Annotated in this window: 31 protein-coding genes (2 of these 31 only partly in view); 18 read left to right on the top strand and 13 right to left on the bottom strand. The window is 44.5% G+C overall.

Annotated elements, in window-relative coordinates:
• The 3 genes from SJY39_RS07800 to speA all read right to left on the bottom strand — a co-directional run.
• Positions 1-23,374, bottom strand: the 5' portion of a protein-coding gene (locus SJY39_RS07800) for a retention module-containing protein (protein WP_390241648.1). Its footprint begins 4,349 nt before the window's first position; 23,374 of the gene's 27,723 nt are visible here — the first part of the coding sequence; it begins with the start codon at positions 23,372-23,374; its stop codon lies off the left edge, out of view.
• Between the two features lie 671 nt (positions 23,375-24,045).
• Positions 24,046-24,972, bottom strand: a complete 927-nt coding sequence (speB, locus tag SJY39_RS07795) for an agmatinase (RefSeq protein ID WP_010438310.1) — start codon at positions 24,970-24,972, stop codon at positions 24,046-24,048.
• Positions 24,972-26,879, bottom strand: coding sequence for an arginine decarboxylase (gene speA / locus SJY39_RS07790; RefSeq protein WP_010438309.1), 1,908 nt, complete (start codon positions 26,877-26,879; stop codon positions 24,972-24,974). Before speA ends, speB begins: the two co-directional genes overlap by 1 nt.
• Positions 26,880-27,440: 561 nt before the next feature.
• Here speA and SJY39_RS07785 point away from each other — a divergent pair.
• From SJY39_RS07785 to SJY39_RS07770, 4 genes are all read left to right on the top strand, one after another.
• The gene (locus SJY39_RS07785; protein ID WP_010438305.1) at positions 27,441-28,877 is read left to right on the top strand and encodes a coniferyl aldehyde dehydrogenase; all 1,437 of its coding nucleotides are present in this window, start codon (positions 27,441-27,443) and stop codon (positions 28,875-28,877) included.
• Entirely contained in the window at positions 28,874-29,452 is a 579-nt protein-coding gene (locus SJY39_RS07780; RefSeq protein WP_010438304.1) for a TetR/AcrR family transcriptional regulator, read from the top strand. Before SJY39_RS07785 ends, SJY39_RS07780 begins: the two co-directional genes overlap by 4 nt.
• 487 nt (positions 29,453-29,939) lie before the next feature.
• Positions 29,940-31,514, top strand: coding sequence for an ATP-binding cassette domain-containing protein (locus SJY39_RS07775; RefSeq protein WP_010438299.1), 1,575 nt, complete (start codon positions 29,940-29,942; stop codon positions 31,512-31,514).
• Between the two features lie 114 nt (positions 31,515-31,628).
• Positions 31,629-32,867, top strand: coding sequence for a leucine-rich repeat-containing protein kinase family protein (locus SJY39_RS07770; protein WP_010438297.1), 1,239 nt, complete (start codon positions 31,629-31,631; stop codon positions 32,865-32,867).
• A gap of 116 nt (positions 32,868-32,983) precedes the next feature.
• Here SJY39_RS07770 and SJY39_RS07765 read toward each other — a convergent pair whose 3' ends face one another.
• From SJY39_RS07765 to thrS, 6 genes are all read right to left on the bottom strand, one after another.
• A complete protein-coding gene (locus tag SJY39_RS07765; protein ID WP_010438294.1) occupies positions 32,984-33,418 on the bottom strand; it encodes a hypothetical protein in 435 nt (144 codons plus the stop codon).
• A 40-nt stretch (positions 33,419-33,458) separates the two neighbouring features.
• Entirely contained in the window at positions 33,459-33,776 is a 318-nt protein-coding gene (yqfB, locus tag SJY39_RS07760; protein WP_016787141.1) for a N(4)-acetylcytidine aminohydrolase, read from the bottom strand.
• A 208-nt stretch (positions 33,777-33,984) separates the two neighbouring features.
• Positions 33,985-34,338 carry a 50S ribosomal protein L20 gene (rplT, locus tag SJY39_RS07755; protein WP_004733517.1) on the bottom strand — a complete coding sequence of 118 codons (354 nt, stop codon included), beginning with the start codon at positions 34,336-34,338 and terminating at the stop codon, positions 33,985-33,987.
• 42 nt (positions 34,339-34,380) lie between these two features.
• Positions 34,381-34,575 (bottom strand): 50S ribosomal protein L35, encoded by a 195-nt coding sequence (gene rpmI, locus SJY39_RS07750; protein WP_004738430.1) that lies wholly within the window; start codon positions 34,573-34,575, stop codon positions 34,381-34,383.
• A gap of 104 nt (positions 34,576-34,679) precedes the next feature.
• Positions 34,680-35,231 carry a translation initiation factor IF-3 gene (infC, locus tag SJY39_RS07745; protein ID WP_077680304.1) on the bottom strand — a complete coding sequence of 184 codons (552 nt, stop codon included), beginning with the start codon at positions 35,229-35,231 and terminating at the stop codon, positions 34,680-34,682.
• Positions 35,232-35,233: 2 nt separating this feature from the next.
• The gene (thrS, locus tag SJY39_RS07740) at positions 35,234-37,162 is read right to left on the bottom strand and encodes a threonine--tRNA ligase (RefSeq protein WP_010438276.1); all 1,929 of its coding nucleotides are present in this window, start codon (positions 37,160-37,162) and stop codon (positions 35,234-35,236) included.
• 404 nt (positions 37,163-37,566) lie between these two features.
• On the opposite strand from thrS, the gene SJY39_RS07735 reads away from it, so the two are divergent.
• On the top strand, positions 37,567-38,550 hold the full coding sequence (locus tag SJY39_RS07735; RefSeq protein ID WP_029189262.1) for a DUF3187 family protein: 984 nt from the start codon (positions 37,567-37,569) through the stop codon (positions 38,548-38,550).
• Positions 38,551-38,662: 112 nt separating this feature from the next.
• On the opposite strand, the gene SJY39_RS07730 is transcribed toward SJY39_RS07735, so the two are convergent.
• Entirely contained in the window at positions 38,663-39,406 is a 744-nt protein-coding gene (locus SJY39_RS07730) for a sporulation protein (protein WP_016792953.1), read from the bottom strand.
• Positions 39,407-39,587: 181 nt separating this feature from the next.
• Between SJY39_RS07730 and hutC the strand changes: the two genes are divergently transcribed.
• The 6 genes from hutC (at position 39,588) to SJY39_RS07700 (ending at position 46,978) form a co-directional block, all read left to right on the top strand.
• Positions 39,588-40,301, top strand: a complete 714-nt coding sequence (gene hutC, locus SJY39_RS07725; RefSeq protein WP_010438267.1) for a histidine utilization repressor — start codon at positions 39,588-39,590, stop codon at positions 40,299-40,301.
• 113 nt (positions 40,302-40,414) lie between these two features.
• Entirely contained in the window at positions 40,415-41,665 is a 1,251-nt protein-coding gene (gene hutI, locus SJY39_RS07720) for an imidazolonepropionase (RefSeq protein WP_010438264.1), read from the top strand.
• Complete coding sequence (gene hutG, locus SJY39_RS07715; RefSeq protein WP_010438261.1) at positions 41,652-42,716, top strand: formimidoylglutamase; 1,065 nt, start codon at positions 41,652-41,654, stop codon at positions 42,714-42,716. The genes hutI and hutG overlap by 14 nt, the downstream gene beginning before the upstream one ends.
• A 67-nt stretch (positions 42,717-42,783) precedes the next feature.
• Positions 42,784-44,478, top strand: coding sequence for a urocanate hydratase (gene hutU, locus SJY39_RS07710; protein WP_010438259.1), 1,695 nt, complete (start codon positions 42,784-42,786; stop codon positions 44,476-44,478).
• 14 nt (positions 44,479-44,492) lie between these two features.
• On the top strand, positions 44,493-46,025 hold the full coding sequence (gene hutH, locus SJY39_RS07705) for a histidine ammonia-lyase (protein WP_010438256.1): 1,533 nt from the start codon (positions 44,493-44,495) through the stop codon (positions 46,023-46,025).
• Positions 46,026-46,252: 227 nt separating this feature from the next.
• Entirely contained in the window at positions 46,253-46,978 is a 726-nt protein-coding gene (locus SJY39_RS07700) for a DUF3581 domain-containing protein (protein ID WP_010438254.1), read from the top strand.
• Between the two features lie 145 nt (positions 46,979-47,123).
• Here SJY39_RS07700 and SJY39_RS07695 read toward each other — a convergent pair whose 3' ends face one another.
• The 3 genes from SJY39_RS07695 to SJY39_RS07685 form a co-directional block, all read right to left on the bottom strand.
• The gene (locus SJY39_RS07695) at positions 47,124-48,752 is read right to left on the bottom strand and encodes a trypsin-like serine protease (RefSeq protein ID WP_016788524.1); all 1,629 of its coding nucleotides are present in this window, start codon (positions 48,750-48,752) and stop codon (positions 47,124-47,126) included.
• A 152-nt stretch (positions 48,753-48,904) separates the two neighbouring features.
• The gene (locus tag SJY39_RS07690) at positions 48,905-49,366 is read right to left on the bottom strand and encodes an isoprenylcysteine carboxylmethyltransferase family protein (protein WP_016768273.1); all 462 of its coding nucleotides are present in this window, start codon (positions 49,364-49,366) and stop codon (positions 48,905-48,907) included.
• A 67-nt stretch (positions 49,367-49,433) separates the two neighbouring features.
• The gene (locus SJY39_RS07685) at positions 49,434-52,469 is read right to left on the bottom strand and encodes an FAD-binding and (Fe-S)-binding domain-containing protein (RefSeq protein ID WP_010438247.1); all 3,036 of its coding nucleotides are present in this window, start codon (positions 52,467-52,469) and stop codon (positions 49,434-49,436) included.
• Between the two features lie 222 nt (positions 52,470-52,691).
• Between SJY39_RS07685 and SJY39_RS07680 the strand changes: the two genes are divergently transcribed.
• The 7 genes from SJY39_RS07680 to SJY39_RS07650 all read left to right on the top strand — a co-directional run.
• The gene (locus tag SJY39_RS07680) at positions 52,692-53,375 is read left to right on the top strand and encodes a DUF3334 family protein (RefSeq protein WP_010438244.1); all 684 of its coding nucleotides are present in this window, start codon (positions 52,692-52,694) and stop codon (positions 53,373-53,375) included.
• Positions 53,376-53,583: 208 nt separating this feature from the next.
• Positions 53,584-54,273 (top strand): DUF2786 domain-containing protein, encoded by a 690-nt coding sequence (locus tag SJY39_RS07675; protein WP_010438241.1) that lies wholly within the window; start codon positions 53,584-53,586, stop codon positions 54,271-54,273.
• A 112-nt stretch (positions 54,274-54,385) separates the two neighbouring features.
• Positions 54,386-55,054 carry an OmpA family protein gene (locus SJY39_RS07670; RefSeq protein ID WP_010438238.1) on the top strand — a complete coding sequence of 223 codons (669 nt, stop codon included), beginning with the start codon at positions 54,386-54,388 and terminating at the stop codon, positions 55,052-55,054.
• A 157-nt stretch (positions 55,055-55,211) separates the two neighbouring features.
• Complete coding sequence (locus tag SJY39_RS07665; protein WP_010438235.1) at positions 55,212-56,240, top strand: J domain-containing protein; 1,029 nt, start codon at positions 55,212-55,214, stop codon at positions 56,238-56,240.
• Positions 56,241-56,405: 165 nt separating this feature from the next.
• Entirely contained in the window at positions 56,406-56,594 is a 189-nt protein-coding gene (locus SJY39_RS07660; RefSeq protein ID WP_010438232.1) for a hypothetical protein, read from the top strand.
• Between the two features lie 321 nt (positions 56,595-56,915).
• The gene (locus tag SJY39_RS07655) at positions 56,916-57,323 is read left to right on the top strand and encodes a SulA-like leucine-rich domain-containing protein (protein WP_010438229.1); all 408 of its coding nucleotides are present in this window, start codon (positions 56,916-56,918) and stop codon (positions 57,321-57,323) included.
• A gap of 262 nt (positions 57,324-57,585) precedes the next feature.
• Positions 57,586-57,671, top strand: the 5' end (the start) of a protein-coding gene (locus tag SJY39_RS07650; protein WP_010438225.1) for a phosphoribosylaminoimidazolesuccinocarboxamide synthase. 1,018 nt of this gene lie beyond the right edge of the window; only the first 86 of its 1,104 coding nucleotides appear in the window; its start codon is at positions 57,586-57,588; its stop codon lies beyond the right edge, outside the window.

Raw genomic sequence — 57,671 nt, 5'->3', positions numbered from 1 at the left:
CGAAATCGACTTCACTGCTTCCCGACAAACTAATTGGGAAGGTGCCTCCTGGATTAATAGTAACTGAGTCATCAATGATAATGGTGACTTGGTCTTTTGAAGCATCTTCTCCAGAGAAAGTGATCAAGTTATTTAGCGCAGCTCCTAGGTCTAACTGTGTGTCTTCTATAGCATCGACAACGCTATCTGGTGTCATCGTAATATCTGCAGCAACCTCATTCCCACCAATAAGTACTTGAGGGAAAGATAGGACTACATCACCTTCTCGTTCAACTGCTGGTGATGATTCTGTCTCAACGCCATCACCGCGATCAATTACGGTACTAAAGATGTTCATCTTTATTTCATTGAACAAGCCAGGAGTACTAGTAGTTAGCGGGAAACTAAGACCGTTCGGTGCACTGATGCTAAATAAGTCCTCATTCGTCACAACCCAGCGACCATTGCCTTCATATGCAGCACCAATAACAAGTAACTGATTTAGCACATCATCTGATAACGCCGAATCGTTCACGTTTGTTAATTCAATAACCAATTGGTCTACTTCTTCAATCGCAGATGAAGCATCCGTTTCTTGGTATCGGATGACAAACTCATCCGTAGCGGATGGGTTATCGCTGTTGGTCGTAAACTTAATTACACCTGTAAGAAGATCGGCAACAACACTTATCAAACCACCAATTCCTGCAACATCATCGACGATGAGTTTATTGGTAGTGCCATTGTCAGTCTCAACTACAGGCCTAACGACAACATTGATCGTCCCCATAACCGTCGCTGTAGCGATACCCTCACCAGAATCAGAAGAGTCCACATACTCATTATCACGCTCCTCGACCTCAACTTCCGTTGTCAATGTAAAATCAACGCTCGAGTCAGATGGGGGTGTCATTTGAATAAAGTTATTCGCTAATGCAATTTGGGTAAATTGTTCAGGTGTTTGATTACTATCTTTTGGTGTAATCGTTAACGTACCAGCGCCATCATCAACAACAGTAACATCACCATTTACGACAGCAGTTACCCCCGATGGAATACCTGAGATTATGATAGAGGTAAAATGCTCATCGGAATCAATATAATCGGCTCCATCAGGATGCCAATCGATATTGATTACTGAATCTTCATTACCATTGGTCGCATTAACGTAATTCGTTGATGTGTCAATTACTGGCTCAACCAACACTCTAATCTCTTGATCAAATGTCAGTGTATGACCATCATTTTCGGTCACAACTATTTTGCCTTGGATGTGGATATTCTCAGTTGATGAGTCAACAGGTCTGATACGAATGCCCGACGTTTTGCCCGCATCAGTAATATTCGCTTCGTAGATAGGTTTGGATAGGTCAGGGCTACCGCCCGATCCGGTTTCATAACCAACAAAATTAAGGTCAATCACCGTACCATCGCCATCTTCGAGGATGACCCCGTCAGGGATACCCGAAAGGATTACAGTGATTGCTTCAGACCCATCTCCTGTTAAAGGAGAATCCGCGAGATCATCAGGTTTACGTTCACCAGACAACACCGTGAAATCAAGCTCTGCAAAGCTGTCGCCGTTTTGACTCTCTTGAATCGTAGTTTGAACGCCGCTTGCAGTACCATCTGTAATTGAGGTCCAATCGGTACCATTCGTCCCACCATACGGAACATCTGCAACACCTTTAACCTCGACGTTGACCGTCTTAGTACCCAGAATTTCTTCATCAACTTGTTGAGGGTTGGTTGACAGGTTTGCAGTATCTTTGACTACACCGGTAACATCAAAGGTGAAATCTACATTACTGTGTTTAGTTGGAACAACCTCAACATTAGCCAAATCGGAATATGCGATTTCTTGATAATTGGTACCATTAACGGTAGGAACTACCGTGGTTGTACCTACAAAGTAAAGCACTGCGCCTTCTGTGATATTACTGATACGGACAAACAGTTCTTCAGAGCCATCTGTGTCCACCGACCCTGTCATGGTAATGACTTCGTCTAACGTGAATGCGTCTTTGTTGTCCAAAGGGCCAATGTAATCAGGGTCATCGATATTGTCTTCGTTGATCTTGATACGACTCACACTGAATTTTCCTGGGTCGGCGTCAGCAGTGACATCAATAATGATGTTTTGCTCTACAGAACGAGCTTGAGTTTTATCATTTGCTCCGCCATTGGCGGTATCTTCATAAGGGTTCAGTGTTTCCTTTGTAACCGCTATTGCTTTGAATTCAATCTGACCAGAGAAGTTATCGATCGGGTTAACTACGGTGCTGTTAATGTCTTCTGCCGCTATTTCATATACACCATCCGTCGTCAGCGTAAGCACATTGCCGTTCTTATCAAGCAGCTCGAACTTCCCATCACCTTGAACAGCTTCAAGTTCATAGGTAATCGTCTCAGTATTACTGTTATCTTGCGACTCTGCGTTCAGCTGCAAAGTAACGTTGTCTTCATCTTCGTTCACTTGATAATGATAAGTGCTGTTGGAATCATCCCAAGTCGCTATATCAGCCACCGCTTCAATCTCGATTCTGAAGTTTGAGTTGATGGTGTGATCCGTGGAGCCATTTTTCTCAATTTCAAGCTCATAACGAACTCGCCCACCAGTTTCATCCGAACTAGCGTGTTGGTCCGGAACAAAGAACAGGTTGTCTATCGTCGCGATAGTTTGTCTTGGTTCACTCGGGTTTGGAGCAAAGCTTTGTTCAAGTTCAGGAGAACCAAATATAATGCTTCCATTTGACTCAGGTACCAATTCAATGTAATCAGCACCATCAAAGTAATAAAAAGTACCTTGGTGACTATCACCTCCGTTCGGGCTTTTAATCGTCAACTGCCCAATAGATTCAGCATTATCTTGGTCATACAGACTAACTTGCAGCGCAACTTGAGCTGGTGCATTAGGCAAACCATTTTGGTTATCTTGAACGTTCTCAAGAGTCGGTTCATCACCCGTTGCGTAAGGTATCGTTAAATCTCTACCCGCATCCTCGAAGGTAGTCACTTTCAGCGCGATTCTTGTAGAGTCCCTATCTGTAATCGTGATATCTAACGGTGTTTCAGAGGTATCTAAATCGCCGTCCGTCGCAATCACGTTAATCGAGAAGTCGATGGTGTCAAGACCGTCATGATCGAGATAACCGTTAGCTCTGAATTCAACCTCGCCATTTGAGTTAATACGAAGTCGACCAAGCTGTCGAGTATCAACGCCTCCATTACCATCATCCGTTTGCTCGTAAACGCGAACCTGTTGGCTGCCAATGTTTAAATCGAAGTCACTACTGTAAGGCCCACTGTTCTCAGCTCGGAAAACAATTCCACTTCCGTCAAAGGCCTCAATTTTGCTCAGTACTGCGCCATCAGAACCCACATCAGTCGCATCAGCAAACATGTCGACTTTAGAGTTGTTGTAACCCTGCCCTTCAAGACGAGTAATCGACTGAGTTGTCACTAATGGAACATCATCCGTGACCGTGATTTTCAGATCGATCGCGTCTGATTGGTCTTGGTCAAAATCTTCAGCCACGATAGAGAAATCAAGCTCTATGGTGTTTTCATTCGCGCCATCAGGGTGCTTAAGTGGTTTAAACAGCTCAAATTGATAGCTGTTGTTTGAGGTATCAAAAATGATTTCAAACACAGGCTGATTGCTGGTTACAGTCTGTGCAACATAAGTGAAGGTTGTGCCGCTTTGTGAAACAGGCAGCCACTCTAGGCTTTCTCCATCAGAAGTTAAGCCTGTAATCACCAAGTTTTCATCGACCAATTCGTACTTAACAACACCATCAGCGCCTTCATCAACGGTGAATAGCCCATTGATAATTGTATCTTCGGATTGATCCGAACCAATCCCAGCAAGATCATCTTCATCGACAACCGTCTCACCCGTTGGCGGACTCATCACTGGCACATCATCGATCACCTCGATTGGCAATACATACTGATTAGAATCATCACCATCACTGTCAACAGCCACTACATTAAAGGAGATAGGCAGCTTATTTCTCGCCTCTGAGCTAGGCTCATGATCTAGAGGACCAAGTAAGGTAAATGTGTATGACCCATCGTTACCCAAAACAAGAGTAAAAATCGGTGTTCCACTTGTGGTGGTTCCTTGATAGGTGGTTGTGTTCGCTGCTCCAGAGATCTCAGTAATCGAAATTGCTTCACCACTTGAGGTAAGCGTAGGTTCTAGAGTCGCTATATTACGGAGTTCGTAAACCTCGACTTGATCTGCACCTTGTGTGGTTACAAACGAACCCGTTGCTTGTGCCAGAGTGCCTAAATCATCTTCATAAACCACAAACGTACTCGCGACAGTGGTGTCAGTAATGGTTGGTACATCATCGGTAATGGTCACCGTAAGAGGTTTCATCGCTGAATCAGTGTCGTCTTTGTCGACTGCGATCACTGGCAAGGTGAAGATTTGGTTGTTATTACCTTGTACCGGCAGATGATCTAACTCTTCTAACAATATGAAGGTATATCGGCCAAGCACCGAGCTATCAAAAGTGATAGTGAAAATATCCGTTTGGACACCGCCGCTTTCAACATAACCAATATAATTATCGCTGTTCAGAGGATCTTCTTTTAACTGAACCACCAAGCCATCAGCTTTCAGATCGCCTGATGTGTTGAATTGAGCCGAATCAATACGGAAGTGGCTCACATCATCACTTCCTGCTGTGAAAATAATGGTTTCAGTTTGGCTCACAGGTAAGCCCGGTGAAGAGCCATCAACCAAATTGGCTTCAGCTAAAGCGATGGTTGGTAAAGTATTGATAGTTGGTGGCGCGCCATCCGCGATGGTTAGCGTTACTGTCGAAGTAACAACATCGCCATCTTTGTCTTCCGATGTCACCGTAATGGTCTTGACTATATCACCACCAGAATGGTCTAGATTTCTGTTAGGCTCGAAACGCACATCTCCTTCAAGATTGATAAACAAAGACCCTTCAGTTAATACAAACTCTTGCTCGCCAGTATTCGTTTGTACCAATGCTTTTTCAGCTTGATTGTCATACACAAACTTAGTGATTGTGGCGCCATCTGCACTTTGTGCAGGCATCACATCAAAGACTGTTGTAGTTGGTGTTCCCGTACTTGGCTCTGTGATGTTGAGCGCACCTGATTGCATCAGCTGAACATCATCGGTGATGGTAACAGTCAGCGGTTTAGACGCTGAAATATCACCATCGGTATCTTCTGCATAAACAGAAAGATCAAAGCTCAGATCGTTATTTCCTAAACCATCAACATGATCTAAACGTTCAAGCAAAGTAAACGTATATTGGCTTGGGTTCGTGTCATCAAAATCTAGAGTGAATATGGTTTTCTCCACACCCATTCCATCAGTGGTAAAGGCAATGTAGTCGCCAGAGTTTGCAGGATCTTCACGTAAACTCAGTGACAAACCATCCGACTTCAACGCGCCGTTAGTATTGAATAGCCCTACTTCCACCACTATTTCAGCAATATCATCACTGCTTGCAAGTGAAGTAATGGTTTGAGTGATACTCACAGGATTTACACTAGGCGTCGAACCATCCGCAAGTAAGCTTTCTGACAATGCCACACCCGGCACAACGTCGATTGTTGGTCCATCACCATCAACAATGGTGAGCGTAACCGTCGACGAAAAGATATCGTTATCAAAGTCTGAAGACGTGAACACGATTGACTTAACAATGTTCCCTGAAGAGTGATCAAGGTTTCGATTTGGCTCAAACCTTACATCACCATCTAATGTCACAAACAATGAACCTTCAATGAAAACAAACTCTTGTTCGCCAATGCTGTTTTGATTTAGAGAAATTGGCGAACCACCGTCGTACGTGAACTGCGTAATATTCGCGCCGTCTGCACTTGGTATTGGCATCACATCGACTGTCGCCGTTGTAGGCGTACCAGAATTGGGTTCGGTAATGGTTAAGAAGCCATCTTGCATTTGCTGGATGTCATCTTCTATCGTAACCACCACATCGCGCTTCGTTGATTCAGAATCATCGGTATCAACGGCATAAACCGGCAGACGGAAAGTTAGATCGTTATGCAGTACACCATTAAGATGATCAAACGCCTCAATCAAGGTAAAAGTAAACTCACCTTTGTTGACACTATCAAAGCGAATTGTGAATACATCGGTAACGTTACCCATACCATCATCGGTATAACCAATGTAGTCACCTGCTGAAGCTGGATCTTCTGTAAGTTGAACGACAAGACCACTTGATTTCAGCAGATCGCCAGGATTGAATTCGTTGGTCGCAACTCTAAAGTGACTAAAATCATCACTTCCTTCGGTATAAGTGATTGTGTGAGTCGAACTGACCGCAGAACCACTTGGCATCGAGCCATCCGCTAAGTTGACCTCCGATAAGTAAACATCTGGAACCACGTTAATAACGGGATCGATACCGTCTTTGATCGTCAACGTGACATCCGCAGTATCTGTATCGTTATCAAAATCACTGGTGGTGACGACAATCGTTCTTACAATATCGCCGGATGAATGGTCAAGATCTCGGCTCGGTTCAAAACGAACCTCCCCTTCAATGGTGATATACAATAAGCCATCGGTTACGGTAAAGACCTGTTCTGTGGAGATGCTTGGGTCTAGCGTAACAGCTGTGCCACCATCGTAAGTAAACTGTGTCACTTTCGCGCTATCAGCACTCTGTGTTGGCATAACATCAATGATTGGCGTCGTAGGTGGCGTACCCGATGCCAAATCAGCTAATGAAGGCTCAGTGATACTCAAAGTACCATCTTGAACACCTTGTACATCATCGGTGATCGCAACCGTCATAGGCGACATTGCAGAATCATCACCATCCGCATCAACCGCCAAAACAGGGACATCGAAGCTTAGTATATTGTTTTGTAATCCATCTACATGATCTAATGCCTCAAGCAGTGTGAACGTGTATTGCCCTAAATTGCTCGTCGAGAAGCTGATCGTGAAGACGTTGGTTTCTACGTTAGAACCGTCTTTAACGAAGCCAATGTAATTACCAGAATCTGCTGGTTGCTCTTTTATCTGAACATCAAGGCCATTCGATTTCAAAGCCCCTGAAGTATTGAACTGCGTAGGGTCAATTCTGAAATGGCTTACGTCGTCACTGCCCGCTATGTAGGTAATGTTTTGTGTCATTGTCACTGGATTGCCGGTTGGCACAGAGCCATCGGCCAGATCCACTTCAGATAACGCAATTCCAGGAACAAGGTCGATAGTAGGAAGGTCACCATCAACAATCTTCAGTGTCACTTTCGATGTGACAATATCGCCATCAAGGTCAACAGACGTTACCTCAATAGACTTAGTAATATCACCACCTGCATGATTTTGATTACGCACAGGTTCAAAACGTATTTCACCCTCTGTCGTAATGAATACCGAGCCTTCCGTGAACACGAACTCTTGTTCACCATTCACATTTAAATCAAGACTTTCTGCAGTGTTTCCATCGAACACAAATGAGGTAATTTTTGCTCCGTCGGCACTTTGACTTGGCATCACGTCTAGAGTATTCGATGTTTCAACAGCACTCGCAGGCTCGCGACTGGTTATTGTACCGCCCAGCATCAGTTGCACATCATCGCCAATAGTCACGCCAAGCTGAGAAACTAGCGAGTCATCGCCATCACTATCAACCGCATACACAGGCAGATTAAAGCTTAAATCGTTGTTGCCACGTGCATCTTGATGATCCAGAGCTTCGATTAAGGTAAATGTGTATTCGCCTAATGTTGCGGAGTTAAAGTCCAACGTAAATACTGTCGTCTCCACGTTAGACGAACTGGTAGTAAATCCGATGTAGTTGCCCGACCCTTGCGGATCTTCGCGTAATTCAACGGCTAAGCCATTCGATTTAAGCGCATCGTTGGTATTGAACTCAGTTGGTTCAATTCGGAAGCGAACCACATCGTCACTTTGGTTGGTGAAAGTAATAGTTTGCGTTGAGCTGATCGCACCAGCGTTTGGAGCCGAACCATCCGCTAGATTTGTTTCTGAGAGAGTAACGCTTGGAACTGCATCGATGGTTGGAATATCACCATCTGTAATGGTCAGTGTAATGGTTGAAGTCACCGGATCATTATCAAAATCACTTGAAGTAACCACTATCGACTTCACGATGTCTTCGCTAACTGAATGGTCAAGGTCGCGATTCGGTTCAAAACGCACTTGGCCTTGCAGAGTGATAAACAAATCACCTTCTGTAAAACTGAATTGCTGCTCACCTACGATGCTTTGATCAAGTGTGTTTACGGCACCGTCATAAGTGAACTGAGTGATCGTCGCACCATCGGCACTTTGGTTTGGCATCACATCAATGGTGCTGGTTGTAATGGTTCCGTCTGCAAGATTTGGCTCAGTGATATCTAACGTACCGTCTTGCATGATTTGGACATCATCACCAATGGTCACATTCAGTTGAGATACCAGAGAATCATCGCCATCACTGTCGACAGCGTAAACAGGTAGATCAAAGCTCAGATTGTTGTTATCCAAACCATCCGCATGGTCTAACGCTTCAAGCAGAGTAAAGGTGTATTCGCCCAAACTACTCGTAGAGAAACTAATGGTGAACACTGGAACTTCAGCGTTCGAACCATTGGTAATAAAACCTATGTAAGTGCCCGGATTCGCAGAGTCTTCTTTTATCTCAACCGCAAATCCATTCGATTTAAGTGCACCGCCGACATTGAACTCGGTTGGTTCAATACGGAAACTGGTTACATCATCGCTTTGATTCGTGAAGGTAATCGTCTCAGTTTGACTGACAGCACTGCCGCTTGGAGTTGAGCCATCTGCAAGGTTGGTTTCAGACAAGGTAACGCTTGGCACTGCATCAATGGTTGGGATATCACCATCAGTAATGGTCAAAGTTACTGTTGACGTCACTACATCGTTATCTGAATCGCCCGAAGTCACCACTATCGACTTCACGATGTTTTCGCTAGCGGTGTGGTTTAGATTACGATTTGGCTCGAAGCGCACTTCACCTTGCAAGGTAATGAACAGTGAACCTTCAGCAAAGACAAACTTCTGTTCACCCGTATCGTTTTGATCAAGCGTTATTACTGCTCCGTTATCATATATAAACTGAGTAATTGTCGCCCCATCGGCGCTTTGTTCAGGCATCACATCAACAGTAGCTGTCGTCGGAGTACCTGCAGCCAAATCAGCAACCGTTGGCTCAATAATATTAAGCGCTTGGTCTTGCATGACCTGTACATCATCACCGATGGTGACTTTAAGTTGAGACACCAGTGAATCATCACCATCGCTATCAATCGCGTAAACAGGAAGGTCAAAAGTCAGATCATTCTTCGCTAAGCCATCTACATGATCCAACGCTTCAAGCAAAGTGAATGTGTATTGGCCTAAGTTAGTATCTGAGAAGCTAATCGTGAATACGTTAGTTTCAACATTCGGAGCCGTTGTCACAAAGCCGATATAGCCACCCGATGTGGTTGGGTCGGGTTTCAACTCAACCGCCAATCCGTTCGATGTCAAAGCACCACCAACATTAAACTCAGTCGGTTCAATGCGGAAACTCGTCACGTCATCACTTTGGTTAGTAAAGGCAATCGTTTGAGTTGAACTCACCGCACTGGCATTCGGGTCAGAGCCGTCACTCAGATTCGTTTCTGACAGCGTAACGCTTGGCACTGTGTCAATGGTTGGGATATCACCATCAGTAATGGTTAGCGTTACCGTTGAGGTCAGCACATCGTTATCCGAATCGCTAGACGTCACCACGATAGATTTCACGATGTCTTCGTTCAGCCTGTGGTCTAAATCGCGATTAGGCTCAAAGCGCACTTCACCTTGAAGCGTGATGAACAGTTCACCTTCCGTAAAGCTAAACTGCTGCTCACCATTTTCATTTTGGTCAAGCGTTCGAAGCTGGCCATCATAAGTGAATTGCGTCACTGTTGCGCCATCAGCGCTTTGATTCGGCATTACATCGAAAATAATGGTTGTTACCGTACCATTAGCAAGATTTGGTTCAACGATACCTAACTTACCGTCTTGCATGATTTGAACATCATCGCCAATGGTCACGCCAAGCTGAGAAACTAACGAATCATCGCCATCACTATCAACCGCATACACAGGTAGATTAAAGCTTAAATCGTTGTTGCCACGCGCATCTTGATGATCCAGAGCTTCGATTAAAGTAAATGTGTATTCACCTAAGGTTCCGGAGTTAAAGTCCAACGTAAATACTGTCGTCTCCACGTTAGACGAACTGGTAGTAAATCCGATGTACTGACCAGAACCTTGAGGATCTTCACGCAGTTCGACCGCTAAACCATTCGATTTAAGTGCATCGTTAGTATTGAACTCGGTTGGTTCTAAACGGAAGCGAACCACATCATCACTTTGGTTGGTGAAAGTAATCGTCTCCGTTTGACTAACCGCACTGCCACTTGGCGCAGAACCATCCGCTAAATTTGTTTCTGAGAGCGTAACGCTTGGCACTGCATCGATGGTTGGAATATCACCATCGGTAATGGTCAGCGTAATGGTTGAAGTCACCGGATCATTATCGAAATCACTTGAAGTCACCACAATCGACTTCACGATATCTTCACTCACTGAGTGGTCTAGGTCGCGGTTCGGCTCAAAGCGCACTTCCCCTTCAAGAGTGATAAACAGCTCACCTTCTGTGAAACTGAACTGCTGCTCGCCTGAAATGCTTTGATCCAGTGTGTTTACGACGCCGTCATAAGTAAACTGAGTGATCGTCGCACCATCGGCACTCTGATTTGGCATCACATCAATGGTGTTGGTTGTGATTGTTCCGTCTGCAAGATTTGGTTCAACAATATCTAACGTACCGTCTTGCATGATTTGGACATCATCACCAATGGTCACGTTAAGTTGAGATACCAGAGAATCATCACCATCACTGTCTACCGCATAAACAGGCAGTTCAAAGCTCAGATCGTTATTATCTAAACCATCCACATGGTCTAACGTTTCAAGCAGAGTAAAGGTGTACTCACCTAGTGTGGTCGTAGAGAAGCCAATAGTGAAGACAGGAACTTCAGTATTCGAGCCATCAATAATAAAACCGATATAAGTGCCCGGGTTAGCAGAGTCTTCTTTTATCTCAACTGCAAATCCGTTCGATTTTAGTGCTCCACCGGCATTGAACTCGGTTGGTTCAATTCGGAAACTCACTACATCATCACTTTGGTTCGTGAAAGTAATCGTCTCAGTCTGACTTACTGCACTGCCGCTTGGTAAAGACCCATCAACGAGATTGGTTTCTGAAAGCGTAACGCTTGGCACCGCATCAATGGTTGGGATATCACCATCAGTAATAGTCAGAGTGACCGTTGACGTCACCACATCGTTATCTAAATCGCTTGAAGTCACCACAATCGACTTCACGATGTCTTCGCTAAGCGTGTGGTCTAGATTACGGTTTGGTTCGAAGCGCACGTCACCTTGAAGAGTGATGAACAACTCACCTTCTGTGAAGCTAAATTGCTGCTCACCATTGTCATTTTGATCCAGAGTTCGAACTTGACCGTCATACGTAAACTGGGTGATTGTCGCGCCATCGGCACTTTGTTCTGGCATCACATCAATGGTATTCGTTGTGATTGTGCCGTCTGCAAGGTTTGGCTCAGTGATATCTAACGTACCACCTTGCATGATTTGAACATCATCACCAATGGTCACATTCAGTTGAGACACCAGTGAATCATCACCATCGCTATCAACCGCGTAAACAGGAAGGTCAAAAGTCAGATCATTCTTCGCTAAGCCATCTACATGATCCAACGCTTCAAGCAAGGTGAAGGTGTATTGACCTAAATTGGTATCCGAGAAGCTAATCGTAAACACGTTAGTTTCAACATTCGGAGCGGTTGTCACAAAACCGATGTAGCCACCCGGAGTGGTTGGGTCGGCTTTCAACTCAACCGCCAATCCGTTTGATGTGAGAGCACCACCAATATTGAACTCCGTCGGTTCAATACGGAAACTTGTCACATCATCACTTTGGTTAGTAAAGGTAATGGTTTGAGTGGAACTTACCGCACTTGCATTCGGAGCAGATCCGTCACTCAGATTCGTTTCTGACAGCGTAACGCTTGGCACAGTGTCAATCGTTGGGATATCGCCATCGGTAATGGTTAGCGTTACCGTTGAAGACACAAGATCGCTATCAGAATCACTCGATGTTACGACTATCGACTTAACGATATCGCCACCAGTATGATCGAGGTTACGACTTGGTTCGAAACGAATATCGCCTTGTAGAGTGATATACAAAGACCCGTCAGCAACCACAAACTTTTGCTCACCCGTGTCATTTTGGTCAAGCGTCAATACCGCCCCACCATCGTAAGTGAACTGAGTAATGGTCGTGCCATCAGCTCCTTCTTCATCAAGGACATTAACGATTGGCGTAGTCGGCGTACCTGCTGCCAAATCTGCAACCGTTGGCTCTTCAATAGTGAGAGAGTCATTAACCATCACTTGAATATCATCAGTAATAGTTACAGCCAGTGGCGACATCACAGAGTCATCACCATCGCTATCAACCGCGTAAACTGGCAAGTTAAATGTTAGGTCGTTGTTGCCTTGAATTGGTGTGTGGTCAATCGCTTCCAGAAGCGTGAAGGTGTACTCACCCAAAGTGGTACTGCTGAAATCGAGTGTAAACACTGTGGTTTCGACATTCGAAATATCAGTCGTGAAACCAATGTAATTGCCTGAACCTGTTGGTTCTTCTCGAATCTCAATGTTTAAACCATCGGACTTGAGCGCGTTGTTGGTATTAAATTCACTTGGCTCTAAACGGAATTTCTCAACATCGTCACTTTGATTAGTGAAAGTGATGGTTTCCGTTTGGCTAACCGCGCTGCCAGTTGGCGTGGAACCATCAGCAAGATTAGCTTCTTCAAGTGATACGCTCGGCACCGCATCAATAGTCGGATTGTCACCATCAGTAATGATCAGCGTAACGGTTGAAGTAAGAGAATCGTTATCGAAGTCACTTGAAGTCACCACAATCGACTTCACGATGTCTTCGCTCACTGAGTGGTCTAGATCGCGATTAGGTTCAAAGCGTACTTCACCTTCAAGGGTGATATACAGTTCGCCTTCTGTGAAGCTGAACTGCTGTTCGCCTGAAATACTTTGATCCAGTGTGTTTACGGCACCATCATAAGTGAACTGAGTGATCGTCGCACCATCGGCACTTTGGTTTGGCATCACATCAATGGTATTGGTTGTGATTGTTCCATCAGCCAGATTTGGCTCGGTGATATCTAACGTACCGTCCTGCATGATCTGAACATCATCACCGATGGTCACATTAAGCTGGGATACCAGTGAATCGTCACCGTCCGTATCAACAGCATAAACAGGCAGGTCGAAGCTAAGATCGTTGTTATCTAAACCATCCGCATGGTCTAACGCTTCAAGTAAGGTAAAGGTGTATTCGCCTAACGTACTCGTAGAGAAACTAATGTTGAACACTGGAACTTCAGCGTTCGAACCATCGGTAATAAAACCGATGTAAGTACCGGGATTAGCAGAGTCTTCTTTTATCTCGACCGCAGCTCCGTTCGATTTTAGTGCTCCACCGACATTGAACTCGGTTGGCTCAATGCGGAAGTTTGCTACATCATCACTTTGATTGATAAAGGTGATGGTCTCAGTTTGACTGACTGCGCTGCCGCTTGGTGCTGAGCCGTCACTAAGGTTGGTTTCAGACAGAGTAACGCTAGGCACTGCATCAATGGTTGGGATATCACCATCGGTAATGGTCAGCGTCACTGTGGAGGTCAGTACGTCATTGTCTGAATCGCTTGAGGTCACCACTATCGATTTGACGATGTCTTCGTTAACCGTGTGATCTAAATTACGATTGGGTTCGAAGCGCACCTCACCTTCAATAGTGATGAACAACTCACCTTCCGTGAAGCTAAATTGCTGCTCACCATTGTCATTTTGGTCGAGTGTTATTACCGTCCCGCCGTCGTAAGTAAACTGAGTGATCGTCGCGCCATCGGCACTTTGCTCTGGCATCACATCAATGGTGTTGGTTGTGATTGTGCCGTCAGCAAGATTTGGTTCCGTGATATCTAAGACACCGCCCTGCATAATTTGAACATCATCACCAATCGTGACGTTAAGCTGAGACACGAGTGAATCATCGCCATCACTATCGACGGCGTAAACCGGTAAGTCGAAACTCAAATCATTATTTGTGAGGCCATCAACATGGTCTAAAGCTTCAAGTAAGGTGAAGGTGTATTGGCCTAAATTGGTATCTGAGAAACTAATCGTGAACACGCTGGTTTCAACGTTCGAGCCATCGGTAACATAACCGATGTAGCCGCCCGGTGTGGTTGGATCGGCTTTCAGATCAACCGCCAATCCATTTGATGTTAGAGCACCACCAACATTGAATTCGGTTGGTTCAATGCGGAAGCTGGTCACATCATCACTTTGAGTGGTGTAAGTAATGGTTTGAGTTGAACTCACCGCGCTGCCGCTTGGTGCAGAGCCATCACTCAGATTCGTTTCTGACAAGTTCACTGTTGGCACATTATCAATGGTTGGAATATCACCATCGGTAATGGTCAGCGTAACTGTTGAGGTCAGCGCATCGTTATCCGAATCGCTAGACGTCACCACGATCGATTTCACGATGTCTTCGTTCAGCGTGTGGTCTAGATTACGATTAGGCTCAAAGCGCACTTCACCTTCAAGCGTGATAAACAACTCACCTTCTGTGAAACTAAACTGCTGCTCGCCAGTGTCATTTTGGTCCAGCGTTCGTAGTTGACCATCATAAGTGAATTGCGTCACCGTTGCGCCATCAGCGCTTTGATTTGGCATCACATCGAAAATGCTAGTTGTTACCGTGCCATCAGCAAGATTTGGTTCAACGATATCTAACGTACCGTCTTGCATAATTTGAACATCATCGCCGATAGTGACATTTAACGGAGACATCAGTGAATCATCGCCGTCACTGTCTACCGCATAAACAGGTAGGTCAAAGCTGAGGTCGTTATTGCCTCGGGCATCTTGGTGGTCTAATGCTTCGATGAGCGTGAACGTGTATTCGCCTAATGCCCCAGAATTAAAGCTTAATGTGAATACTGTAGTTTCTATGTTTGTGGCACTGGTCGTAAAACCAATATAGTCACCCGACCCTGCCGGATCTTCACGTAACTCAACGGATAGACCGTTCGATTTAAGATCATCGTTAGTATTGAACTCTGTTAGCTCAATACGGAAACGAACCACATCATCACTTTGGTTGGTGAACGTGATGGTTTGAGTGGAGCTTACCGCGCTGCCACTTGGCGCAGAGCCATCAGTCAGATTCGTTTCAGAGAGGGTAACGCTTGGAATAACATCAATCGTAGGGTTATCACCATCCGTAATCGTCAGGGTTATGGTTGATGTCAGAGAATCATTATCAAAATCACTTGAAGTCACGACAATCGACTTCACGATGTCTTCGCTAACTGAATGGTCTAGGTCGCGGTTCGGCTCAAAGCGCACTTCACCTTCAAGGGTAATAAACAGTTCACCCTCTGTGAAGCTGAACTGCTGTTCGCCTGAAATACTTTGGTCCAGTGTGTTTACGACACCGTCATAAGTGAACTGAGTGATCGTCGCACCATCGGCACTCTGATTTGGCATCACATCAATGGTATTGGTTGTGATTGTTCCATCAGCCAGATTTGGTTCAACGATATCTAATGTGCCATCTTGCATTATTTGGACATCATCACCGATGGTCACATTAAGCTGAGACACCAGTGAATCGTCGCCATCACTATCAACCGCATAAACAGGCAGTTCGAAGCTCAGATCGTTATTATATAAACCATCCACATGGTCTAGCGCTTCAAGTAAGGTAAAGGTATATTCACCTAACGTACCCGTAGAAAAGGCAATCGTGAAAACTGGAACTTCAGTGTTCAAACTATCGGTAATAAAGCCGATGTAAGTACCCGGGTTAGCAGAGTCTTCTTTTATCTCGACCGCAAAGCCATTAGACGTCAGAGCTCCACCTACATTGAACTCGGTTGGCTCAATACGGAAACTCGCCACATCATCACTTTGATTAGTGAAAGTAATCGTCTCAGTTTGGCTTACTGCACTGCCGCTAGGCGCAGAGCCGTCACTTAAGTTAGTTTCCGAAAGTGTAACGCTTGGCACTGCATCAATGGTTGGGATATCACCATCGGTGATGGTCAGCGTCACTGTGGAGGTCAGTACGTCATTGTCTGAATCGCTTGAGGTCACCACTATCGATTTGACGATGTCTTCGTTAACCGTGTGGTCTAGATTACGGTTTGGCTCAAAGCGCACGTCACCTTGAAGAGTGATGAACAACTCACCTTCTGAGAAGCTAAATTGCTGCTCACCATTGTCAGTTTGATCCAGCGTTCGAACTTGACCATCATAAGTAAACTGAGTGATCGTCGCGCCGTCAGCGCTTTGCTCAGGCATCACATCGATGGTGTTGGTTGTGATTGTGCCGTCTGCAATATTTGGTTCCGTGATATCTAACGTACCACCTTGCATGATTTGAACATCATCGCCGATGGTTACATTTAACTGAGAAACCAGTGAATCATCGCCATCGCTATCAACTGCATAAACCGGCAGATCAAAGCTCAGATCATTATTTGCAAGGCCATCTACATGATCTACCGCTTCAATCAACGTAAAGGTATACTGGCCTAAATTGGTATCCGAGAAACTAATCGTGAACACGTTGGTTTCAACGTTCGAACCATCAGTAACATAACCGATGTAGCCGCCCGGCGTGGTTGGATCGGCTTTCAGTTCGACTGCCAATCCATTTGATGTGAGAGCGCCACCAACATTGAATTCGGTTGGTTCAATACGGAAGCTGGTCACATCATCACTTTGATTCGTGTAAGTAATCGTCTCGGTCTGACTTACTGCGCTGCCGCTTGGTGCAGAGCCATCATTCAGATTAGTTTCAGAAAGAGTAACGCTTGGCACTGCATCAATGGTTGGGATATCACCATCGGTAATGGTCAGCGTTACTGTTGAGGTAAGCACATCGTTATCCGAATCGCTAGACGTCACCACGATCAATTTCACGATGTCTTCGTTCAGCGCGTGGTCTAGATTGCGATTAGGTTCGAAACGAACGTCACCTTGAAGCGTGATAAACAACTCACCTTCCGTGAAGCTAAACTGCTGCTCGCCGTTATCATTTGGGTCAAGTGTTCGTAGTTGACCGTCATAAGTAAACTGAGTGATCGTCGCGCCATCGGCACTCTGGTTTGGCATCACATCAATGGTGCTGGTTGTCACTGTGCCAGCGGCCAAATCTGCGACGGTTGGCTCGACGATATCTAACGTATCATCTTGCATGATTTGAACATCATCGCCGATGGTCACACTTAACGGAGACATCAGTGAATCATCGCCGTCACTGTCTACCGCATAAACGGGTAAATCAAAACTGAGGTCATTGTTGCCACGGGCATTTTGATGATCCAAAGCCTCAAGCAAAGTAAAGGTATATTCACCTAATGTGGTGCTAGAAAAACTCAGTGTAAATACCGTGGTTTCGACATTCGTCGCACTGGTCGTAAAACCAATATAGTCACCCGACCCTGCTGGATCTTCACGTAACTCAACGGCTAGACCGTTCGATTTAAGATCATCGTTAGTATTGAACTCTGTTGGCTCAATACGGAAACGAAACACATCATCACTTTGATTGGTAAAAGTAATGGTTTGAGTGGAGCTTACCGCGCTGCCACTTGGCGCAGAGCCATCAGTCAGATTCGTTTCAGAGAGGGTAACGCTTGGAATAACATCAATCGTAGGTTTATCACCATCCGTAATCGTCAGGGTTATGGTTGATGTCAGAGAATCATTATCAAAATCACTTGAAGTCACCACAATCGACTTCACGATGTCTTCGCTAACTGAATGGTCTAGGTCGCGATTAGGTTCAAAGCGTACTTCACCTTCAAGGGTGATATACAGTTCGCCTTCTGTGAAGCTGAACTGCTGTTCGCCTGAAATACTTTGGTCCAGTGTGTTTACGACACCGTCATAAGTGAACTGAGTGATCGTCGCACCATCGGCACTCTGATTTGGCATCACATCAATGGTATTGGTTGTGATTGTTCCATCAGCCAGATTTGGTTCAACGATATCTAATGTGCCATCTTGCATTATTTGGACATCATCACCGATGGTCACATTAAGCTGAGACACCAGTGAATCGTCGCCATCACTATCAACCGCATAAACAGGCAGATCGAAGCTCAGATCGTTATTATCTAAACCATCCACATGGTCTAACGCTTCAAGTAAGGTAAAGGTATATTCACCTAACGTACCCGTAGAAAAGGCAATCGTGAAAACTGGAACTTCAGTGTTCAAACTATCGGTAATAAAGCCGATGTAAGTACCCGGGTTAGCAGAGTCTTCTTTTATCTCGACCGCAAAACCATTAGACGTCAGAGCTCCACCTACATTGAACTCGGTTGGCTCAATACGGAAACTCGCCACATCATCACTTTGATTAGTGAAAGTAATCGTCTCAGTTTGGCTTACTGCACTGCCGCTAGGCGCAGAGCCGTCACTTAAGTTAGTTTCCGAAAGTGTAACGCTTGGCACTGCATCAATGGTTGGGATATCACCATCGGTGATGGTCAGCGTCACTGTGGAGGTCAGTACGTCATTGTCTGAATCGCTTGAGGTCACCACTATCGATTTGACGATATCTTCGTTAACCGTGTGGTCTAGATTACGGTTTGGCTCAAAGCGCACGTCACCTTGAAGAGTGATGAACAACTCACCTTCTGAGAAGCTAAATTGCTGCTCACCATTGTCAGTTTGATCCAGCGTTCGAACTTGACCATCATAAGTAAACTGAGTGATCGTCGCGCCGTCAGCGCTTTGCTCAGGCATCACATCGATGGTGTTGGTTGTGATTGTGCCGTCTGCAATATTTGGTTCCGTGATATCTAACGTACCACCTTGCATGATTTGAACATCATCACCGATGGTTACATTTAACTGAGAAACCAGTGAATCATCGCCATCGCTATCAACTGCATAAACCGGCAAATCAAAGCTCAGATCATTATTTGCAAGGCCATCTACATGATCTACCGCTTCAATCAACGTAAAGGTATACTGGCCTAAATTGGTATCCGAGAAACTAATCGTGAACACGTTGGTTTCAACGTTCGAACCATCAGTAACATAACCGATGTAGCCGCCCGGCGTGGCTGGATCGGCTTTCAGTTCGACTGCCAATCCATTTGATGTGAGAGCGCCACCAACATTGAATTCGGTTGGTTCAATACGGAAGCTGGTCACATCATCGCTTTGAGTGGTGTAAGTAATAGTTTGAGTTGAGCTCACCGCACTGCCGCTTGGTGCAGAGCCATCACTCAGATTCGTTTCCGACAAAGTCACTGTTGGCACATTATCAATGGCTGGGATATCACCATCGGTAATGGTCAGCGTTACTGTGGAAGTCACCACATCGTTATCGGAATCGCTAGACGTCACCACGATTGATTTCACGATGTCTTCGTTCAATGTGTGGTTTAGATTGCGATTGGGCTCAAAACGGACTTCACCTTGAAGCGTGATAAACAACTCACCTTCCGTGAAGCTGAACTGTTGTTCGCCATTGTCATTTTGGTCAAGCGTTCGAAGCTGGCCGTCATAAGTAAATTGCGTCACCGTTACGCCATCAGCACTTTGATTCGGCATCACATCGAAAATGCTAGTTGTTACCGTGCCATCAGCAAGATTTGGTTCAACGATATCTAACGTACCGTCTTGCATAATTTGAACATCATCGCCGATGGTCACACTTAACGAAGACATCAGTGAATCATCGCCATCACTGTCTACCGCATAAACAGGTAAATCAAAGCTAAGCTCGTTGTTGCCACGGGCATCTTGGTGGTCTAACGCTTCGATGAGCGTGAACGTGTATTCGCCTAATGCCCCAGAATTAAAGCTTAATGTGAATACTGTAGTTTCTATGTTTGTGGCACTGGTCGTAAAACCAATATAGTCACCCGACCCTACCGGGTCTTCACGTAACTCAACGGCTAGACCGTTCGATTTAAGATCATCGTTAGTATTAAATTCCGTTGGCTCAATACGGAAACGAACCACATCATCACTTTGATTGGTAAAAGTAATGGTTTGAGTGGAGCTTACCGCGCTGCCACTTGGCGATGAGCCATCAATTAAATCAGCTTCTTCAAGTAAGACGCTCGGCACCGTATTAATAATCGGATTGTCACCATCAGTAATGGTCAGCGTAATGGTTGAAGTCACCGGATCGTTATCGAAGTCACTTGAAGTTACGACAATCGACTTCACGATGTCTTCGCTCGCCGAGTGGTCTAGATCGCGGTTCGGCTCAAAACGTACTTCACCTTCAAGGGTAATAAACAGTTCACCCTCTGTGAAGCTAAATTGCTGTTCGCCTGAAATACTTTGGTCCAGTGTGTTTACAACACCGTCATAAGTGAACTGAGTGATCGTCGCACCATCGGCACTCTGATTTGGCATCACATCAATGGTATTGGTTGTGATTGTTCCATCAGCCAGATTTGGTTCAACGATATCTAATGTGCCATCTTGCATTATTTGGACATCATCACCGATGGTCACATTAAGCTGAGACACCAGTGAATCGTCGCCATCACTATCAACCGCATAAACAGGCAGTTCGAAGCTCAGATCGTTATTATCTAAACCATCCACATGGTCTAACGCTTCAAGTAAAGTAAAGCTGTATTCACCAAGTGTGGTGGTCGAGAAACTAATGGCGAACACTGGGATTTCAGTATTCGAACCATCGGTTATAAAACCGATATAAGTACCCGGATTAGCAGAATCCTCTTTTATCTCAACCGCAAACCCATTGGACGTCAGAGCTCCACCTACATTGAACTCGGTTGGTTCAATACGGAAACTCGCCACATCATCACTGCCTGCAGTAAAGGTAATCGTTTCAGTAGCGCTCACTGCACTTCCGCTTGGTGCAGAACCATCGGCAACATCTGTTTCAGATAAAGTAACAGGTGGAATCAGATCTATGGCTGGGTTCTGACCATCGGTAATGCTTAGTTCAAGTGATGATGTATCAATATCGCCATCACCATCTTCAGCTAAAAATGAAAACTGTTTGACGATAGTTTCGCTGCTTGAGTGGTCGATATCACGAGCGACTTCAAAACTGAAATCACCATTCAACGAGATAGTGACCACACCCTCAGTAAAACTGAAAGTTTGAGTAGCATCGGGGAGCAGGCTTTGATCTAGCGAGTAATCAACACCATCATAGTTAAACGATTGAATTGTAGATCCATCTGCGCCTTCGAAACTGAACAGGTTATACGAAACAATGGTATCACCCGCTAAAGTGGGTTCCGTTACTGACTCAACCTTATCAATGAGTTCAACGACATCGTCTTTAACATTGACGAGAATCTCAGCAGCTTCTGGGGTGTTCGAACCTCCAGACAGTGCAGAGCGGTCACCATCCGCATCAACGGCATAAATTGGCAATGCAAAGGTTAGCAGCACATCTTCAGCACCTTGGTGAGATAGCTCTTCGTATAGAGTGAATTCATAGTTCCCCAATGACGGGCTATCCACTTTAACGTCAAAGACTGTAATTCTAGAACCATTGACCTCAACATAGCCTTCGTAAGTTCTTACACCGTTAGTTTGATCAATAAGCTCGAGCAGTACGGCTTCGCCATTAGAAGTTAAAGAACCATCAGTATTAAACTCCGTCGGCTCAAGCTCATAATGGTCGATGATATCACTGTCAAAAATATCCGCAGTAACACTACCACTTCCAGATACTGTCGCAGTCCCCTCTTGTGAGCCACCAACGACTCCCGACTCATCGACATCAATACTGTCAATATTAGTAATAACGGGACTGTCGCCATCAGTAATCGCAATGTTGATAATATTCTGTATGACATCTTGGTCAAAATCAGTAACGGTTATCGGCAAAGCAAACGAGAGAGTATCACTACCAACTTCCTCTATCGGTTTAAACTGCTCGAATTTATAGGTGCCATCGGTATCAAGCGAGATAGTGAGAACAACCTCACCTCGGCCTTGGATGGACAGAGTAATCGTTGTCCCATCATCAGAAAGTCTGGCGAGCGTGTTTTGATTATCACTGAGCAACCCATCAAACTGCTCCAGTGCACTTGCATCAAATACGGCTGATTGAAGGTTATCACTACCAATATTTGAGAAAGCTCCTTCGATTGCAGTGCTGCTAGTTTCAACGTTAGTGATATTTACACTTTCAACAGACGGATCTATCCCATCAAACACTGAAACTTGTGCGTTGACGAGTGTTGCTAGCGGATTCCCAGCGCTGTCTTCACCTTGAATATCGAAGGCGATATCAATTTGGTCGCCAGTGTAGGAAACCTGGCCACCGCCAACAGACGGTACGTGATCAATCGGCTGAGAAATCGTTGTGATTAAAGAAAGCTCAATGTTATTGCCAACACTGACGGCTTCAATGTCGATACGTAATACTTCGTCAGAACCTTGCACACCAACGATAGAATTGGTCACCGCGTCATACGTGAAGGTGACGGGCTGACCGCTTGAGGTAATGTCGCTATTAAGTTCACTAAGTAGTGACGCGAGGGATAACGTTTCTGGGGTAAAAGAATCAGGTGCGAGCGCTAAACTGCCGGCAATTATCGTCTCTGTAGATGTAATAGACTGGGGATAGGTATTATCAGAAATGGAACCTTCAGTGAGCACTCCACTGATTGATTGACCGCCAGATGAGCGGGTTATCGATCGGAACTCTTCGCGAGGTTCTTCTGTAACTTCGTCGTCTAGCCCTGTGGTTTCAAAAAAAGTTGTCGGTTGAGTTTGCGTATAGTTGTAATCTATGGTCACGAAGCCAGCATTTGCAGAACCCAGCCCGCCACCAGCCGCCGTTGCCTCTAATATTTGAGTTGGGTCGGCACCACCTAAAATTGCGTCTTGGATAGCAGCAAGGTCATCGTCGGTAAAGGTTCCGGCGTCCGCTTGCTCTGAATCGAAATTAACCTCACCGGCAATTGGTACCTCTGCCCACGCAACATTATTATCAACACAACCGACACAATTCTCGCCAACTGGAATAGCAGCGTTTTGAACACCTAATAGAACTTCCGATCCGTTCGAAGTAATAACGATCTCATTTGCACGGATAGTATCGCCAACTGAAACCTTTCTTGCACTGCCGTCAGGCTTAACTACGACAACATCACCACTCATAGCTTCAACTACTGCAGCCTGGCGCGAAACTTCAATATCCATACATCCCCCGTTGTCACAAAGCACTGTTCTTCAGAGCTGTGAAAATTATTTGTAATAGCAATTTCAGGTTTTAATCAAACTCATACTTAGCTCTTTTCAATGACAATTCGTTCTTATGTCCAAACCACCCTTGGAGAGATGTATTTCACCTGTTTTATTATAGTTTACTTACTCTTAAGCCTAGTCTTCCCCATAAAAAATGCCATGTCTGTGCTAAGAGACGTCTTTTCTAATATTTAAGCTTTCTTTGAAAGCTTAAAAAGACTAGCTAAAAGTTAGTAGGATGCCGATTAATATACAAGTGATTTCACAATGTAATTGCACCTTTTCATTTTATAAATATATACAGTAATCAAATTGATAAATCATTAACGAATACAGGGTATTAGTTGAGGTGAGCTATCCATCGTTAGTAAAGCGAGGTAAGTCCCAGCTTTGAGACATTACTCAAGATCAAGGTGATGAATTTTCGCTCAAAAGCCATGCTATAGCTTGTATGTTACGTAGCTATCGGCACATTAGTTCACGGAAACGGCAAGACGATTTTCACAGCCCTAAACCTTTGATTTTAGTTCTCTTAAAAACAAAAGCCCATCAGGTTCAACCTGATGGGCTTCTGAATAAATAGGTGACACGTTCGGTTAGCTAACAAATACAACTAACCACTAGTGTCATTTTGTTAAGCGGCTCGCCGTCCAAACGTAAAGCAGCTCGAGAGCAATCGTCGCACCAGCTAATGCTGTAATCTCGCTTTGGTCATACGCTGGAGAAACTTCTACAACGTCCATACCAACCATATTGATGCCTTGCAGGCCTCGGATGATTTTCAAAACTTTATCTGAATTCAAACCGCCGCATACCGGAGTACCTGTACCTGGGGCAAAAGCAGGATCCAGACAATCGATATCAAACGTTAGGTAAACTGGCTTATCACCGACAATGCCTTTCACTTGAGCAATGATCTCGTCCACGCTCATGTCGTTCGCTTGCATCGCGTTAATAACGTTAAAGCCGTGGCCTTCCTGCTTGTACTCTGTACGAATACCAATTTGCACTGAATGTTCAGGCGAAATTAAACCTTCATTTGGCGCATGGTAGAACATAGTGCCGTGATCGTAACGACTGCCCTGACTGTAAGTGTCAGTGTGCGCGTCGAAGTGAATCAAAGCCATCTCACCGTACTTCTTGCCGTATGCTCTAAGTAAAGGCAGTGTAATGAAGTGATCGCCACCTAAACCTAACAGAGTTTTACCACTGCTTAGAATCGCATCAGCCGCCGCTTCCAAACGTTGAGTTAGGTCTTCTGCATCACCACAATCAAACACAAGGTCGCCAGCATCAATCACTGAAGTATGTTCAAATACATTGAAGTCCCAAGGGAATTTTTTGCCTTCCCACGCCAAGTTCACCGACGCACGACGAATCGCATCAGGCCCCATACGAGCCCCCGGTCGACCCGACGTAGCCATATCTAACGGCGCGCCCAGCACAACCACATCAGCATCATTGTCGATTGGATTTTGCACCAATGGACGACGCATAAACGTCATTGCATTGGAGTACAGCGAGTAATCTGGTTTAGTAAATAGATCGTTCATTAAAAATCCTCAAGATAGGTGTAACCCATCAAGCCTTGCTCTAACTCTTCAAGTACGCTTTGTTGCTCTTGATCTGGTACTTTCGCCGTGACCAAATCTTTGTAGTTCTGACGAATCAGATCCGTATCGATGTGAACATAACGCATCATGTCTTCAACCGTATCGCCTTCATTGATGTAGTCGATATTCGCTTGACCACTTTCATCAACATTCACCACGACACTGTGGGTATCACCAAATAGGTTATGCATATCACCCAAGATCTCTTGGTATGCGCCTACTAAGAAAAAGCCCATCAGGTATGGTTCATCTGGGTTCCATGCAGGAACTGGCAGAGTCGTTTCAATACCTTGACCGTCAACGTACTGATCAATCGTACCGTCAGAATCACAGGTGATATCCAATACAACAGCGCGTCGCTCGTCCGCATTATCCAAACCACTTAGAGGCAACACAGGGAATACCTGATCGATACCCCAAGCATCTGGCAACGATTGGAACAACGAGAAGTTAACAAAGAACTTGTCGGCTAAACGCTCGCTCAGCTCATCCAAAATAGGACGGTGGTAACGGTTCTTAGTGCTCATACGAGAGCTAAGTTCGTAGTTAATACGCAAAGACATCTGCTCTGCCCAAGCACGGTGCTGAAGATTCAGCATGCCTGTTGCAAACTGGTTGTGCGCTTCTGCGATATCACTCTGAGTGTCGTTATAGATCTCGATCAACGCTCGGTCATCGTTGCCTGCATCTAGTTCTAAGAAATTCTTCCACATGTTGTGTAGCAACATTGGTGCGTCAGCTTCTGGAGCCGCCATATCTTCCGGAAAATAGCTTTCTGTACCGATCACATTAGTCACAAGCACAGCGTGATGCGCAGTCAACGAACGACCAGATTCCGAAATAATCACAGGTTGTGGCTGATTGTAGAGCTTACAAATGTCCCCGACTGTCATCACAATGTTTCGAGCGTACTCAAGCAAGCCGTAGTTCATTGAGTTTGAAGACTGGCTGCGTGTGCCGTCGTAATCAACCGCCAAACCGCCACCCACATCGAGGTACTTCAATTGAGCCCCGATATCGCGCAGTTCACAATAGAAACGCGCCGCTTCACTCACGCCATTTCGCACATCACGAATATTGGCCATTTGTGAGCCAAGATGGAAATGCACTAACTCGAGAACATCGAGTTGGTCTTCTGCTTTTAAACGTTCAATAACGGTCAATACTTGTGATGCAGACAATCCAAACTTCGACTTTTCGCCACCACTTGCTTGCCATTTACCTGCACCTTGAGAAGCAAGACGAATACGCAAACCTAAACGAGGTTTCACGCCAAGCGCTTTCGCTTCAGAAAGAACAAGATCAAGTTCTGATAGCTTCTCTAGAACGATAAATACTTTATGACCTAGCTTTTCGCCAATCAGCGCAAGACGGATGTATTCTCTGTCTTTGTAACCATTACACACAATCACCGAGCTCGCTTTTTGAGCCAGCGCCAATACCGCTAATAGTTCAGGCTTGCTACCCGCTTCTAGGCCCAATTGCTTCTGCTCTAATTGAGCTTGGCTCGCTAAGATCTCATCAACCACTTCTTTCTGCTGGTTCACTTTAATCGGGTAAACAAGCAGGTAACGGTTGTCGTACTGATATTCGTCGATCGCTTGGTTAAATGCGTTACAGATATTGTGCACACGTTGATGCACTATTTGAGGAAAACGCACAAGAGCAGGCAAACCAATATTTCGCTGCTCTAACTGTTTTACGATCTGACTAAGCGGAACTTGATGATCGGTTTCGCTCGGTGAAACATACACCTCGCCGTTATCATCAATTCCATAAAAACCTTGGCTCCAGTGCTTTACATTATACTCAGCACGGATGCGTTCCAAATTAACCGAATTTTCCAATTCTAGAGACCTCACACTATAGGGCCATCGACAGAAGATACCTCTTTGGAATAGCGAGGTATAACCCAACAAAAAACGCTCAAAAACGATTTGTTGGCTGCATTAACCGATATTATTAAGAGTGAGTCCAACCATTGATATTTGTGGTTACGATTACATTTTTTTATCGACGATCCGACTTAAAGTGACAAGTAAGGAATTACAAGGTTTTAGGCTAGAAAACAGGCTGAAATGCATCACAACTCAAGCACTTTCCCACAAAAATTTAGGTGCAAAAAATGCTAGTTATACATCAAGTTTTTCGAAAAATAAGTGAGGTTAAGTCAAGGTCATGACAAATATCAGCACTTCTCAGTCAGAGCTCCCATTATCACCAGCACTGCATATACCCTATGATTCTGTACCCATTAGTACCTCGTTTTTCCAACTAAAAACCGCTCGCTTCAACGTTGTGACCGCTCAAATATTGAGCTTTTTCCGTTCATCTCTTGTAAACGTCGAAATCTTCGCGTAGATTTAACTGACCAACCAATCGGTCAGCTTTCGAATTTAGGAGATACTATGAGCCATAATCTAGACTTTGAACCAAACCCGTCGAGCATTAACGACATGGATCAGATCTTCAACCGACAAAAAGATCACTACCGCAATAATGTTAATCCTACGCTTGAGCAGAGAAGAAAAAATCTCTCCACCTTAAAAGCATTACTAATACGCAACCAAGAGCAATTGATTAACGCAGTGTCTGAAGATTATGGTCATCGCGCAAAACACGATAGCTTGATCGCTGATATTACCCCTTCTCTTCACCAAATTAATTACAGTGATAAGAATCTTAAGAAATGGTTAAAGCCATCGCGCCGTAAAGCAGGTTTGATGCTAACACCGGCTAAGATAACTGTGCATTATCAACCTGTTGGCGTTATCGGCATCATTGTGCCTTGGAACTTTCCTGTCATGCTCTCTTTAGGGCCTCTGATCACGGCGTTAGCGGCGGGTAACACTGCGATGCTCAAGATGTCTGAGTTTACTCCTGCGACCAACCGTGTTTTAAAAGCCATGCTGGCTGAAGGCTTTAATGAAGATCAGGTCGCAATTATCGAAGGCGAAGCTGACGTTTCTGCTAAATTTAGCCAACTGCCGTTTGACCATATCCTATTTACCGGCTCGACCTCTGTGGGTAAGCACGTAATGAGAGCGGCAGCCGACAACTTAACGCCTGTCACTTTGGAATTAGGCGGCAAGTCTCCAACGATTATCGCCCCTGACTTTGATGTGGCTGACGCTGTTGAACGCATCCTGTTTGCAAAAAGCTTAAACGCAGGTCAGATTTGTGTAGCTCCCGATTACATCCTATTACCACGAGAAAAAGTCGATGCATTCATTACGGCTTATAAGCGTTACTTCCACAAGCTATATAAAGACGGTATCGAGAGCAAAGATTTAACCTCAGTGATCGATATGCGCCAATACAATCGTTTGAAGGGTGTAATTGCAGATGCTCAATCTAAAGGCGCGGTTATTCACACGGTAACCGAGCAAGCACAGGACGATGTGAACCACAGAATGACGCCACACCTTCTAACAGAAGTGAACGAAGATATGATCGCAATGCAAGAAGAGTTGTTTGGCCCTGTTCTGCCTATCGTGCCTTATGATTCTATTGAAGAAGCGATTAACTACATCACAACCAGAGAACGTCCACTTGCTCTGTACCTGATGAGTCATGATAAACAGATCCAAGATCAGTTCTTATCGAACACGCATTCTGGCGGTGTTTGTATTAACGACTCTCTAGTACACGTGGCTGCAGAAGATGCGCCGTTCGGTGGCATTGGCCCTTCAGGCATGGGACACTACCACGGCATTGAAGGCTTCAAGACCTTTAGCCATGCCAAAACCGTTCTAAGTAGAGGAAAAATTAACTTCACCAAGTTAATGCACCCTCCTTACAACAACCCAATTAAAAAGCTTCTGTTCAAAGTACTTAATAGATGATTACGAAAAGACAAAAAATCTTAGATGCAGCGCTCCTTCTCTTCTCTCAACAAGGGTTAGAGGGCACATCTACCGGACAAATAGCGAAAACAGCCGGTGTAGCGAAAGCAACGCTGTTTCACCACTTCGAAAACAAATCTCTATTGATAGACGAATTGTTTCGCGATTTGAAGCTAGAACTGTTCTCGACCCTTCAACCACACACAGGTATAGCAGAACAAGATCGCTACCAAGCCTTTAAGTTCATGTGGATAACAGGGATTGAATGGGCACTAGAGAATCCAGTTGCGATGAAGTTCTTCACCAATGTTCATTTCGACCCAACGACTCAAACTCGAGAAGTCATTGTTTCACAGATGTTCGCATCGTTAGACGAGATCATTTTGAAAGGACAAGAAGACGGTGAATTGATGTCATTAAACATTGATCTTGTTAGGCACTTCATCCATAGCCACTTTTTGATTTGTGCAAACTGGCTCATTGAGCAGAGCGAATCTCCGCCAGAGAAAACATCGAAGTACATCAACGATAGCTTTGATATGTGTTGGCGAGCCGTTGGTGGGCAAATACAATAGCCCTTCTGATCTCTAGATACTCCGCTATCAAGTAATTAAAGCGTCACCAAATTAATTAAAGCGCCACACAGGCGCTTTAATTATTTGGATACATTTTAATCACGTCACCATATTGACCCAGAGTACGTTCTTTCAGTAACATCACCCCATCATTTCAAAAGAGAATAACGCCATAATGAAGTACTAACATCCTGACATCCGATTTATTTTTATAAAAATCATTTGGACACTCGGGGGTTAGTGGGCGTTACTTCGTCACCTATTTCTTGAAAAATCAAGCTATTGAAGAGCCGTCGATTTAAGGCCAACCTCTTTAAGATCAGTATCTTGAATAAAGAGAACATTTCAGCAAGATAATCTCTATCTTTTGCTGTCATCCTACTTAAGTAACGTCTTTGGCGATCTAGACATAGAATCCCACGTAGGAGTCTATCCAGAAAAGCGCCTCACCCCTTTTACTCGTTTACACGTAAAGGGAGGTATTTACATGCCTATTATATTAGCCAACAATCTCTCATTCCAGCTTGATACTGGTGAATGGTTATTCAAAGACATCACCTTTAATTTGAGCACTCGCCTCACCGGCCTAGTCGGCAGAAATGGAGCTGGGAAGTCACTACTGCTTTCGTTACTGCTCGGGCAAATACAGCCAACATCAGGCAATGTTTCGCGCCAAGGTTCGATTGGTTTTTACTCTCAGTTGCCATCAGCGCTACTGGATACAAACATCACCATCGCTGACTTCTTGGGGATCACCAAAAAGTTAGGCGCATTACACGCCATAGAACAAGGTAGCTGCGAAATTCAGCACTTCAATATCATTGGCGATGATTGGGATTTAGTCGCCCGTACTAAGCAGCTTCTCGCTACATTGAAAATAATTAGTGATTTGAACACGCTTTGTTGCTCTCTGAGTGGCGGGCAACTCGCCCTGTTACAGCTTCATCAATTATTCACATCAAACCACGAGATACTAATTCTCGATGAGCCTTCAAACCACTTGGACAGTGACGGTCGCAACTGGGTACTCGAACAATGCCAGTTGTTTGCAGGCAAAGTACTTATTGTTAGCCATGATCGAAGCTTATTAAAACATATGGAGGGGATCTACCACTTAAGCAGCTTGGGCCTACGTTTCTATAAAGGAAATTACGACGATTACTACAAACAAATTTCTAGCCAAAGCGAAGCGCTAGACAAGCAGATCGCGCATCATCAATCGGAGAAAAAGCGACTCGAGCGCCAAGCTCAGACTAACAAGGAAAAAGCACAACAACGTGAGTCTCAGGGTAACCGACTAAGAAAGTCAGGTAGTCAATCCAAGATATTATTGGATGCAATGAAAGATAAAGCAGGTCAAAGCCAAGCCGCACTGGCGACAAACCAAAGGAACCTCATTGACCAAAACCAACATAAACTTCAGTCGCTTAAAGGGCAGAAGGAGCGGTTAAAACCGCAAACTTTGTATCTGCAGCAGAGCAATATCAGTAAAAAGAGTTCTTTGTTAACCGTTGAAAACTGCCGCCTTGTTTACGGCTCTGGTGCACCAATTAGTTTCTCTCTATCGCAAGGGGAACGGTCTTCTTTAACCGGTGCTAATGGGTGTGGAAAGTCGACGCTGTTAAAGGCCATTCATGGGCAACACTCGAACTATACAGGCTACATTAAACGCTTAGGAACCACAGTATACTTGGATCAACACTTTGGACTGCTGGACACCAACGATACCATGTTCGATTGCCTGGTGACACATAGCTGCGGCATGACAGAAAGTGACGCACGCACCTTGTTAGCTGGCATCGGGTTTAGGCGAGACTCCGTATACCGAAAAGTGGCACATTTAAGTGGTGGTGAAAAAATGAAGCTGGCGATGTTGATCGTTAGCCACAAGCAAGACTCCCCGCTTCTATTACTCGATGAACCGGACAACCACCTAGACATCGACTCAAAGCAAATATTGGCGTCCGCTTTACGTGAATACCAAGGCGCATTTATCTTGGTGAGTCATGACAGCGACTTTGTTGAGGAGGTCGGTGTCAGCCAAAACCATATACGACTTTAACCTTCGTAAATTCGTTCACTTAGTTTAGTTAAGCGAGCATCGTTCCGGTGCTCGCCTTTCTTGATTGAGACAAGTAAACTACGCGCCTCGAACATCTATTCATAAGGCTAAGGTTTGCATACTCTAGAACAATTAAAATCAGGGCAACTAAACGGTATTAAGCGCTTACAACTGTCAGAAGGCCTCACCGAGTTTCCTTTAGAAATCATCGAGCTTGCAGATTCTCTTGAGATCCTAGACCTTTCAGGCAATCAGCTGTCAGATCTACCAGAAGAGTTATCACAGCTGACTAACCTGCGTATTATCTTCGCGTCGAATAACCTGTTCACGCACCTGCCTGATGTTCTGGGGTCACTTCCTAAGCTCGAAATGGTTGGCTTCAAAACCAACCAAATCAAAATCGTTAGCGAGCAGTCTCTGCCGATTCAACTACGTTGGTTAATCCTGACCGACAATGAGATCGAGGTTCTGCCTAGCTCGCTAGGTGAAAGACCGCGACTACAGAAACTGGCATTGGCAGGCAACAAGATTCGCGTTTTACCAGAAAGCATGGAAAACCTATCAAACCTTGAACTGGTTCGTCTGTCTGCAAACCAACTGACTGAATTCCCAGAGTTCCTTATCAAGCTACCAAAACTGGCTTGGTTAGCGTTTTCGGGTAACCCGTTTTGCAAACATCCGAGCAGCTTAGATAGCGTGCCTGCCGTAAGCTCGCAATGCTACTCACTCAATCAAGTGCTGGGCCAAGGTGCGTCTGGTGTGATTTCTCATGCTAACTGGTTAAATGGTGACTTTAATTTCCCACAAGAAGTGGCGGTTAAAGTATTCAAAGGCGAAGTAACAAGCGACGGTTACCCACACGATGAACTCGAAGCGTGCCTTCAAGCTGGTCATCATAGCAATCTAGTGAAGTCTATCGCTCAAGTTGATGAAGAGAACTACCTAGCATTGGTGATGGAGCTTATCCCGAGCAACTACTACAACCTAGGTTTGCCGCCTACTCTTGAAAGCTGCACTCGCGATACGTTCAACGAAGGCTTCGAGCTTTCAATTGCTCAGATCAATAGTATTACAGAACAGATGATTGATGTGTTTGAACACCTTCATACCAATAAAGTTTGTCATGGTGATCTATACGCACACAACACTTTAGTTAACGAGCAAGGTCAGATGATCTTTGGTGACTTCGGAGCGGCAACTATCTACGGTTATCTGACTGAAGAGCAGCAACAAGGCATTCGTCGAATTGAAGCGCGTGCACTGAAGTACTTTATTGAAGACCTATTGACGGTATGTGCAAAACAAGATCAAGGCAACGAGCTTTATACTCGATTGGCGAACTTCGAAGCTTAATAACTTAATAACTTAATAACTTAATAACTTAAACTACTCAGTCGAATTGAAAACAACAAAGCCAACATCACTGTTGGCTTTTTCATATGTTCATAAAACGAATCATCGCTAAACGTTTAGCGTTCAACTTGAACCAGCTTCAAGTAAGAATGCAACTCACCGTTCTTATACTCAACCGCAGAGTGAATATTAAGGTCAGCGCGAGCCACAACAGCAAACTGGTAGTGGTTCTCACCCTTCAGAATCTCGACGTGTAACAAACCGTCTCTTAACTGCCAATGACCTTGGGTTTCAAATCGGTCAAACAAACGATATTCCGTTAAACTACCATCAAAATGAAAGTGCACCTCAGTAATGTACCCTGCTGGACAACTTTTTACCCAAGTCTGCCCTAAGACATCTTCTTCAACAAAGTTTCTTTTGCTCTCGCACCACTTTAAATAATCGGCACTCTCGCTCAAATCACTATCTAAGTCATGCTTAGCCAGTAACGTCTGGTCTTGTTGTTCGCGACAGTAAAGCTGAAGCAGTGTCTGCTGGTTATTACTCATCAATCGCCATCCCTAGCTAGTCAATCCAATCCAACAAGGCTTAAGCTACCAACTCGTAAGAGACTACGTACAGCTGAGAAATGCCTGGGTAGATATCTTGAATCACATCTTTCAGTACTTGCAGCGTCATATTCTCTTGCTGAGCATGGAACTCACCTAAGTCATCAAACAGAATTGGTTCAACGCTAACAATCTTAAGATTACAGAATACACGTCCCTGCTCTAGCGTTGATACTTCCACAACGCTACCTGGTTGGTAGTCGCGCTCAGATTCATCGCGAATAGTAATTGTCTTCTTGCCAGAAAGGATATCGGCTTCAAAACGTTCGAAGAACGTCATAGTGGTAGGTGCGCTCATTTATTCGGTCGCTTAACATTAAAGAATAGGTAGATGTTTATATACCAGAATGCCTGTTCAAGCGAATAAAAATTAGATGCGGAAGTTCATCTCGTCATTCCCAAGACTGACGAAGGAAGGAGTTGGGAGTCTTTAAAAGTCAAATTAGAAGCAATAAAAAAGGAGAACCGAAGTTCTCCTTTTCTTAAACCTTTAAGCTAACTCTAAATTATAGAGATGCTTTCGCTTTTTCAACTAGAACAGCAAATGCTGCTTTGTCGAATACTGCGATGTCAGCAAGAATCTTACGGTCGATCTCGATAGATGCTTTCTTAAGGCCATTGATGAAACGGCTGTAAGATAGACCATTTTGACGAGATGCCGCGTTGATACGTGCAATCCAAAGTTGACGGAATTGACGTTTCTTGTTGCGACGGTCACGGTAAGCGTATTGACCAGCTTTGGTAACTGCTTGGAAAGCTACGCGGTAAACACGTGAACGTGCTCCGTAGTAACCTTTAGCTTGTTTTAGAACTTTCTTATGACGTGCACGAGCTTGTACACCACGTTTTACGCGAGGCATTATGCTTCTCCTAAACTAAACGAATTTATAAACTAAAAAGAATTAAGCGTATGGCATCATACGTAGAACTTGAGCAACTTCACATTTAGGAAGGATCGAGTTCGGACGAAGCTGACGCTTGTTCTTAGTAGTACGCTTAGTCAGGATGTGACGTTTACCAGCGTGCTTAAACTTAATACCACCAGCAGTTTTCTGGAAACGCTTAGCAGCACCTTTGTTGGTTTTCATCTTAGGCATGATGAATAACTCCGCATTGTTGAGTTGTTAATAACATAGTAATTAGGGCGAATAAAACCCCGCAACCTGAGGCTGCAGGGTTTAATTACTTGCAAAGCCGTTAATTACTTCTTTTTAGGGGCCAACACCATGATCATCTGGCGACCTTCAATTCTCGTTGGGAAAGATTCGACAACTGCAAATTCTTCAGTATCTACTTTCAAACGATTAAGAACGTCAACACCGATTTCTTGGTGAGCCATTTCGCGGCCACGGAAGCGAATTGTTACCTTCACTTTGTTGCCGTCTTCAAGGAAACCAGTCAGGTTGCGTAGTTTTACCTGATAGTCTCCAATATCAGTTCCAGGTCGGAATTTAATTTCCTTGATCTGAACCTGCTTTTGCTTTTTCTTCTGCTCTTTCGCAGCTTTGCTCTTCTCGAAGAGGAACTTACCGTAGTCCATCACACGACAAACTGGCGGCTCGGCGTTAGGGCTGATCTCTACAAGATCCATACCAGCTTCATTTGCAGCTTCCATCGCTTCAGCGATTGTTACTACACCAACAGCTTCGCCGTCTGCGCCAGTTAGACGCACTTCACGAACGCCACGAATGTCACCGTTTAAACGGTGCTGGTTTTGTTTGGCCGGTTGTTGGCCACGTCTTCCGCCTTTAATAGCTATTCCTCCAGATTGAGCTTACGGCTTGAAACCTCGGCTTGGATGTATGAAATAAAGTCATCCACTTTAAATTTGCCAAGGTCCTTACCTTTACGTGTACGTACTGCAATTTCGCCGGCTTCCATTTCTTGGTCACCACACACAAGCATGAACGGTACACGTTTCAAAGTATGTTCGCGGATTTTAAAGCCAATCTTCTCATTTCTCAAGTCTGCTTTGACTCTAAATCCACTTTTTTGCAGTTTTTTCGCAATTTCTTGTACATATTCAGACTGTTTGTCTGTAATGCCCATAACAATTGCTTGTTCTGGCGCCAACCACGTTGGGAAGAAGCCCGCGTATTCTTCAATAAGAATACCGATGAAGCGTTCTAGTGAACCTAAAATCGCGCGGTGAATCATAACTGGCGTGTGACGCTCGTTATCTTCACCTACGTAAGTTGCACCTAAACGTTCTGGTAATGCAAAATCGAGCTGCACTGTACCACATTGCCATGCGCGGTCCAAACAATCATGCAAAGTAAATTCAATCTTAGGTCCGTAGAACGCACCCTCGCCTTCTTGAATCTCGTATGCAATGTCCATTGCCTCTAGCGCTTGCTTAAGGTCAGCCTCTGCACGGTCCCACATTTCGTCTGAACCTACACGCTGTTCTGGACGAGTAGATAGCTTAACAACAATACTTTCGAAGCCGAAAGTTGTGTAAGTATCGTAAACCATTTCAATACAAGCTTTAACTTCTTGTTGAACTTGGTCTTCAGTACAGAATACGTGAGCATCATCTTGAGTGAAGCCACGAACACGCATAATGCCGTGAAGTGCGCCAGACGGCTCGTTACGGTGACATGAGCCGAACTCAGCCATACGTAGCGGTAGATCACGGTAAGATTTCAAACCTTGGTTGAAGATTTGAACGTGACCAGGACAGTTCATTGGTTTGATAGCGTATTCACGGTTCTCTGAAGAAGTAGTAAACATCGCTTCAGCGTACTTATCCCAGTGACCAGAGCGTTCCCAAAGAACACGGTCCATCATTAATGGGCCTTTAACTTCTTGGTAATCGTACTCAGTCAGTTTTTGACGAATAAATACTTCTAGCTCACGGAAGATAGTCCAACCGTTGTGATGCCAGAACACCATGCCTGGTGCTTCTTGCTGCATGTGGAATAGATCTAAGTGCTTACCGATTTTACGGTGATCACGCTTAGCCGCTTCTTCTAGGCGCACTAGGTGAGCCTTAAGCGCTTTCTTATCGTGGAATGCAGTGCCGTAGATACGTTGAAGCATCTTGTTGTCACTGTTACCACGCCAGTAAGCACCCGCTACGTTAAGTAGCGTGAAGTGTTGGCAGAAGCCCATATGTGGAACGTGTGGACCACGACACATATCGATGTATTCTTCATGATGGTACAGGCCTGGACGATCGTCTTTAGAAACATTCTCATCCAAGATTTCGATTTTGTAAGTCTCGCCGCGAGCTTCGAATGCGTCACGCGCTTCCTGCCAGCTAACTTTCTTCTTAACAACCTGATATTTGGTCTTCGCTAGCTCTTTCATGCGCTTTTCAATCTTTTCTAGATCTTCTTGCGTTAGAGAGTGCTCAAGGTCGATATCGTAGTAGAAACCGTTATCGATGGTAGGACCGATCGCCATTTTCGCTTCTGGAAAAAGCTGCTTAATCGCGTGACCTAAAAGGTGAGCACAAGAGTGACGAACGATCTCAAGGCCATCAACTTCATCTTTAGCAGTGATGATTTCTAGGCTTGCATCGTTTTCGATAAGATCACAAGCATCAACACGCTCGCCGTCTACACGACCAGCAATGGTTGCTTTCGCAAGGCCAGGACCGATTGATAGGGCAACATCTAGAGTTGATACAGGGTTGTCAAATTGACGCTGACTACCGTCAGGAAGAGTAATAATTGGCATTATTTGTCCTTTACAGTGGTGTTGCACACCAAGCAACACATGAAAATGTTTAATATATGTTTTTCAACCAACAAGTATGTTGATCGGAGATATATGCATAATAAAGATACCCACATAGAAGCAAATACAGATGCCCCATTTGTGAGTAGCCGAACATTGTAACGAAATTATATGAAATGACAATGACAGAGAGAGCCTCTCGACTCTCCCATAGGCCCAATACATGAGATCTCATCGTGCTAACCAGCGGCTTCCCCTCTCCTTCAAGCCACCTTTAAAATCGAGCTGCCCTAATTTGTTGTTTCGTCTTATTTATTGCACCTTATGTATTCCGACTTAGACCCCACGAATTCGGTATTTAGAACTAAGCTATATAGAAGCAATGGAATGCGGATGAAATGCATATGGGAACACAGACTACTTTTATATCGTTCATACCAACTTTATCGTTAATAGTAGCCGCAGTTATGTATGCTCCCGCGACATCGGCCAACAAAAATTACGGCCCCTTAATCAGCTATACTCAAGCACCATTACAATCAATGCGTCATACCCCAACACTTCGCTCAGGCTTCCCACTCGAAGAGAATAAAATTGAAGTATTTGGCGCCTTAACCGCGGCCAGTGTATGGGCCAATTCCCACGACTATCATTTAGACTATTACCAGAACCAACTTCAAACAGGATTGAAATGGCAACTAACGACTGCATGGCAAGTCGAGCTCAATTACCGTTGGCTATATGCTGCCAATAATCATCTCGATAAAATCACCATCAACTATCACGATCTATTTAGCATCGACCAAGCTGGCCGAGATCGTAAGGACAGACACCAATTTGATGTTTACGCGCCAGATCACGGCATCAATATTAGCGACTTCTCTGGCGACACTCTGACAAGTGCTTTCACGCTCTACACTCAATATCAGATCATAAATATAGAAAACCACGGCTTGTCTTTTGGCGTATCTCTGTATCACAACAATGTCAGCCACGGCGCCTTCGAAGGAAGCAGCAACGAGCAAAGCGCTCAATTCAACTATGCATACCAGCTAGGCATCAATACCTTCTATACAAGCTTGGGGGTGGCGAATCAGTCCAGTCGAGAGGTGGAAAATAGCTTTTCACATAAGAAAACGACATGGTCATGGATGGGAGGCTATCAGCTTACGTTATTTGAAAACCATGAATTACACCTAGAGTATCGATGGTATGAAGGTGCAGAAGATGGCGACACAGAGTTTTCAGAAGCCGCGAATGAAATGATGCTTGGCTATCGTTATCTCATGCAACGTTCAGCTATCGAGATATCCATTATCGAGAACATCTTCAACATGGACAACTCAACCGATGTTGCCTTCCAATTGGCCTATCGTCATCAGTGGTAAACACGTTTCAGGTCGACAGAGTAAAATCAAAAAAGCCGAACGTTTGGGTTCGGCTTAGGGAGTCTATGTTGTCTCTATTAATAGAAAAAAGCGACTACTAACAGAAAGGGAACTACGCACTCATGATTCTTGATACAGCGTTGCGGATATCTGAGTCAGCCGCGTTTGCTGGTAAGCTGAATGAAATGTATTGGTCGCCACGGAAGCTCATTGAGCGGTCGATTTCTGCTAGGCAGTGAACCATTGAACCTTCAACGATGAATGACAGCTCGATCTCTTTTTTGTTCATGAAACCGCCACTGCGAAATTCAATCTCTTGATAACAGCCCGAACGAGAAGCAAAGCTGTTGCCTTTTAAGAAACCCTTCTCTACGTCTGCTTTCACCATGGCCATGCCCGATGCCTCAACACCTTGGATGATTTTAGCAACTGTTGGCAGTGGGTATACGGAGATAAAGTCACGGTCTTTAGGGTCAATCGCGAAGCCAATATCTAGGTTAGTTTCTACCCACACATGGCATTGGTTCATTTGTGCGTTCAAGGCGGTGACTGGCGTTTCGTCATTTAACTTAAGACGGAATGGAACCAGTTTGGTTTCGCCCGGTTGGATAACGAAAGGTTCTACGGCTTGAATACGACCCAATGAAAAGGTTTCGTAGCTGGTGCTGTCTTCTGTTTCTACTTTAACTTCTGTGTTGAGAACCAAGTTGATCAGGTCAATTTGTTGCTCAACGTCGCCGCCAACAATGTGAACATTGCCAGACAACTCTCCACCTTGGAAAACTTCAATATTATCTAAGACGGTATCAACTTTTGCTGCACCGATGCCCAACGAAGCCTTTAATTTCTTAAACATATTATTTCCCTTTCTAATTATCTGATTTACGAATAGTTATTGCGTGACAATTTGCGACACTTACCTCACAGAATCAAGCAATTTGCCCCATCTATGTTGAATAACGTCACATTGCCCGAGGAAATGTTGAAATCGTGAAAAATTCCGTTACTCTATTTGTATAGTCAAATAAGGTTTCATTATGTCGAAAGCGCCGCTCTACCTTCAGATAAAACAGTTCATAGACGACAATATCACCAGTGGTCACTGGCCAGTGGGTTACCAGATAACCACAGAACTCGAACTCACAGAGCAGTTCAATGTGAGTCGAATGACGGTCAATAAAGCCATTCGAGATCTGGTGTCTGAAGGCAAGCTCATTAGGAAACCAAGGCTAGGTACTTTTGTTTGTGAACCAGATGAAAAAGCGCAGTCTCCCCTACTTGATATCAACAACATCGCGCAAGAGATCAAAGATCGAGGCCAAACGTATGCTAGTCAAGTTATCAAGCACAAGAGCATCAAGGCTGATGAAAGCACCGCCACACGGCTAGGTGTGATGATCAATGCCGAAGTATTCTATAGTGAAATCATTCACTTTGCTGACAACACACCGATTCAATTGGAAGCGCGCTGGGTGAACTCTCAAGCCACTCCAAAATATCTAGAGCAAGACTTTTCAACCTCGACACCCAATGAATACCTTTCAAAAAGCTGCCCGTTAAGTGCTATCGAGCACACAGTTGAAGCCATTATTCCAGACTTACAAATCAGAACGTCACTTAAGCTATCTGAATCAGAGCCTTGCCTTCTTTTGAATAGAAGAACATGGAGCAAAGAGCGCCTAATCAGCTTTGCATTGCTCTACCATCCTGGCTCTAAGTACAAATTAAGCTCCAAGATACTTCTAGATTAAAGAACATCATCCTGATCGCCGATCACATTTTTGCAACATCAACTTGATTCGGGTCAGCGTTTAGCCTATTTATTTGTATATACATTTAATATTTAGCAAAGATCTAGGTGATTATGAATTTGATCCTCAAAAACGCACGAGTGGTCTCCATGAGTTCGGGAGCCGATGGTTATCAGCCTTCTTCCCCTCAAGATATCGTTATCGAAGACGGTAAGATCGTGTCCATATCTTGTTCAAACAAAAGCGCACTTGCTTCTGAATTAGAACAAGTAAGTGTTGATGGTTCTTTGGATTACGCCACCTATGACTGCAAAAACAAGCTAGTAACACCTGGGTTAATTGATTGCCATACTCATCTCGTATTTGCGGGTAATCGCGCCAACGAGTTTGAGCAGCGTTTGAATGGTGTGTCTTACACCGACATCGCCAAGCAAGGCGGTGGCATTCTAGCGACAGTCACTGCAACACGCGCAGCGCAAGAATCCGAACTGGTTGAAATGGCCTTGCCGAGACTTGATGGTCTGCTAAGAAGTGGCGTAACCAGCATCGAAGTAAAATCTGGCTATGGTTTAACACTTGAAGATGAGCTCAAAATGCTGCGTGCAGCCAAAGCGTTAGAGAATCATCGCCGTATTAAGATCACGACCACTCTCCTTGCTGCCCATGCTATTCCACCAGAATATAAAGAGAAACCGGACAGCTATATCGATCTGGTTTGCCAAGAGATCATTCCTAAAGCTGCAGAGCAAGGACTCGCCGATGCAGTTGACGTGTTCTGCGAATCTATCGGCTTCAATCTAGAACAAACCGAACGTGTATTTGCAGCAGCCCAAGAACACGGGCTCGCGATTAAAGGCCACACTGAACAACTTTCGAATATGGGTGGCAGTGCGCTTGCAGCAAAATACAGCGCACTCTCTGTTGACCATGTTGAATACCTTGATGAAATCGGAGTCAAAGCACTGGCGAAATCAGGCACAGTTGCCACTTTACTTCCCGGTGCTTTCTATTTCCTTAAAGAGACTCAACAGCCGCCAGTCGCCCTGCTTCGCGAACACAACATTCCAATGGCGATCGCGACCGACTTAAACCCCGGCACTTCTCCCTTTGCTGATTTAACACTGATGATGAACATGAGCTGCACCCTATTTGGCACAACGCCTGAAGAAGCGCTACGCGGTGTAACTTGTAACGCTGCGGCAGCCATTGGCGACTCACAAATCAAAGGCAAAATCGAAGTTGGTTATGCCGCTGATTTGGCTATCTGGAATATCGAGCACCCTGCAGATCTAAGCTATCAAGTCGGTGTTCCTCATCTGCATAAACGTATTGTTAATGGCGAGGTGTGTCATGACTCAATCTAAGTCCAACAGCATTCAAAAGAACGCAGAAACCGTACATAACTTTGTGTGGACGGGACGCAATGACCTTGAAGATGGCGCACTCGGCACACGCGTACATCACATTACTAAACAAGTGCAAAGTAGTGATTTAAGTAACGAGCTTACTGATGGCGCTATCGCTTTGGTCGGCTTTGCCAGCGATGCAGGCGTTGCAAGAAACAAAGGACGCGTAGGCGCGAAACAAGCCCCCAACCTGATTCGCCAAGCGTTGGCCAATATGGCTTGGCACAGTGACGCTCACATCGCAGACCTTGGTGATATCGAGTGCAATGATGGCCAACTTGAAGTCAGTCAAAAACAGTGTGCTTCTGTGATTGCCAATGCTTTAGCAACCAACAAAGTGATTACCCTTGGCGGTGGTCACGAAGTTGCTTGGGCATCGTTCCAAGGCCTCGCTGAACATTTACATAAAGTGGAAAACCTAGATAAAGCAGAACGTCTTGATAAAGATCAGCCAGAACAGAAACCTAAGATCGGCATCGTTAACTTTGATGCTCACTTTGATCTTCGTGAATTTGAAAGCGACATTGCAGATGTTAAACCCAGTTCAGGTACGCCTTTTAATCAAATCAGCGATTACTGCCACAAACATCAATGGCCATTCCAATACGCTTGCCTTGGCGTGAGTGCCGCTAGTAATACCAAAGCGCTGTTTAATAAAGCTGACCAACTGGGCGTTTGGTATGAACACGACCGCAACATGACCCAAGTTAACCAAGTCGCTCAACTCATTAAGTTGCAAAAATTCATCACTGAGTGTGATTACCTCTATCTCACTATTGATCTTGATGTGTTCCCCGCTGCGACTGCACCGGGCGTAAGTGCACCAGCGGCAAGAGGCGTGAGCTATGAAGCACTCGCTCCTTTTCTAGAACAGATTTTCAAACACAGTGAAAAACTCATTATCGCGGACATTGCGGAATACAACCCGGACTACGACATCGATGGCCAAACAGCTCGGTTGGCGGCACGTTTGTGTTGGGATATAGCCAGTGCAATGGCCAGCGACTAATCCAGCTATACCCGATAACTACAACTACAACTACAACGATATAACGTGAAACAGAAGGAATTCCAAAATGACGGAACACCACAACAGTGACCCTCGTCTCGACACGACTCGCGAAATTCGCGCACCTCATGGCACCACTTTGCGCGCTAAATCTTGGTTAACAGAAGCACCACTGCGTATGCTGATGAACAACCTAGACCCTGATGTGGCAGAACACCCACATGCACTGGTTGTGTATGGTGGTATTGGTCGAGCTGCGCGTGATTGGAAATGTTATGACAAGATTGTTGAAGTATTAGAGCGTTTAGAAGACGCCCAAACGTTACTTGTTCAATCAGGTAAACCTGTGGGCGTGTTCCCGACTCATAAAAACGCACCTCGCGTACTGATCGCGAATTCTAACCTTGTTCCACACTGGGCGAACTGGGAGCACTTCAACGAGCTCGATAAAGAAGGCTTGATGATGTACGGCCAAATGACAGCAGGCAGCTGGATCTACATTGGCTCTCAAGGCATCGTTCAAGGTACTTACGAAACATTTGTTGCAATCGCGAAGAAGCACTTCCAAGGTGAAGCTAACGGCAAGTGGGTTCTAACGGGTGGTCTTGGCGGCATGGGTGGTGCTCAACCTCTCGCTGCAACAATGGCTGGCTTCTCAATGATTGCGGTTGAATGCGATGAATCACGAATCGATTACCGCTTGCGTACTGGCTATGTAGACAAAAAAGCCACCAGCATAGATGAAGCGATGACAATGATTAAAGAATCAGACACGCCAATCTCTGTTGGCCTATTAGGCAACGCTGCTGATGTATTCCCAGAGTTAGTTGAACGCAACATCACGCCTGACGTAGTGACTGACCAAACCTCTGCCCACGATCCACTGAACGGCTACTTACCTCAAGGTTGGACAATGGAAAAAGCGGCTCAAGAACGTTTAGCTGATGAAGCGAAAGTAGTGAAAGCCGCTAAGCAATCTATGGCGATTCAAGTACAAGCCATGCTAGATCTTCAATACCGTGGCGCTGCGACTGTAGATTACGGCAACAACATTCGCCAAATGGCACTTGAAGAAGGCGTGGAAAACGCATTTGATTTCCCAGGTTTCGTTCCTGCTTATATTCGTCCTTTATTCTGTGAAGGCATCGGTCCATTCCGTTGGGCTGCTCTTTCTGGCGATCCAGAGGACATCTACAAAACAGATCAAAAAGTAAAAGAACTGATTCCAGACAACCCACATCTACACAATTGGCTAGACATGGCGCGTGAACGCATTCAGTTCCAAGGTTTACCAGCTCGTATCTGTTGGGTGGGCTTGAAAGACCGTGAACGTTTGGGCCAAGCATTCAATGAAATGGTGAAAAATGGTGAACTGAAAGCACCAGTTGTTATTGGTCGTGACCACCTAGATTCAGGTTCTGTTGCAAGCCCTAACCGCGAAACAGAAGGCATGATGGATGGCTCAGATGCCGTTTCAGATTGGCCTCTATTGAACGCTCTGCTGAATACTGCAGGCGGCGCAACATGGGTTTCTCTCCACCATGGTGGCGGCGTTGGCATGGGCTTCTCACAACACTCAGGTATGGTGATTTGTTGTGACGGCAGTGAAGATGCATCACAGCGTATTGCTCGTGTACTTCACAATGACCCAGCAACTGGCGTTATGCGTCATGCTGATGCGGGTTACGATATTGCCAAGCAGTGTGCTAAAGAGCAGAAGCTTGATTTACCTATGCTAAACGAAGAACTTCGTCGCCTTTAATGTCTGGAGAAAACATGTTGAATTTATTACTTAAACCAGGACTTCTAGGCCTACCTGAACTGCGTAAGATTAGCCGCAGCCCTGTAAATTTATCACTCGATCCAGCAGCAATCCCTGATATTGAAGCGAGCATGCACGTTGTCGAACAAGTGATTGCTGAAGATCGCACAGTGTATGGCATCAACACGGGTTTTGGCTTATTAGCGAATACCAAAATTGCCCCTGAAGATTTAGAAGTACTACAGAAAAGTATCGTACTTTCTCACGCTGCCGGCATCGGTAAATTCATGTCTGATGAAACTGTGCGCTTGATGATGGTACTTAAGATTAACAGCTTGTCTCGTGGTTACTCGGGTATCCGACTCAAGGTTATCAATGCTCTTATCGATCTAGTGAACGCGCAGGTTTACCCATGTGTTCCACAGAAAGGTTCAGTAGGAGCTTCTGGAGATCTCGCTCCCCTTGCACACATGAGTACAGTTCTACTAGGTGAAGGCCAAGCACGTCACAACGGAAAAATCATCACAGGCTTAGAAGCAATGCAAATCGCTGGCTTGGAACCTATCACACTAGCGCCTAAAGAAGGTTTAGCGCTGTTAAACGGCACACAAGCATCAACCGCCTTTGCATTAGAAGGTCTGTTCGCAGCTGAAGACTTGTTTGCGTCTGCAACCGTGTGTGGTGCGATGTCTGTAGAAGCAGCGCTAGGTAGTCGTCGTCCGTTTGACCCTCGTATACACCGCGTTCGTGGTCATCGTGGCCAAATGGATGCAGCACTTGCTTACCGTCACATGCTTGATCAAAAGAGTGAGATTGGTGAATCACATACTTGCTGCGAAAAGGTTCAAGACCCTTACTCGCTGCGTTGTCAGCCTCAAGTGATGGGTGCCTGCTTACAGCAGATTCGCAATTCAGCTGAAATTTTAAATGTTGAAGCGAACTCAGTATCCGACAACCCGCTGGTTTTCGCTGACGATGGTGACATCATTTCAGGTGGTAATTTCCACGCCGAACCCGTCGCAATGGCAGCCGATAACCTGGCACTAGCAATCGCTGAGATAGGCAGCTTGTCAGAACGAAGAATGGCACTGCTAATCGATAGCGCGCTAAGCAAACTTCCACCTTTCTTGGTCGATAACGGCGGCGTGAACTCTGGCTTTATGATTGCTCAGGTTACCTCTGCAGCATTGGCAAGTGAGAACAAAACCTTGGCTCATCCGGCGTCAATAGACAGCCTACCTACTTCTGCCAACCAAGAAGACCACGTATCAATGGCCACCTTTGCCGCGCGTAGGCTTAGATACATGGCTGAAAACACCCGTGGAATATTGGCAGTAGAATATTTAGCAGCAGCACAAGGGCTAGACTTCCGAGCGCCTAATCTATCTTCTCCTCGTGTGGAAGAGGCGAAGCAGATTCTGCGTGAGAAAGTGAGTTTCTACGACAAAGACCGATATTTTGCTCCAGATATTGAGCAAGCTAACCTGTTACTCAAATTATCCGTTCATAACCACTTAATGCCAGAAGGTACTTTGTGCAGTTTCTAGTACTTAAAATACTTTAGTCGACACTAATTAAAGTATCATATAAACAAGGGCTATTAATTGGCCCTTGTTGCATTGAGCCAAAGGCCATATCTCCCTTAAAATCGTCACATACCATCCAACGTATTTATCTAATTGACTGATATATAAGCAAAGTTAACTGGATAGACCATTAGAACGAAGTTAGTTAGCTATAATCCCCCCCAGATTTGATGACTAATAGCGATACTATGTTTCTGACACCTTACTTTTCAACTGAAGACAATCAATTTCAATTCACTCGTGAACAAGCTAGCCACTTTGCTAAAAAAGTAGCCGCTGACTTCAACCCAATTCACGATGAAGACAACAAGCGCTTCTGCGTGCCTGGCGATCTTTTGTTTGCAGTGCTTCTACAAAAAGAAGGCATCAGCCAAAAAATGCGTTTTGATTTTTCTGGTATGGTGGGGAACGGTATTGCGCTTAGCGTTGACAACAAGTGTGAGAAAGAAAGCTCACTGGTTGACGAGAAAGGCAAAGAGTACCTACACATGTCTTGTGAAGGTGAAAAGAGCCACGATCAAGCATTCATCGAACACGTAGTAACAAACTACGTTAAGTTCTCTGGTATGAACTTCCCACACATCATGGTTCCTCTTATGGAAGAGCAACAGATGATGATCAACTGCCAACGCCCTCTTGTGATTTACGAGAGCATGGAAGTTGAATTTACTCGCCTAGACCTATCTCACCCAGAAGTTGAATTCTCAGGTGCGACTTTTGATGTTGAAGGCAAGCGTGGCATCGTGACACTGAACTTTGATTTCAAAGAAGACGGCGAAGTTGTCGGTAAAGGCGTGAAACGCATGGTAGCAAGTGGCCTTAAGCCATACGACCAAGCTTCTGTAGACGACCTAGTAAACCGCTTCAACGAGCGTAAAGAGATGTTTCTAGCTCAGTTCGCAGCTGCCGCTTAATCAGCATCCTTATTTACACATCTCGATGTAAATAAGCTCTAGAACAAGATCAATAAAGCCCAGCTTGATATCCTCAAGCTGGGCTTTTTTATGTAGTGCGTAACTTTCGAGTTAGGACATAGTTATCAAGTTATATTTTCACTGGTTATCTTTTAAACCTTAGTTGTGAAAACGATTTACGTGCAATCAAACCACCAAAAAGAACTAATAACCAATGCCACCCCAGTGAACCACCATTGCCACCACCTGAGCTTTTTGCGTTCTGTGTCCCTTCAGACTTAGATATTTTTATCTCATCGGTATAGGCAAAGTTAGTAATCGTAACTCTGTCGTCCCCACCAGAAACGGAGCCATCTTTCACATATTCAATCATAAAACTATTGTTAGTATCTCTAACCAGCGGTAGGTTCAACGAGCCAGAAAACTCACCAGAGGCACTATCACGTTGTTGGCCATTAATATAAACCGCAACAAAGTCATAATCTGCTTCAGACGATGCATTTAGGTCAAACGAAACCGTACCAGAAGGGATACCTTCAACAATAAGCGCTGTAGATGTACCGTGGCTAATCGACGGTGAGGCCAAAAAATCACCTTCGGTAATCCAAGCTTGCGTGTTGTAGACACCACTGTTAGGTACGTTGACATAAGAGTTCACACTATTATTTACAGATCTTACCCCGATAACAGAAGCCGTTGAAGTAACCGTGCCTACCAATAAGTCAGTATCTACATTAATACCAAATTCATGTTCACCAATTGAATTTAGATTGTAGCTAACCATAACTTCACAGCTTTGCCCTGCAGTTAAGGTGCTACATCCATTGTCTGTTATATCAGTATCATTACCAGAAATTGGATAGACACTGTTTACTTGCATGTTTTGATCAGATTTATTTGTGAATTTAAAGGTATGTGAAATAGGAGCCAATAATTTTGCACCTAGCATTTCAATTTGACGGTAACTAAACCCTGTTTTCTGCTCATCAAGCCAATCATCAAAGTGGCTAATATTAGTATAGACACCGTAAGCGTTAGCCTCTGCACATCCTTTACCCCAGCTCACAATACCCAGTTGTTCATACGTTCCATTAGTCGAGACAACAATTGGACCACCACTGTCACCTTGGCAAGAGTCATAACCGCCATCACTGTATCCCGCACAGAATGCATCACTACCAATAAAGGCATACCCACTGTGAGGGACACTAGTACATTGGTACTGGTTAACTAAGGGAACATTGACTTGATACAGTTCACTCTTCGACGAATATCTATCAGATGCGTCCTGATCACCCCAGCCCATGACCGTTAGCATTTGACCATCATTCAGGTTACCGCGAACATAACCATCAACGAGATTAACCACAGACTCAACTGGCTTTTCTACGAGCTCAATAATGGCGATATCATTGCTTGTCGCTGCAGAGTTGTAATATTCATGTACATAAATATTATCAACAGCGTATCTATGTTGTGCAGCTTGAGAGGCAGAAAGATTTGATACACCAATCACCACATCTAGATCTTCACGACCATTACCTTCCACACAGTGAGCGGCAGTTAATACATATCGCTCACCAATGAAACTCGCACCACAAAACTGACCGTCATAAGCGCTCACGTTCCTTGAGACTAACGCAGCCATAAATGGCCAATTTCCCTCTGTCGCTTCTTTACCGTTTATAATTCGAGCTGAAACATCTGCCAACACCGACGTTGAAGACAGACTCACTGCATAGATACCTAACGACAACCATTTAGCCTGAACCATTTTTATTACCTAGCCTTTTATATATTTTAATAATGACGCGCAGGCTATTTTATAAAAACACAATATGAAACATTAGTTATATTATTTTGTGATGAAGCTCAACTAAATGATAACAGTTCCTATTTATTTACTTAATTGTATTAAAATTTACATCAGATCCAGCGTCTAACCTTTTGTTTATAATCAACATATTCAGCTCCGAATAATTGCTCTAGAGCGCGCTCTTCTGGCTTAATCTGGAACTGATTCATATAAACTACGAATACAAAACTGAATAAAACACTGAACAGGTTTTGGAAGAAATAGCCAAAGCAAAACAGTAGTATGAATAACCCTAGATACATAGGGTTGCGTGTGTAGCCAAAAATGCCACTGTCCACAACTGAAGAAGCGGTTTCAATTTTAATCGGGTTAACGGTGGTTTTCTGTTTTCGAAACTCCCATATACCTGCCAACCCAACTACGCCACTCAAAGCAATTCCGAGCCCTAAAACGATGAACTTGTAAGGTAATAACACCATTCCTGCACTCAGCTGATGAGCACTAAAATAAGATGCGATGAATACCAATATAAACAGAGCAACGGGTGGGAGTTTTAACTCTAGAAATCTCATAGCTTTCCTTATTAACAATTCCATTGTTAGTTTAGAAAAAAGCCCAGCAATTGCTGGGCTAAATAGTTTAAAGAATTTTGGCAAGCGCCTGTAATGGGTGGGCAAGCTTCTCACCCTCAAAACGCTTCACTTGGCTGCGGCAGGAATAACCTGTCACCAAGCAACGATCTTTTGGTAAGTCCTGCATTTGAGGCTTCCAGCTTAAACCGTATATGTCTTTCGACATTTGTAGCTTATCCACTTCGTGGCCAAAAGTACCCGCCATACCACAACAGCCGACAGGAACACTGGTTAACGCAGCACCAAAGTGCTTGAAAATAGTGCCCCACTCTTTTTCTGCGTTCGGCATTTTGGTTTTCTCAGTACAGTGAGCAAACAAGTACCAAACTTCTTCACTTGCAGAGCGCGCTTCAAAATCACCTAACGATGGCAGTAACCATTCATGAACTGTCAGTACATCAAAATCACCACGTTTATCAGCTAAGATCTCGACATATTCATCACGGTAGCAAAGCACTAGTGCAGGGTCGACACCCACTAAAGGAATGCCGATATCAGCCACCATCGACAAGAAATCAGAGGTCGATTTAGCTTCACGAGCAAAACGGCTTAAGAAGCCTTTGATATGCAGTGCTTTACCATTCGGCTTGAATGGCAGTAACACAGGGGTTTTACCAAGCTTTTGAGCCAGAGTAACGAAGTCTTCAACAACTTCTGCATCATAGAAGCTAGTAAACGGGTCTTGAACGATCAACACGTGCTGTTTCTTCTGCTCAGAAGAGAGCCCTTCTAGATATTGAAGATCGAACAGTTGCAGCTCTTTGCTCGCTAGGCGATTTTTAAGTGTAGGCACCGACATCAGTGGTGCATCAACATAACCAACCGTTTTCGCTGTTGCGGTTTGTATCCACTTTTGACCCAAGGCAGCATTAACAACCTTTGGCGCTTTCGCCATTAGCGGCAGCATGGTTTCAATGTTAGCGACTAAGTAGTCTTTTGCAGGGCGTTGGTAGCGTGAGTAATAAATGTTTAAGAATCGAGAACGGAAGCTCGGAACATCAACTTTAATCGGACACTGGCTCGCACACGCTTTACATGCGAGACAACCATTCATCGCTTCGTGAACTTCATGAGAAAAATCATATTCATGGCGTTTGTTCATTGTATTGCGAACACGTTCCACCATGGTTTTGACCGGAGTATTGTCCTTCAGCGCTTCTTGCTCTAAATCGAGAATATCGACGCCTTGTTCCGTTAGCTGACGCAACCACTCTCTTACTAAACCTGCACGGCCTTTTGGTGAATGACGACGGTCAGCCGTGACTTTCATCGAAGGGCACATTGGCGAGCTAGTATCGTAGTTGAAGCACAAGCCGTTACCATTACATTCCATGGCTTGTTTGAAGCTGTCACGAACTTGTACGTCGATCTGGCGGTCGTAGAAGCCACGCTTGGTATCGGTGACTTTCACCAATTCAGCGTCGCTTTCTAATGGCGTACAGATCTTGCCTGGGTTCATCTTGTTGTGCGGGTCAAACGCTGCTTTAACACGTCTTAACTCAGTAAACAGCTCTTCACCAAAAAAGTCTGGCCCATATTCAGAACGGAAACCTTTACCGTGTTCACCCCACATCAAGCCGCCGTATTTCGCCACCAGCTTAACCACTTCATCAGAGACTTCGTGCATCAGTGCTTCTTGCATCGGGTCACACAGATCAAGTGCCGGACGAACGTGTAATACGCCCGCATCAACGTGACCAAACATGCCGTAGTTCAGCTCTTTTGAATCGAGCAGCACTCTAAATTCAGAGATGAAGTCCGCCAAGTTTTCCGGTGGAACACAGGTATCTTCAGCAAAAGCGACCGGTTTAGCTCGGCCTTTCGCCGCACCTAATAGACCCACCGCTTTTTTACGCATGTTGTAGATTCGACCTATGCTCGCTAAGTCGCTGCACACTTGGAAGCCAATCACACCCGCTTCTTCGGTTTCTACCATACTTTCAAGCTGTGCAGTTAGCGCTTGAACTTGTTGTTCAACTTCCGCTTCATCTTGACCTGCAAACTCAACCATGTTGATGCCAAGCATCTCTTTATCTGGAACATCCATCAGCAGGTCGCTCACGGTGTGCCAAACGATATCTTGCTTCGCTAGGTTCAATACTCTTGAATCTACCGTTTCTACAGACAACGCTTTCGCTTCTACCATGAACGGAGCATTACGCAGCGCTGAATCAAACGTATTGTATTTCACGTTAACCAATGTCCGCGCTTTTGGAATCTTCGTTAGGTTTAATTTTGCTTCCGTAATGAATGCTAATGAGCCCTCTGCGCCACACAGTACACGTGTAAGATCAAAGCTATCATCTTGTTCGCTAATCGCGTTCTTCAGGTCGTAACCCGTAAGGAAGCGGTTTAACGGAGGGAATTTATTGAGGATCTGAGCACGCTTATCTCGACACACGGCTTCAGTAACGGCAAGTGCATGATGGGCAAACTCACCTTCAGTAGGTAAGCCATGTGATAAATCAGATTCAAGACATGAGCCATCCGCAAACACCGCTTGCAATGACAATACATGATCTGACGTTTTTCCGTACTTCAACGACCCTTGGCCAGACGCATCGGTGTTGATCATGCCACCTAAAGTTGCTCGATTACTGGTAGAAAGGTCTGGCGAGAAAAAGTAACCATAGGGGCGTACAGCATCATTTAATTGATCTTTAACGATACCAGACTGAACTCTGACCCAGCCTTCTTTTTCGTTTATCTCAAGAACTTGATTCATGTAACGCGATAGGTCAACCACGACACCTTTTGTTAAAGATTGTCCGTTGGTTCCGGTACCACCGCCACGAGGGGAAAAGGTCACACGCTCGTAAGTGGATTTAGCACCCACTTTACCGATCAACACAACATCGTTTGTTGTCTTGGGAAGGATGACCGCTTGCGGCAACTGTTGATAAACACTGTTATCAGTCGCCACAGCCAAACGGCTAGAATATTGAGATTCAATGTCGCCAGTAAAGCCCGCTGTTTTTAGTTCATCTAAAAAGCGTACGACAACTGGATCGACATCAGCATTGAGTTGAAGTCTTGGTAACATTTGCTTCCTGCCCCTACTTCGCTGATCCTATCAGCATTGGGTTATCTGAGATTTTTAATAATTTTCTTTGAATTTCGTCACTTTACTACTATTAAGATCATATAAAAAGGTGATCAAATCAGAATCTCAGTGCAAGAATGGAGAAATAGTCACTTTCGTCTTAATTCAGTCACAATATACTGAATAACATTTTGTTTAAGACATCTCCATGAGCACATCACAATGAAAAAAAACAAAACAGTCACAACTGAAGATATTCTTCTTAAGCTATGCCAATCAGTCTCAAGCGTACTCACTTCAGCGACGGCTTCTCAGGTGTCCTATTCAGCTATGGTTCAAAAGATCAACAAGACAAGTCTGAAGCCAGACTTTGGTTGTTTCGTCTTATTTGACGGTGGCTTTTCTGGTCTTGTTGTCATCAATTTTACGTCGAAAGCCGCGTTAGAGATCTATACCAACTACATGCGTAATATGGGCATGCCTGAAGACGAACTGGCGGTACTGCATACTTCAGACGAAGTGGGTGATGTATTGGGCGAGCTGATGAACCAACTTGTCGGTGATTTCACCAACAAAATCCGTAAGGAACTGCAAACTAACATCACGCAGAACCAACCGAAAATGCTGGCACTGAATAAACAAGTAAACCTTTCTGTTGATACCAACCTCGATCGTCCACAAGCCCGTCGTGTGACCTTCTCGACTGCAAACAACAACATCTTCTATCTTGAGCTTGCAATGGATAAGACGGAATTCATCCAATTAGAAGAATTTGAAATCACTGAAGACGAGTGCCCAGATAGCATTCTTGAGGCGACTCAGAAGAAAATGCAAGAAACCAACAAGCCAGCACAAAACTCAGGCAACGATTCTGCAGCGGATCTACTCGATGAACTTGGTATCTAGTTTGCGAAAGTACTAGTTAATCCAGAAAATCGGGTCACTATCGCCATCAATACACTTGATGGCGTTTTTGTATTCTTCAAAAGCCGCCTTTACCCTCCTTAATAGCGGATGGCCACACACCGACAAATGACTTTTGACTTTGCTGTTAACCGCCAAAACATGTAAAATGTCGGACTTTTAAAAATTTGCGGTAATGATTAAGTAGTCGATGGATAAGAAAAAAGCCCTAAAGAAAATTGCCAAGTGTCTTGAGCTTGGAAATTCTGCGAACGTCAATGAAGCTGCCAATGCAATAAAAATGGCGCATAACTTGATGCTGAAATATGGTCTCGAAAAAGACGATATTGAATTTATCAAGATGGGAAAGACTCAATCCTCTCACCTGCTACCTGCAAATATCAGTTCTACACTGCTGCGTGTTATTCGCGGTATTAACACCAAGTTTGGCGTAGAGGCGGTGTTATTGAATCACAAAGGCCTTAAACGAGTGGAGTTTATAGGTGAAGCGGATCGCGCTATCTTTGCTGCATTCGCATTCGATATTATTTATCGCGAGCTAAATGAACATACAGGCCAATTCAGAAATAGCTTTGCTGGTTCTGGAACAGGGTCGCTTGAAGTGACACGTCGTGTGAATTCATTTGTCTCTGGTTGGGTTGAAGGCGCACTGGAAAAGCTACCAACCATTACTCCAGACGATGAATCAAACAACAAGATCAATAACTACATCGATAAAGAATTCAAAAATATCGACCGTGAGACCTTCAAGCAACAATTAAGAGAAGCGATGAAAAACCTCACCGCTGATTATGAAGTTGGCTTGAAGAAAGGTCGTAAATTGTCTGTTAATAGACCAGTTGCCGGGGCCCAGGCTGCTAAAAAGATAACAAAATCATAGAGCCGCTTTACATTGCTTCAACGTATTGATAAAACCATTATTAATATTTACAGGACTATGCTTGTCATTCGTTACCCATAGGTTTGACAGAAGTACATGATGGAGAAATACGTTGAAAAAAATCACTTTAGCCCTAGCGCTCACTGTCGCTTTAACGGGGTGTCAGGCAACTCAACGCCAAAATGCGACAACGGGTGAATCTGAGACGAACTCTGCAACTCAAGGTGCTCTAATTGGTGCTATCGCTGGTGCAGTAGCTGGTGTTGCAACAGGTGACGACTCTAAAGATCGCCGCAAGCGTGCATTGATCGGCGCTGCAGGTGGCGCGGCTGTCGGTGGTGGTATTGGTTACTACTTCGACCAACAAGAAGCTGCACTTCGTGAAGAGCTCATGAACTCTGGCGTTCAAGTGGAACGTGTTGGTGAGAACCAACTCCTGCTTCGCCTAGAAAATGGGATCGGTTTTGATTCGGGCTCTTACGCTTTAGAATCAAGCATTCACAACACACTACGCGGTGTTGCTCGTATCTTAGTTGAATACCCTGACACAAGCCTCGTGATCGACGGCCATACAGACAGCACTGGCAGTGAATCAACTAACCAAATTCTTTCCGAGCGTCGTGCTGAATCGGTTCGCGCATTCTTGATTTCTCAAGATGTCGCTGCAGGCCGTGCCATCGCTCGTGGTAACGGCGAACGTTACCCTCTATGTGACAACAACACGTCTCAAGGTCGTGCTTGTAACCGTCGCGTAGAAATTCAAATCTTGCCGCTTAAGTAGCACGATTAAAGCCCAGTAACCTTTATCTATTGAATTAACCACTATATAGTTGCTTGTCAGTCGTATGGTTTATTTTAAGCGTTGCGACTTAACACTCAGCCACATAGCGTATTCATACTGATACATCAGCACTGGGCTTTTTTACGAGACTTATCTTTTGCTTATCTTATCCAACTTCTGGTCATCGTCACTTCTTAGAACTTTATTTCTAGCCCTAACGCTGATCGCCCCAAATTTAGCTCATGCTCAACTCTCATTGAACTCACAACCTCAAGACCCAGCTTCTCAGTATCAATTAGCTCAAGCGTATGAGCTGGGAATTAATGTGCCTCAAAATATCGACGACGCATTCTATTGGTACTCGCAATCAGCGGACAATGGCAATCCAGATGCACAATTTAGACTTGGCGAATGGTACTTGGCAGGAACAAGAATAGAGCAAGATAGCAAGCTCGCTTTAGAATGGTTCATCAAAGCGGCACTGCAAGGCAACAAGCGCGCCCCCTTTGAGGCGGCTAAGATCTATGAGTCCTCACTTGATGAAGATCTCCTTCAGCCATTAGATGCCGCACAGCTATGGTATGAAGCTGCTTTGAAAGACAATTCTGACGCAGAAGAGGGCTACAATCGCATTCTAGAAGAACAATTTAATCAACAACGTGCAAAGCAGATCTCTTCAATTGAGCAGCTTAATGACAACGTCAATGCTGAAGCTAGCACAGTTCAGTCCTCTAAAAAGGCGGCTATCCGTTCTAACCTAACGCATTCGGACTACCTGATTGGTGTAGCCTTGGCCCTGTTGATTTCAATTGCCAGTATCATCATGACGCTGGTCATATCTAAAAAAAGACTGACTTTGAAATCGGGTGAATTGGGTCAGCAAAAACAGACACTTGAAGCACAGATTAGCTCGAAAGATTTGACCATTAAGCAACAAAAGCGTCAGCTTCAAACCATTTACAACGAATTAAAAAAACAAAAAAACAGCAAAGGTCTGAATAACTTGCAGGTAGCCTGCGCGTTATTCGGGTACACGCCAAGCTCGATTCCTGATCAAAAAAATATCAAAACCCGATACAAGCAGCTCTCTAAGATCTATCATCCGGATGGTCATGGATGTGACGAAGAAATGAAACGTTTGAACAATGCGCTAAAAACCATCTTACAAAATGTTACAAAACCGTAAACAACCACACACCTTTGGCTTTCCAATTCGCAAATATATCGATTTTATTAGTGTTGCAATCGATCCCCTTCTCAAAAACAGGTAACAAACTATTAACTAATGGGGCTTACTTATGTCATAATTTGCGCCGAAAATACACCTGACGTATACAGGTGAGGAGAAAATATGTTCACAGTAGAAGGCGTTTGTGATTGGTGCAAAAAGCCAAGCCTAGTTAAAAAGCACGATTACCTAGATGGTAAGTGTCATCATGCATGTAAAGAGTGCAATGACATTGCAACCATTGATGTTCGCCAGTTCAATATTGGTGAAATGGAGATGAGAACAAAACTCTCCCAAGCCACATTAAGATAAGCAACAACATTGAAATATAAGAAAGCGCCTGAGGCGCTTTTTTTGTATCTGGGATTTGTCTTCTTATCTTCTACACAGGTATATACAGTACTTTTCTGTAAAAACCACTGTATACATCTGTATAGAAATCACATTTTTTCAATTTCTGAGACAAAATAGAAAATTCATTCAAATTTAATTTACTTATTATTTTCAATAACTTAAATTAAACCCACCTATATTACCAATAGGAATCGTCCAATAATCCCGCAAAAAATGCTTGATCTTATAAGCAACTAAAACTACTGTATACACATACAGCATGTATATAAGGACAGCAAAATGATTCAAGCACACGTTAAAGCCCAACACTCTAGCCCGCTAGTTCACTGCGTATTTACATCAGTTTCTCGTAAAAGCAAAAATTCAAACGAGGAAGCGTTGTTCGCTAGAATGGCGTTGCTGTCCAATCAACATCAGTGGTTACTGTTTACGGCTCAAACACCGAGACCATCCGCTAAGCAGCTGAAGCAACATAATGTTTGCTGTGACCGCGTTATTCATATGAAAGCCTCTCACCAAATGACTGAAGTAGAAACAGTCGAGAAAGCTATTCGCTCTAAGAATGCGAGCGCAATCGTTGCAAGTGCTTCTATCGACTCATTCAGCCAACAGTATCTAAGAATGTTAGGACAACGCTTTCAATGCGAAGTGTTCTTCATCGATGACAATTCAGAACGCATTCACTAAGCCACCTCGCTTAACAATTTAGCTAACAAACATAGCTCGATAACATAGCTCCAAAACACAGCCAATAGACTGCCTTCCCCTGCCCTACAATTCGCCAATTTTTAAGCGGGTCGTTAGGCGGGGGGTTTTTATTTGATCAATAGATTTAGCAATCGATTGCTTTTTCTCTGGAAGCAAAGACTAGATTGGGTATAATGCCCGTCTAATCATGTGCACACCGCACTTCTCTGTATGACGTTTGATAAAAGATAGGAATGTCTAAATGAGCCTTGCTGATCAAGTTCTTGCCGTAAATGATGACCTACCAATCCGTACTGACAAACCTGTCCACAGCGGCAAAGTTCGCTC

It is taken from the genome of Vibrio sp. R78045 (assembly GCF_042466085.1).
Classification (GTDB): domain Bacteria; phylum Pseudomonadota; class Gammaproteobacteria; order Enterobacterales; family Vibrionaceae; genus Vibrio; species Vibrio cyclitrophicus.
This window is presented reverse-complemented; position numbering and strand designations above follow the sequence as displayed.

Coding starts and splice junctions, on each gene's coding strand:
- thrS (WP_010438276.1), bottom strand. CDS start 37,162: ATGCCAATTATTACTCTTCCTGACGGTAGTCAGCGTCAATTTGACAAC.
- SJY39_RS07695 (WP_016788524.1), bottom strand. CDS start 48,752: ATGGTTCAGGCTAAATGGTTGTCGTTAGGTATCTATGCAGTGAGTCTG.
- speB (WP_010438310.1), bottom strand. CDS start 24,972: ATGAACGATCTATTTACTAAACCAGATTACTCGCTGTACTCCAATGCA.
- SJY39_RS07735 (WP_029189262.1), top strand. CDS start 37,567: ATGGGAACACAGACTACTTTTATATCGTTCATACCAACTTTATCGTTA.
- hutG (WP_010438261.1), top strand. CDS start 41,652: ATGACTCAATCTAAGTCCAACAGCATTCAAAAGAACGCAGAAACCGTA.
- SJY39_RS07660 (WP_010438232.1), top strand. CDS start 56,406: ATGTTCACAGTAGAAGGCGTTTGTGATTGGTGCAAAAAGCCAAGCCTA.
- SJY39_RS07730 (WP_016792953.1), bottom strand. CDS start 39,406: ATGTTTAAGAAATTAAAGGCTTCGTTGGGCATCGGTGCAGCAAAAGTT.
- SJY39_RS07685 (WP_010438247.1), bottom strand. CDS start 52,469: ATGTTACCAAGACTTCAACTCAATGCTGATGTCGATCCAGTTGTCGTA.
- SJY39_RS07690 (WP_016768273.1), bottom strand. CDS start 49,366: ATGAGATTTCTAGAGTTAAAACTCCCACCCGTTGCTCTGTTTATATTG.
- yqfB (WP_016787141.1), bottom strand. CDS start 33,776: ATGAGCGCACCTACCACTATGACGTTCTTCGAACGTTTTGAAGCCGAT.
- SJY39_RS07765 (WP_010438294.1), bottom strand. CDS start 33,418: ATGAGTAATAACCAGCAGACACTGCTTCAGCTTTACTGTCGCGAACAA.
- SJY39_RS07680 (WP_010438244.1), top strand. CDS start 52,692: ATGAAAAAAAACAAAACAGTCACAACTGAAGATATTCTTCTTAAGCTA.
- hutC (WP_010438267.1), top strand. CDS start 39,588: ATGTCGAAAGCGCCGCTCTACCTTCAGATAAAACAGTTCATAGACGAC.
- SJY39_RS07785 (WP_010438305.1), top strand. CDS start 27,441: ATGAGCCATAATCTAGACTTTGAACCAAACCCGTCGAGCATTAACGAC.
- SJY39_RS07700 (WP_010438254.1), top strand. CDS start 46,253: ATGTTTCTGACACCTTACTTTTCAACTGAAGACAATCAATTTCAATTC.
- rpmI (WP_004738430.1), bottom strand. CDS start 34,575: ATGCCTAAGATGAAAACCAACAAAGGTGCTGCTAAGCGTTTCCAGAAA.
- hutH (WP_010438256.1), top strand. CDS start 44,493: ATGTTGAATTTATTACTTAAACCAGGACTTCTAGGCCTACCTGAACTG.
- SJY39_RS07780 (WP_010438304.1), top strand. CDS start 28,874: ATGATTACGAAAAGACAAAAAATCTTAGATGCAGCGCTCCTTCTCTTC.
- hutI (WP_010438264.1), top strand. CDS start 40,415: ATGAATTTGATCCTCAAAAACGCACGAGTGGTCTCCATGAGTTCGGGA.
- SJY39_RS07675 (WP_010438241.1), top strand. CDS start 53,584: ATGGATAAGAAAAAAGCCCTAAAGAAAATTGCCAAGTGTCTTGAGCTT.
- SJY39_RS07775 (WP_010438299.1), top strand. CDS start 29,940: ATGCCTATTATATTAGCCAACAATCTCTCATTCCAGCTTGATACTGGT.
- SJY39_RS07655 (WP_010438229.1), top strand. CDS start 56,916: ATGATTCAAGCACACGTTAAAGCCCAACACTCTAGCCCGCTAGTTCAC.
- rplT (WP_004733517.1), bottom strand. CDS start 34,338: ATGCCTCGCGTAAAACGTGGTGTACAAGCTCGTGCACGTCATAAGAAA.
- hutU (WP_010438259.1), top strand. CDS start 42,784: ATGACGGAACACCACAACAGTGACCCTCGTCTCGACACGACTCGCGAA.